This is a genomic window from Pseudoalteromonas sp. TB64 (assembly GCF_000498095.1).
GTDB lineage: Bacteria > Pseudomonadota > Gammaproteobacteria > Enterobacterales > Alteromonadaceae > Pseudoalteromonas.
Genome location: NZ_AUTQ01000111.1, coordinates 1 through 57,671, shown reverse-complemented (window position 1 = coordinate 57,671; position 57,671 = coordinate 1). Strand labels below are relative to the sequence as shown.

The following is a 57,671-nucleotide window of genomic DNA, read 5'->3' as shown; positions in this document are numbered from 1 at the left end:
TAGTTATATTGTTTTAATTTTCTCACACATTATTATTTATACAGAATAAAAAGTCATAATTTTACAATGAAGATATACAATTTTTTTTGTAAAGCGTTTAAGAAGTATTAATAGGAGGTAAAGCAAAATACTCTTTTAATCATATATTAGCGATTACTTTAATAAGAACAAATAAGGATAAGCCATGTTAGGTGAATATATACCAACAATCTCATTAGTTATTAGTATTTCTGTAGTTATGGTTGTTAGCCCAGGCCAAGACTTTGCTGTTATAACAAGAAATTCATTGTTGTATTCCAGAAAGTCGGGAGTAATTGGCGCATTTGGTATTTTTTGTGCTATTTGGCTACATGTCGCTTATTCGTTAGCTGGTATTGCAATTATAATATCTCAAACTGAGGTACTTTATAATTTAATTAAATACGGCGGTGCTTCATATTTAATTTTTTTGGGGATTAAATGCTTTTTTGCGAAAAGTGATAGAGCAATTCCTACGGGTAAATTTGATAAAGTATGTATATCAAACACAGCTGCATTTAGAGCAGGATTCATATCAAATGCTTTAAATCCCAAAACGACATTATTTTTCTTAAGTATATTTACTCAAGTTGTTACCCCAGAAACTCCTTATTTAATTCAATTATTATTTGGTTTTATTATTGCAACAGCACATTTTCTTTGGTTTTCTATTGTAGCTTTTTTATTTTCTTCGCAAAGATTAGCTAATAAAATATATGATAAAAAATTGTGGATTGAAAGAGTTATGGGAGGTTGTTTGTGTTTATTCGCAGGGAAGTTAATTTATTTTTAGTTATATAAACTGAATTTTTTGAAACAGTGTTCGGCGACGCTTTTCAATTATTAAAAAATTGTAGAAACAGTTTTTGATAAAAATATTTTAAAAAAATAACGGAACTTAGAACACTATGAATTATAAAAGTATAATTTTAGTTTTAACAGTTGTATTAATATGGGGAGTGAATTTCTCAATAATAAAAATCGGCCTTAAGGAACTGCCTCCTATATTGTTCTCTGCTCTGCGATTTACCGTGGTTGCTATACCAGCAGTATTTTTTATACCGTTTCCTAAAACATCAATTTTCAATGTAATAGGTGTTGGTTTGTTTCTTGGGATATTGCAATTCTCCTTTTTATTTGTCGCTATGAAAACAGATGCCTCAGCAGGAGTATCGTCTTTAATACTACAAACTCAGGTTCTATTTACAATTGTCCTAAGTGCTTTTATATACAAAGAGAAAGCAACCAAAAGTCAATCAATTGGTATTATTGTCGCGATATTAGGATTTAGTTTGTTTTTCTATAATACAGGAGGAAATATAACAACTAAGGGCTTAATTTTAATTGTATGTGCTGCATTTTTCTGGGCTATTTCTAATGTAATTATGAAAAGAATTGAAAGTATTAATCTTTTATATTTCATGGTTTGGGTTAGTATTATTCCTCCCGTGCCACTGATGATTCTTTCATACGTTTTAGAATCACAAGAGCCGATAACTCTCATATCAATAGCAACAGAAAATACCTGGTTATCAGTAATGTACGTCAGTTATATGTCCACTCTCATTGGATTTGCAATCTGGGGCTGGTTACTAAAAAATAATTCGGCAGCTGTAGTAACACCATTTGCATTATTAATTCCTGTAGTGGGTATGGTTACTTCAAGTCTTATTTTAAGTGAAAGTTTAAGCTTAATAGAAATATTCGGAACAGGTTTAATCATGCTTGGGTTATTACTTTGTGTGATTGGCAGTAAAATTTATGGATACTTATTTAATAGACTGTTAACGATATTGTCAAGCTAGTGATTTTCTCATTAATTTTTCCTAAGTTGATGATAAAAAATTCAAATACCTATACTAGATATTGTTATCTAGCCCTAAGTAATCGTTTGATTTCATGTTAATTTTTCGTGATGTTTTTTGAATCATTTGCTATTAAGAAGAGAGAGCGTTACTTATGAAGTGACCTACTCGTGGTGTAAAAAATACGATAATTACCAGCTAAGAAGCATGGGAAAACGTAAGCGATATTAATATCGAACTCAGATTTTCATATGTTCTTATATAAAAATGCTTAAATTTAATCTTAATAAGATTAAATTAGCGGAGTCTAGTTATCTGTTATATAACAAGGAGAATATCATATGAATGATGCTTATAAAGGTAGTTGTTTATGTGGCGCTGTTACTTTTACTGTTAATGGCTTTAATGAAAAAGCCGCGAATTGTCATTGCACAATGTGCCGTAAATTTCATGGTGCTGCATACGGAACATCGGTAGGAGTAGTCGGCTTGAATTGGATTTCAGGCATAGATTACTTAAAAGAATTCATCGCGCTAAATGGAACTATTCGTACATTTTGCTATGAGTGTGGCTCAAGTTTAGGTTTCCGCGTAAAAGGTACTTCTTTAAGTGAGATTGAGTTGGCAATTGCAACCTTTGATAGTGAGATCCCTGTCGTAATTGATGCTCATATTTATATTGATAACAAAGCAAGTTGGTGTGCATTACAAGATGAATTACCTAAATACAACAAAGGACGTTAGTACCTAAAATTACTATTTTTCTTTTTCTCTTACTCGCTTTTAGGGTGAAAGCATTATTCTTTTTGTTCATGTTGTAGTAGTACAGTGGCCTTATTCTGGTCTAATTGAACTGGACACTTTAATTTTGGATAATACTATCCACTAAAGAGGTGAACATGAATACGAGAAGACAATACAAAACTTATACCAGTGAATTTAAAACTGAAGCATTGGCATTAGTCAGTGAATAAGGTTATAGCGTTCAATAAGCTGCTTCTGCTTTAAACATCACGACTAGCTTGCTTTACAGTTGGAAACAAAAAGCAGAGCAACATGCTAACTCAACTGTAGATTCAGATGAACGCGCTGAATTACTTGCCTTACGCAAAGAAGTTAAACGACTGCGTATGGAGAAAGAAATATTAAAAAAGGCCAATGCCTTCTTCGCAAAAGAAATGAAGTAAAATATCGGTATATTCGAGCGAGTCGCTCTAAATGCCCCATAAAATTGCTTTGTAATGCATTACAAGTGAGCCGTAGTGCATTTTATGATTGGCTTGAACGGCCCGCTAAAGTCATCCGCGAAGAAGAGCTGAACATGTATCGTGCAGCACGACAGTTATTCAAGCGAAGTCCCGGTAGCCTGGGCTCTCGGCAGTTATGCAAGAAATTAAGAGAAGCGGGCTTTAAGGTGGGTCGTTATCGTACACGTAGTATTATGCGCAAGCTAAAGCTTGTTGTCGTACAGCGCTAAGCATATAAGGTAACAACAAAGCGTAAACATACAGATAGTGTTGCTGATAACCTATTGTGTCAGCTGTTTAACCCTAAACAAGAGAATCTAGTGTGGGCTGGCGACGTCACCTATTTGAGGACCAATCAAGGTTGGATGTATTTAGCCATTGTCATGGATTTATACTCTCGTCGGGTTATTGGCTGGCCTATATCTCGCCGGATTACGGTTGATTTAGTTGAACGCACATTGCAAATGTCGATTAATATCAGGCAACCTAAAGCGGGTTTGATGTTCACAGCGCTCGTGGCTCTCCATATACTAGTGGGCGATTTAATCGATTATTGAGTAAGCATAAAATAATAGCCTCAATGAGTAGCGTGGGAGCTTGTTTAGATAATGCAGTTGTTGAGCGGTTCTTCGGCAGTCTCAAGAATGAATGGTTATTAAATATTGTTCACTTAACGCGTGAAACGATGACATTAGATGTTGAAGAATATATCAGCTATTACAACCATGAACGGCTTCATACAACACTCGGAGATCTAACTCCGATTAACTATGAAAAATTACAAAGTCAGGTGTCCTGTTGTGCTTGACCAGAATACCACCACCAAATCTAATGAAACGTACAAATTGCATTTGTCCTTGTTGTCAGCACATCATGCAATTTATGGGTATGGGGCGACTGAGTCATTAATGTCTATTTACGCTTGAACTTCATAAGTTCATCGGCAGGCAGAAAAGTAAAGTGGTCTAAGTAATAAAAGGAGGTTGATTGGCATTCAACATAAAAACATAAGGCACTGATATAATTGAACTATCGATTGTATCTTAGCGAGACTCACCCTCAGAAAACTGACTCACCGATATTCCTTTCGTATAAAATCCGCTATTTATTATAATAAGTAAACCAACCTCAAACGGGCTTGTCCAACACCCGAATAAGGCGTCGGTTACGTGACACCTATTCTTGTTTGTTAGCCATTAATTTGTGCGAGTAGCAATGACTTTTATTCCCAGCACTATCATTGCCCCACCTAAAACACGATCGATCCAATGCCCATACTTTTTAAAGCGCTTATTAATCGAAGGTCTTGATAAAATTCCGACTAATAAGGAAAACCAAGCAAATTGAATCACCATAATCCATACCCCATAAATAGCTATTTGGTACAAGGGCATGTCTGGTGATAAAACAACTGTAAATAATGAAACAAAGTATATCGGTGCTTTAGGGTTCAAAGCATTACATAGAAAACCAACACCGATACTTTGCTTTGCAGAATATTTTGTAGGAGTAGTTAGATTCGATTCAGTTATATTCGCAGGCTTTGCTTTAAGCCCTTTAATACCAAGGTAAATAGATAACCACCTCCCAAAATCTTAATTGCCCAAAGTGCACTTGATGAATTAGCAATCACAGTTGCCAAGCCAAAAGCAGAATATGTGATATGAATAGATAGCCCTAATGCTATCCCAATACTACACATTAACCCTGCCTTTTTTCCATTCGATAACGTTTGCTGAGAAACTAGGACAAAATCGGGTCCTGGCGATGCAGCTGCTAGCAGATGAATTGATGAAATCAATATTAAGCCTTGTATAATATCCATTTAAATACCTCAATTAAAGTGACGATAATAGCTAATGCCCAATTAACAGCCAACTGTATTTTTTCCGTTTGAAATTCTTGTTATGTGTTGATTACACCGATATATTTAAGCGAGCTAAAATGAGTAAATCGGCAAATTTTCCAGCCTTAAAATTACAACATTTTTTTTCACCCTCAACTTTAAAACCAAACTTTTTATAGAGGGATAATGCAACTTCATTGTCAGGATAAACTTCTAACTCCAAGCGTAATATATTTAACCAATTGTCAGCTTGGTTAATCGCTTCTGCAAGTAATTTTCGTCCAACTCCTTTACCATGACTATCTGGATGTACAGCAATAGCTAACGATGCAGAATGCTTTTCTCTTGGCTTATTTGACAAAATAAGACTTACATGTCCAATCACTTTTTCATCTAATTTGGCGACCAATATGTAATCTGTAGGACTTTGAAAAAATTTATCTACATCACTAGAACTTAAAAATGGAACCTGAGACGTATTTTCTGTTACAGAAGCATAACTATAAATTTCTGCTAAGTCCTTAATATCTGATTGCTCAAAATGCCTAATATTTAATTTCAAGTTAACACCTTAATTTTCATTATAAATATTCTATAAAGCTATATTTTTTTATTGGGTTAAAGCCTATGTACTTACTATTTTTAAGATATTAGTTAAATAGCCGTTTTTTCTTATATAAATATCGATTTCATCATTAAGTCAACACAAAACACTTAAAATCAACAACCAATTAATCATTATCAGCCTTAAAACCACAATCTAAAAATAATCACAGAACCGTGAAGATTACATGATAAATATACTATTCTCATTTAGGCTCTTTTCCAAGACTAAATGGTTTAATGTTCCTATTTCCTTTCTGACGGGATTATTTTCGTGTATTTGAACAGGAACGGTTTGTAAGGCGCTTTGGGGCTTTAGCGACTTAGCTTTCTAAGGCAGAAAGGGGCACGAAGCGAGATAGAATTTATATGCTCTTTTGAATTATCTAACGTCAGCTACTCCGACATAGCAGACATTAGAATTAATCATTTGTTTGGTTTATTTACAGCACTCAGAAGATACAGACCGACTTTATTCTGATATACAACTAACCCAAAGCGGTCATTCGAATCATTCAAAATTCACTTATATTTATAGTATTAACGCTATCGCGTTTTCGACCCTCTTATTTAGATTGCTAAAATAATAAGCAGATGTTCTTAGCCACAACTGAGCACTCTTTTCTTAATTAGTTCATAACGAAATAATTATTAAGTGTACAGATACACATCAAACTAATGATTGAGTTATTCACCATAGAATCATCTAAGTAAGCTCTTTAATTATGTTACGTAACCATATGTGACTTGCTTTACTGCTATTTAGCCTATGCCAATATATATTCAGTTTGTAGTCGGGTACATCTATCGGGGCATCAAAAATAGAGATCGATTCCTGCTGTGCTAGTTTTATTGCTATTAGACGTGGCATGGTTAATAACAAATCAGTATTGACCAACGTATGCGGTGCGACTAAAACATTCGGTAGTTGTAGAGCTATGTGTCGATTTAACCCCATTGTAGATAGTACTTGGTCAACAACACCCTTTTTCTCTCCCCAAGGCGAAACTAATACATGCGACAACTCAGTGAACTTCTGTAATGTTAAACCTTGTTTTAAATGGCTATTCTCTTTCCAAGCAATAGTACAATAACTATCACTAAACCAAGTCTGATGTTCAATAAAATTATATTGCTCCAATTGATGGCTAAAACCTAGTGCAAAATCCACTTCACCACTTTCCAACTCCTGCAAAGGCAATTTTTTTTGAGCAGGATAAACAGTTATTTTTATCTTCGGTGCTAATGTTTGAATTTTATTAATCAACCGAGGCAACAAGCTAAATTCAGTATAATCAGTGGCAACAAATATAAACTCAAGTTCACTACTACTTGCTTCAAATTCCATAGCGTCGTTCAAAGCAGAACGCAGCAATGGTAAGGCTGCACTTAACTTTTTAGCAATAAGTTGTGCTTTACTCGTCGGTTGCATGACATTATTAATACGAATAAACAAAGGATCATCTAAACGATTTCTAAGGCGAGATAAACCATGGCTGAATGCTGATTGACTCAGGCACACTTCTTTGGCTGCAAGGCTAACTGAACGATGCCGATATAAAGCATCGAAAAGTACTAATAAATTTAAATCGATTTGATGTAGGTTCATTATGCACATTATACATAATGAAACTTATAATATGCATTATTATCACACGCCAAGTTCAGTTATTATCACAACCTACTTTCAAGGAGATAATAATGAGTAATATATCCATACGGCCAGCTGTGATTAATGATAGCAAAACAATTTTGCATTTCATTACTGAACTTGCCATCTATGAAAATGCTGAACATGAAGTATTAGCCACAGAACAAAGCATTCAAGGCAGCATTTTTTCTGAACAAAGCCATGTCCACGCTCTGATTTGTGAGCATGAAGGCGAAGCAATCGGCATAGCGATCTACTTTTATAACTACTCAACATGGCTTGCTCAGCCTGGGCTTTACTTGGAAGATTTATATATTTCAAAGAAATTTCGTGGTCAAGGTGCTGGTAAAAAACTATTAAAACATTTAGCCAATATAGCGCTTAATAACCATTGTGGTCGTTTTGAATGGAGTTGCTTAGATTGGAATAAGCCTTCTCGGGATTTTTATGAAGCAGTTGGCGCAATCGCTCAAACAGAATGGGTAGGCTATCGCTTAAACGGACAAGCTCTTTCTGATTTTGCGAAACCGTCATAAATAGTGTTGTGGCTAAGTAATTTTGGCCACTAATCTAGAGTAAAAAATCAATACTCCCTATCTCGAAATGTGCCCATACATCGTTTCAGGAAGCTATAAGTATGCTCTGGGGTCCACAAAGGTTCAATGGCAGCTTTAGGCTCTCAGCGGTCTTTAAGCTACCTATCGACTCATCTCATTTTGGGCGATTGCGAGTTAGCTCCATAACTCGGAAAGGGGCACAAAGCTCCCTAGAAAATTTACCGCTAGATACAAAATAGGCCACTATTTAAGGTAGCCTCGAAGTTGTTCGTAAAGTGACTGTTATGTTAAATGGTTATTTTTCCTTATACAAATAGCTTTTTCACCATAAAATTAATACGAACTACTTAAATTTGTTAGTTTATTGTTTGATATTAGTTATGAAACCACAGATCAAAAAACAATATTAGAGGGCTGTTTTTTAACCGTAAAGGTATGGTTAGTGTTTGGCTTCGTTTCTAAGCCTAAATCGTTATATTAACTAGTTTCATTTTTTATTTTAAGTTGAGCTCACACAATTAAACTTTCTACACATTTATAGATTTCTGAGGCGCTATGGGGGCTTTAGCGACTTAGCTTTCTAAGGTCGAAAGGCCACATTGCGAGATAGAAAAATTATCAGAATTTTTATAAGTTTGAGTGAATTTTAAAGTCCGTATTTTTGTTGTTAATATGGAAATTTTCCATCTATCCACATAACTATTATTTGATTACTTTTTTAAAGCATTGTTTTGTGTTCGAGTCGCGTATATTTTAATAAATTAAACTATTCCGTATTTCTGCTGTTAATACGGAATAATTCGGCTTAGTTACGCTGTTATGTTTAAGGTGATTGAATGAATGTTAGGAATGCCAACGATGAAGACCTGCTAAAGCTCTTGAGTTGGTTTTCTACTGAATCTGAAGTGAAGAGCTGGGAAGGCCTTTTAATTCATTTTCCACTAACTTTGAAGCAACTAAAAATTGATATTGAGTGGAGTGTCGCTAGTTCATAAGCTTTTGTAGGGCAAAATAGTGATTTGATAGGATTTGAGCAAGTATTTAATAAATATGGCTTTAGGCACCTTGGAAGAATAGTTATATCTCCTGAAATGCAAGGTAAAAAAATTAGGAGCGAAATTAATGGAGGCTCTTTTAGACAGTGTAAGTGAAACTGATTCTAGTTTTTTATTGTTCGTGTATGACAAAAACATCCCTGCTAAGCGTTTATATGAACGGCTCGGATTTGAAGTAAGAACTTATTCTGAAGGTCGCCATGAAATTAAAGGTTGTTCCTTCATGGTGAAAACATAACAATCGCATCAAATTTGCTCGCTCGCTCCCATTGAACCATCTATTAACTAGTACCAATTATAAGTTGTCTCAACCAATGTCATCATAATATGGTTTTAATGTGATATTAGCCGGGTTACTGATATTGAAGTAAAACTTTTAGCTAAAGCCCTTGAAACGGATATAGAAAAGTTATTTTTTAATAATTATTAAAATTTAACTAATTAGTTTCAAACTTTAATGTAACTTAATTTTGTTAGATATTAAAATAGCAAATAAAAGTTTCAATCTTTATTGTAACATTCAAAATTAAAGATCAATAAGTTACAAATGAAAAAGTTTCAAACTTTAATGTCTACCGACAAATACTCCCTCTGTGATTTCAAGTTCTAAACTTTCGGGATTTACGTTTGCTTCACTCAGTGAGTTTTGAATAAAGCTAAGTAATCTTACATCTCTAAATTGACGAGGAGATAAGTTAACAGCCATTGTATATTTTTGTTGGCGTTTACAGGTGCTTTGCCATGTGTTTAAAAAGTGTAAAGCTTTGCTAATTACAAATTTGCCAATGGGTACAATTAGTCCTGTATTTTCGGCAATAGGTATAAATTCATCGGGAGTTACATTACCTAACACGGGGTTATGCCAGCGTAATAACGCTTCTGCGCCAATCATGTGTTTATTTTTAACATCAATTTGAGGTTGGTAGTATAGCTCGAATTCATTACGTTCAAGGGCACCACGCATTTGCTCTTCTATTACTAGTTGGCGCTGAATAATTACATTCATTTTTTTAGTGAAAAATGAATAAGTATTACGACCATATGATTTAGCTTGATACATTGCGGTGTCAGCATTTCGTAATAAATCATCGACTGTAGTGCCATTTTCTGGGTATATGGCTACACCAATACTCGCTGTTAGAATGAGTTCCCGCCCCTCAATTTTAAAAGGGGTTCTAAAATTGTTGAGCAATTTTTCAGTAATTTTTAACGCAGCATGATCATCAGTTACACCTCGTAATAATATGATAAATTCATCTCCACCTAGGCGCCCTACCGTGTCATCTTTTCGCAGTGCCTCTTGCAGCCTTTGCGCTGATTCAATTAAAAGTTTGTCTCCAGTTTCATGACCTAAAGAATCATTTATTTTTTTAAAATCATCTAAATCCAAAAACAGTACTGCCGCTTTCTCATTATTTCTTTGTGCTTCAATAAGTAATTGCGACAAACGATCAAGTGCTAAAAAACGATTTGGGAGTAAAGTTAGACTATCGTAATACGCTTGATGTCTAATTAGTTCATCTGACTTATGCTGCTCTGTTATATCTCGAATAATAACCATTAACTGATTATGTTTTGTTATTTTATTTATTCTTGCTTCAAAAAAAACGAGTCTATGAGGCAAAGCTAGCTCGTATTTAAAGCTCATCATTTGCTCTTTTTCTAATACAAGACTGATATAGGTTTCAAATTTTTTGGCTACATCGTTAGGGAGTACATCACCCATTTTTTTTCCGATAAACTGCTTTGGCTTGGTGTAAAGATCGGTCTCGTTACTCGCATGATACTCAATAATAGTTCCATCATTTTCCATCAAGAAAAATAAGTCAGGAATTGCCTCAAAAATAGTTTTTAGCATATGCTCATTAAATGACGCATCTGCTTGTGCCTTTTTTACATCCGATAAATCAATATCAATACAGTACATTTGTTTTGTATTGTATTGATTTGTAAACATAACATGACTAGAAAAAACAGGTACATTGTTTCCACCTTTGTCTTGTAAGGTAATTTCAGATGCTGGAATTTCTATATCTTTTTTTACCCAATCACTGTGTGCGTCAATTACAAATTCACACATTGATTCTGGAATTATAAGATCTTCTATTTTTTGCCCTATGGCTTCTTCTTTGGTATATCCGTAAAGTCGCTCACTCCCTTCATTCCAATAAATAACACGACGTTCACTGTCATAACCTTGAACAGAAATAACATTTACCGCATCAAATAACTGATGCAAATAGTCGTTAATTACAAATTGATGGGTTAAGTTTGAAGTCTCGTTATCTAATTTCATTTTGAGGTTATATCCATAAATAACTTTATTTAATAATAGAAAAATACTAAATAATAATTAAATTAAATTTAATTTTAATATTAAATTTCCATGTACATTATATACGTCATTATGCAAAACAAAAAAAGAGCCGAAGCTCTTTTTTAATAATTGTTACTATATTTAAACTCTATAAAAACTGAATTTATTTTTTTGTCACATCATTTGGATGTTCCACACCAATCCACGCTTTAAACAGCGCTTTTTGCTCAGGCGTTGCGTCTTTATCAGCAGCAACTGCTTTAGGCTTATCAAAATCTTCTGATAATACTAATGTTAAGCTTTCAAGTGCATCACGACGAAGATAGTCAACGGTTACTTTATCGCCTGCTTTATATATTTCTAAGCTAGTTTTTAAATCTTTACCTACATGATGCTTGTTTATAGCAACAATTTTATCATCGGTAGTTAAACCAGCTTTCCATGCGCTTCCGCCTCGACGAACGTAACCTAGCGTAAGTAGCTCGCCTGTATTTTTAGCCGTAGCATCAATACTTGCAAGCGCTTTTGCTTTTTCTGGGCGCTCAAATTTCAAACCCACTTTAGCAAGCAATTCATCAAAGTTAATATTTGCAGGCGACTCTACATTTTCTTGCCACCAAATTGAGTAATCACGCCCTGTTAAATCTTTTAAAATGTTAAGCACATCTATGTCTGTAAAACCTGCTGGCATTTTATGATTGTTATAAAGTGCTTTATGCACGTCGCGGTAGCTTATTTTACCTTGGCTTTTTTCTAGCAAGTCGATATCTAAAGCAAGTGAAAGTAATGAACCTTCTGAATAAATATTTGTGCTGTAGTTGCGCGCGTGGTCGCCACCTTGATTAATCCATTTATCAAAGCTTGTCTCGCTTGCGCTTTGTACTTCACGACCTGGTGTTTGCAAATGACGATTAATAGTTTTACTCATCACTTTAAAAAACTCATCCGTTGTTTCAATGCCTGAACGCACTAATAAATGATCTTCAAAATAACTTGTTGAACCTTCCGCAATCCAAAGCAATTTTGAATAGTTCATATTAGTGTAGTCATACGGTACTAAACCTTGAGGGCGATACGCTTTTACGTTCCATGTATGAATAAATTCGTGTGCAGCGGTGCTTATAAAAGCGAGGTAATCTTCTCGGCTGCCAAATCGATCGCGTGGGCGCTGTATAATAGTTGAGTTTAAATGCTCAGTTGCACCACCAGCACCCGACGTTGCATGTACCATAAATACATAACGTTCATACGGATAGCCTTCCCAAATTACGTTACCGGTAGCAACTAATTTTTTAAGGTCTGTAAGCATTAAATCTACATCGTAATTACCATCACCCCATACTACTAAGTCGTATTCACGGTCATCTACTTCAAATGTGTGTAGTTGATTTATACCAGTTTCGATTGGCGAATCAACAAGCACGTCGTAGTCGGCGGCTTTAAATGAATTTTTACCTTTTAAATTGTCCATACCCGATACCGAACGCCACTTTTTAGGCACTTCTAAATTAACGGTTACAGGTTCTTGGCGAAATGATTCACTAAACATAAAAAAGCCTGACGCATCTATAAATGCATGGCTATCATCTATGTGGCGGGCACGCTTACCAAGCTCATTTGCATACACTTGATAGTCAACATTAACTTCTGTTGGCTCATTAAGATGTACACGCCACGTACTGTGATCTATTTTTTCCCACTTTAACTCTTTGCCATCTCCATCTTTAGCTTTGAAATAGCGAACGCCGTTAGCAAGGTTTAGCATTTCATAGCGACCTGTTCGCCATGCTGGAAGTTTTATATCAAGATGTGATTGCGCTGTTTTAGGAAACTCAACACTTACATCACCTAAATGGTGTTGTGGTTGCGATATTTCTAAAGAATAATTTACATCGGCAAAAACAGGTGCTGAACATGCAGCTAAAATAGAAAGGGCTAATAACTTTTTCATAGAGACTCTTAGTGGAAACTTAATTATTAGTAAGACTAACAAGCCCTTATTTAAAAGTGAATTAAATACGATAAATGGCTGTGTATATAAGTTTATACGCATTACATTATTAAAAATGCTAAGTTTTTAGCTAGATAGCTACACTTAATAAAAATTTGTTGTAAACTGAAGGTAATATAACTAACTTGATGGCGGTATGCTTAGGTGTCTGAAAAATCTAACGCTACAGATAAAAAACTCAAACAAGCAATCGACGCTCGAATGGCTGTTGAGGATGCACGTAAATATCAAGTAGACACCCTATCTAATTTTTCTGCTAAATTATCGCTAAGCTGTAAAGGGCTTGATACTGAGTTAGATAATAGACTCGCTAAATTTAGAAATGCTCTTACTAAGGGAGTTAGTTTTGAATATCTATCACCTTTAATAACCGAAATCATTACGTTATTAAAAAATCAAGAATCTGTACAATTAGCGCAACAACGTGACTTATATGCAAGTGTACTTAACGCGGGAAAACAATTACAAAAAATCATTGGATTACCAGATGATACTCGCAGATCACTAAGAAACTTATTAGATAACGAAATTAATAACATTCAATCTACGCACGACTTTCTTCCTTTATTAAACCAACTGATTACTTTTTATCATCATGCTTTAAATTCTAAACTAAATAGCGGTTCTAACGACCAATCAACAGCAACCCCAGCGTTAGCCCAAGAACTACTTGAACTAGCTAACGCATTAGTTCTTGAAGATGAAGCAGCTGAAGAAATTAAAATAATTAAAAACAAAATTACAAAAAGCGATACAATGAGTGCATTGCTTGACGCTGCAATAAATATAATTAGCGTTATTGTTAAAAATATTAATAAAGAGAGAGAGTCAGCGCAAAGCTTTTTAGCTTCTCTTAATCAAACACTTGAAGAACTTCACAATTCAATCGTTTCTACAAGCAAACACTCGCAGTCTATGGGACTGGAATTTGATACTTTAAATAAAAATATTAAAGATAAGATAAAAAATCTTAACGAAAAAACGCAAAATGCGACCTCAATTTCATCTTTAAAAGAGCTTGTAGACAACGAACTAAAATCACTCAGTAAAGACTTTATTGCAAAAGAGCAGCTAGAACGCGCTGATAGAGAAGTATTGGTATCGAGCTTTGATAAAATAAATAGCCGTATTGGTACCCTCGAAAACAAACTCACTAAGTATAAAAAGCGACTAAACGAACAACGCTTTAAAAGCTTGCTAGACAGCTTAACAAAACTACCTAACCGTGCTGCATTTGATGAACGATATAATCACGAAATGCACCTGTTTAATGTACAGACTTCAGATGTTACCCTTGTTGTTATTGATGTTGATCACTTTAAATCTATTAATGATAGATTTGGACATACAGCCGGCGACATCACATTGCAGGTTATTGCAAAAGCGTTACAAAAATCAGTTAGAAAATCAGATTTTATCGCCCGTTATGGCGGTGAAGAGTTTGTATTACTAATGACCGATATGACAATTGAAAATGCTGCCGTCCCATTAGACAAATTGAGAAAAGCGATTAAAAGCATTCCTTTTAAGTTCAGAGATAAACAAATTGAGATAACAATATCTTTGGGGGCGACTCAATTTAGAAAAGGAGATACACCGATTATTGCCTTTGATAGAGCTGATGATGCACTTTATGAAGCAAAAAATACAGGTAGAGATCGTCTTTGTATAAGTAAATAATGTCATTTTTCTTATTTATTTAAGAAGTATTATGGCTAAGTAGTTAATTTACGTAAAAATAGCAAGGAGAATACCGATGCTAATACAATTAAACCCAACTGGTGTTTTAGATTTACTCTCGCAATTAGAAGTTGATTTATTAGAGCAATCTTCAGCCAGTGAGCGCTACAAACTATTTAGAAATTGCGCGCTTGCTGTTCTTAATGTGGGTAGTCATACAGACGAAAGTAACGACATTTACGATAAATACAAAGACTTTGATATACGATTAGTAAGTCGCGAACGCGGCATTAAAATCGAGCTTAAAAACCCACCATCTACTGCTTTTGTTGACGGCGAAATAATTACAGGTATTCACGAACATATATTTTCAGTCATCCGTGATATTTTATTTATTTGTCAAAAATACGAAAAAAACCTTAAAGAACAAAAAGCCATTACTCATATGGTCTTTGATATGCTCAGAAATGCTGATGCATTACGCGTTAACATAGAACCAAATATGGTTGTTTGTTGGGGTGGACACTCAATCAACGAAGTTGAATATAAATACACTAAACAAGTAGGTTACGAATTAGGCTTACGCGGTTTAAATATTTGTACCGGGTGTGGACCAGGTGCAATGAAAGGTCCAATGAAAGGCGCTACTATTGGTCATGCCAAACAACGAATTACAGATAATCGTTACTTAGGTTTAACAGAGCCAAGCATTATAGCAGCCGAACCACCAAACCCTATTGTTAACGAATTAGTTATTTTACCTGATATAGAAAAACGCCTTGAAGCATTTATTAGAACCGCCCACGCAATTATAATTTTCCCTGGCGGTGCAGGTACTGCCGAAGAACTTTTGTATTTATTAGGTATATTACTTCATCCCGATAATACTAAGCAGTGTTTACCCGTTATTTTGACCGGACCTAAAGAAAGTGAAGCCTATTTTAAAGAGCTCTGTAAATTTGTTGAAATGACACTGGGTAAAGAAGCTCTCGATAAGTTTGAAGTTATTATTGATAACCCTGAACTTGTTGGTCAAAAGCTAAAGTCAGCAATGTCTAATGTACGTAATTATCGTAAAAGTGAAGGTGATGCATATTACTTTAACTGGACGCTAAAAATTGATAACGATTTTCAGCAACCTTTCGTACCTACACATGAAAATATGGCAGGNCCTTAATCAGCCAAAGCAGCTATTAGCCGCTAATTTACGACGAGCGTTTTCAGGCATTGTTGCCGGCAATGTAAAAGACGAAGGTGTTAAAGCCATTAAACATAATGGTCCATACATTTTAAGCGGCGAGCCTGCCCTGATGAAAAGTATGGATAAGCTATTACAAGCATTTGTTGTCCAAGGTCGTATGAAACTCCCTGGTAGTAAATACATTCCGTGTTACAAAATAAAAGCATGAGTTATATAGTTTGAAGCCCCACTTACTCCTTATTGATGCGCTTAACTTAATTAGGCGCATTTACGCAGTTGACGTAAATCAAAAACATCACAGTGATGAGCAAATGATACAAACATGCAGTGCTCGTGTTGCTCATGCTTGCAAAAAACTTTTAAATACAACCAATGCAACACACGCCATTGCGGTATTTGATGGTGATAGAAGCTGGCGTTATCATTTTTATAAAGACTATAAACACTCGCGCGCACCTATGCCACAAACCTTAAAAGACGCTTTATTGCATTTTAAAAATGCGATTGAAGAAACAGGTATTGTAGTATTCGAGCCAATAAACGACGAAGCAGATGATATTATTGCCACCCTTGCATCTAAGGCAGCAAGCAATAATATAAGTAATACCGTTGTATCTACCGATAAAGGTTTTTTACCTCATTTGGGTGATTACATCACTGTTTACGACTATTTTAAAAAACAATATCTTGATAAAAATAGTATAAAAGAGCGTTTTGGGGTTGAGCAAACCAAGCTTATTGATTTTTGGGCTTTAGCCGGTGACAAAACAAATGATATCCCTGGTATAAAAGGTATTGGTACAAAATCAGCTCAGCAGCTTATTAATAATTATGAATCAATTGAGCACGCCTTAGAGGATGAATCACTTAGCCCAAGTATTCATAAAAAGCTCGACGCTGGTATGGATATGTATGTTATTTCGAAGCAGCTGGTCAGTTTGCGAACAGATATAAATTTAGGCTTTAGTTTAAAGCAGTTAAGACTTAATTAGTCGCAAGTTAATAGCACGTAGTATACGCAATACGTATACTACTATTAGTCACGGCAGTTAGAGTAATCTATGTTGAAAAAGTTTTTTAGGTATTTAATTTTAGGTTTAGGTCTTTATGCGCTTATAGCAACGTTGGTAATTACCTTTTATAAAGACGATCCTCAGGCAATGATATGGCAAGATCGTGAAGCCTTTAATAAACGCTTTATTGAAAAGTTAACACTTGAAAAACAAACTACTCTTAATAATGTACTTGATTACTTAGGTAGCCCAGATCTTACTTACGCAAAACGTGATGGAGAACAAGTACTGCAAATTGTTTTCTATCGCACGCAGCATATTACGTCTGATGGTATAACGACTATGGATGAATGTACTGGGCTTTTATTTAAAAATGGTCAACTTATGCTATGGGGACCAAGTGCCTACAATAAATATCAAGAAATCATTAAGTGATGCCATAATGGATGAGCCTGTTTCGGTAAAGCTAAATAAGTTATTTGAAAATACTCATCTATTTTTAGCATCCTATAATAATAAAAAACAATGGCAAACACTCTACCCCGTAATATGTAAACTCGCTGAGCAATACAGGCTTTTATATAATGAGCATCCATTTGCACTTCAAGCTCAATTAACTCTTTTTAATACTAAAAATGACTTCGCTACTAACTTAATAATTAGCCAATGCGTATTAACGGCTGCGCTTTGTAAGAGCCAAAAATATAATGAAGAATTATCTGAGCTCTATATTAGCACCGCACTGGTTGAGCATTTATGTGTTTGCCAAGAGTTAAACAAACTTTCAGAACAAGTCAGCTTTAACGAAAATGAAAAAAGAACGTGGAAATTACGTCATCAATTAGCGGGGAAAATAATATTAACCGGTGGTGAGCCTGTAAAACCAATTACACAAATTTTAGCAAAATTAAATAAATATAAACAAGCGCTGGTCAGTACACCTAAAATTATGCTTTACGATGGCGGCATAACGCTTGTAGCACTTGCTAATATCATTGCGATGAATATTACCTACAATACTCCTAAAAAACATATCGACCTTTACAAAGCATTAGCCGATTTATATATACGTACCCCAAACTTATTTGCTCAAAAACTAATAAAGTCACTTATTGCTCATATCGGTCCATTATTACCAGGTAGCCGAGTAATCTATTTTGAACGCGCAATGGTCTACTTAGCAACTGATTCAGAACAACGTCACGTATTAGTTAATACAGAAAATAAAGATAAAATGACATGGCATCGAGTCAAAGCATCACTTAATGATAATGCTAAACAATGGCTCTGCACTGACTCAAAGCTGCATCTTAGTGTTTGGAATAGCGAGCATATAACTAGAAGAACAAATAAGCTAACTACTGAGTCATTAACGCTGCTCGATTTAATCAGCCGTATAAAATTACAGCACGAATACAGCTATAAAGGGTTAAGCCAAATTATATTGCCTCATCCTCAAATAGTTAACAGTCTTTGTGAAGCTGTAAAACCGTATAATAAAGAACATCAGCCTGCTAAAGATTTAAAGCACAGTTTATCTATGGTGGGATACTTCAATGCGCCAGCTATTATTCAACGCGTAGTGTTTGAGCAGCTAGTTTATGTGACCCCCCACCCTTTACAAGCGTTTATATTAAACCGTTTAGATTGCTTAGTAAAAATAATGTCTTTATTAGTGAGTCACAATAAGCAATTTCAATTTGAACACATTACATTACCTTTATATGCCTATACTCATTTTTTATTAACTCAATGTAGCACTCGTTTATCAAGGAAAATTTTAATAGACGAAACCCCAAATAAAACATTAAGTATTCCTTTTTATGCTTTTTTTGGCGTTAACTTACTTAATAACGAGCAGTTAAACGTACAACTTAAACAACTTTTAAGTGATAACCCATGGACTGCAGCCCTTTTAGAAGCAGAACAAACACCTAAAAAACAACTTAACTCACACCATAAATTGTGGGTTGCATTAAAAACATTAGCGCAATATGTCTTTAAGCCTGAGTTAGCATTGAGCCCTTGGCAGCAACAAACGCTTAGTGATCAATTAACAGCTCAGGGCTGGAAAGATAAGCATTCTTTTTATCAGCAATTACAAGAGCTAAACCTCTCGAATACTATTTAGTAAGTTTATTACCATTATAAATACAAATTATACCCGTTATTTATAGTATAAACTGGCAAAATGGGCGATAAGTTGGTATAAATGCGCCCTTAAATTTCTACCTCATTCACATAAATGACCTAACAAGCAGTTACTCTCTCAGAGTAATAAATTATGTGCAAATCAAACTATTTAAAGGAAAAGTTAATGGCCAAACGTACCATAACAGTGATCAAAGGCGACGGCATCGGTCCTAGCATTATAGACTCAGCACTTGAAATTCTAAAAGCAGCAGGATGTGATTTTGATTATGAATTTGTTGATGCTGGCCTAGCAGCGCTTGAAAAAACTGGCGAGCTACTTCCACAAGAAACTGTTGATACAATTGCTAAAAACAAAATCACTCTTAAAGGTCCTCTAACTACTCCTGTAGGTGAAGGCTTTACTTCTATTAACGTAACTTTACGTAAACAGTTTGGTTTATACGCAAATGTTCGTCCAGTTAAATCGTTTGTAGGTACTAAAGCACGTTACGATGATATCGATATCATTACTATTCGTGAAAACACGCAAGGTATGTACTCAGGTGCAGGCCAAATTGTGAGTGAAGATGGTAACGAAGCAGAAGCAAAATCAGTAATTACTCGCGAAGGTGCTGAAAAAATTGTAACTTTTGCATACGAACTAGCTGTACGTGAAGGTCGTAAGAAAGTAACTGCAGTTCATAAAGCGAACATTTTAAAATCAACTTCTGGTTTGTTTTTAAAGGTTGCTCGTGAAGTAGCTGAGCGTTACCCACAAATTGAATCAACTGAAATGATTGTTGATGCTACGTGTATGAAACTAGTAATGACACCTGAAGAGTTTGATGTAATTGTAACTACAAACTTATTTGGTGATATTCTATCTGATCTTTGTGCTGGCTTAGTGGGCGGCTTAGGCATGGCTCCAGGTGCTAACATTGGCGAAGATGCAGCAATATTTGAAGCTGTACACGGCAGTGCACCAGATATAGCAGGTAAAAACCTAGCTAATCCTACTTCTGTAATTTTAGCGTCTATCCAAATGCTTGAACATTTAGATATGGGCGATACTGCAGAACGCATTAGAAGTGCTGTTGCTGATGTAATTAAATCAGGCGATCGTACAACTCGCGATTTAGGTGGTAATCACGGAACAACTGATTTCACTCAAGCAGTTATTGACCGTCTATAATTTAAAGTACTAATAAGCTCTATATAAAGCCTGTTTATGCTTAATGCCAGTCAGTTAACAGCTGACTGGCATTTTTTATTGGGCTATTTACTGGATTTTAATTTCGCACACGTCGTGAAACTTAGATGTTTTGCATATATCCCAAGCTTTTTCTTCGCCATTTTCATCATCTGGTATCTCAGCAAGTTATAACAGAAAATCACACCCCATAACTCTTACACAATTATTTCAGGGTTTTTACTACGTAGCGTGAAATGGCTATTGAGTAAGGTCTGCTTCATTACTCTATACCCAAGTTCTAATCTCTATCGCTCATTATACAAACCAACAATATCATATTTAGGGAAACGCAATAAATCGGTCAGTGGTGTGATGATATTCACCTCTTTACCTTTTCACCCTTGAGCGTTTTTGTTATCAGTCGCCCCCTAATTTACTGACAATGCGCCCTATAAGATCATCACGATAAAACGACATACACATAACTGTCCAAACAGCCCTTTCGACAGGAGTTCGTCTTATCTTTGCAAATTCGATAGTTTCAGCGCATTCTTTGATGAAATGTGTGCCTAAAAATCACTCAGCTAACCTAAATCGACTGAGTTTGGGGCATAACCATTCGCAAAAGAAAATGCTGGAGTAAGTTTCATAAAAAAGACTCCTGAAGACATTCGATGCCTTAATAAACAAACCAGATGTTTGGTCCATGGATCGTTAAATACTTCTTAACTGATCAGTATTAAAATTATGTTGGCTTTTTAGTGCCGAAAATAAATATAGGCAAAAATATTAAACGCATAATTTCTTCTCACTTAATGACATAAAAACGACAAAACTGTGATTTTAAATTAAAAAACAACTAAATTTAGAATTTTAATCCAAAAAAACCAATTCACGGTTGACATGCACACTCAAAACCCTTAAAAATAACCTCATAGAGAAATTTTAATTTAAAGTAAACATTTTACTTTTTTAAAAGAGTGAACAAGTTATGAAATTGCAGATTCGTCTTTTAGTCGTACTCGTACTGGTCTTAGTTATAAGCCCAGCGGGGATGTATTAAAAAGTGATACTGCTTTTTAAAAACCCTCGCACTACGCGGGGGTTTTTTTATGCATAAAATAGCGCACAGAGGAATGAGGATGAGCAAACAAGAATATAATGGTTCTGAATTAGTAGTTCAGGCATTAAAAGAGCTGAAGGTTAAATACATATTTGGCTATCCCGGTGGTTCGGTATTAGATTTGTACGATGCACTTTTTCAACAAGACGACATTGAGCATATATTAGTACGCCACGAGCAAGCAGCTACTCATATGGCTGATGGTTACGCTCGTGCAACAGGCGATGTTGGTGTAGTACTTGCCACCTCAGGTCCTGGCGCTACAAACTGTATTACAGGTATTGCAACAGCCTATATGGATTCAATTCCTATGGTTGTGTTGTCAGGTCAAGTGCCTACAAATCTTATTGGCGACGATGCATTCCAAGAAACCGATATTGTCGGGTGCTCTCGCCCTGTAGTTAAGCATAGCTTTAACTGTAGAAGTGCTAAAGAAATTCCAACTATATTGGCTAAAGCTTTTTATATTGCCAGCACTGGTCGCCCTGGGCCTGTTGTAGTTGAATTACCAAAAGACATGCTTAACCCTGCAATCAAATTTGAATACGAATTTCCTAAAACAACTGAACTTAGAACATACAGTCCTAATACTAAGGGTCACTCTAAACAAATACGTAAAGCCGTTACAGCTATTTTAGAAGCTAAAAAGCTCGTTATTTATTCTGGTGGCGGTATTGTTATATCAAATACATCAGAGCAATTAACTCACTTGGTTGAATCGCTAAATGCGCCAATAACAAACACGTTAATGGGGCTTGGTGGTATATCAGGTGTTCACCCTAACTTTGTTGGTATGCTAGGCATGCACGGTACGCTTGAAGCAAACAAAGCAATGGCGAATGCAGATGTAATCTTGGCACTTGGTGCTCGCTTTGATGATCGCGTCACTAATAATGTTGAAAAGTTTTGCCCTAATGCCACTATTGTACATGTAGATGTAGATCCAACGTCTATCTCTAAAACAATCAAAGCGCATATTCCCGTTGTAGGCTGCTTAGCGACTGTACTTGAACAGCTTCAAGCTGGTATAGATAAAAGCCCTATTCAAATTGATCGCAGCGCTCAAGAGGATTGGTGGCGTCAAATTATTAGTTGGCGTGAACAAAAGTGTCTAAATTACAATACTGATGGCGACAAAATTAAACCTCAAGCTGTAATAGAGGCGGTATACAAAGCAACAAATGGCGATGCTTATGTAAGCTCTGACGTTGGTCAACATCAAATGTTTGCAGCGCAGTACTATCCGTTTAAACATCCTCGTCAATGGATAAATTCAGGTGGTTTAGGAACAATGGGGTTTGGTTTACCTGCCGCTATGGGTGTAAAGCTCGCGTTTCCTGATAAAGAATCGGTGTGTATTACGGGCGACGGTTCTATTCAAATGAATATCCAAGAACTTTCTACCTGTTTGCAATATAACTTAGCTGTAAAAGTGGTTTCTCTTAATAATCGCTCTTTAGGCATGGTACGCCAATGGCAAGATATGGTTTATGGAGGTCGTCATTCTTCATCATATATGGATTCACTGCCTGACTTTGTTAAATTGGTTGAGAGCTATGGTCACGTAGGTATCCAAGTAAATACGCTTGCTGAACTACAACCCGCTATTGATAAAGCGATGTCAATTACCGACCGTTTAGTATTTTTAGATATTCTTGTCGATGAAAAAGAACATGTATACCCAATGCAAATTAAGTTAGGTAGCATTGATGAGATGTGGCTACGTAAAGGAGTAAAAGCATAATGCGTCGTATTTTATCTATATTATTAGAAAACGAACCGGGTTCATTGTCGCGTATTGTCGGACTTTTTTCACAACGCGCTTATAACATCGACAGCTTGACTGTAGGTACAACGGACGATCAGTCTTTATCACGTATTACTATTACAACTATGGGCGATGACCGCGTAGTAGAACAAATAACTAAGCAAGTTAATAAACTTGTCGATGTATTAAAAATCATAGATTTGACTGAAATGAGTCATATAGAACGAGAACTATTACTTGTTAAGGTATTTGCTCAAGATGAGTCAACTCGCGCTGCGGTTACTCGTGTTGTAGATGTATTTCAAGGTGCTATTTTAGATATGGGCAGGCAAACCTACAGCCTACAATTAGTAAGTAGCACTGACAAAATTGAATCATTTTTAGACACGCTTCGCCATGAAACTGACATTGTTGAAGTTGTACGTTCTGGTGCTGTTGGCATTGGTCGAGGGGATAAAGCCTTAAAAGCATAACTTTATTGTATATAAGCCATATTTTATGGCTTTTTACAGATATAAAAAAAAGGGCTAATTAGCCCTTTTTTTATTTAATTTGTTAAACCTATTAAAGGTTTACTTGGTCTTTAAGACCTTTACCTGCTTTAAAGCTTGGGATAGTTGCCGCTGCGATTTGGATCTCAGCACCCGTTTGTGGGTTACGGCCAGTACGTGCTGCACGTTCTTTTACTGTAAAAGTACCAAAACCAACTAATGCTACTGAATCACCTTCTTTTAAAGAAGAAGTTACAGCGCCTGTAAACGCGTCAAGTGCACGAGTAGCAGCAGCTTTAGAAATTTCTGCATCAGTAGCAATTTTTTCAACTAATTGAGCTTTATTCATTTTTAGATTCCTATTCGTTATTATTTTGCCTTCGCAAAACCTATCTTTATGTATTTTTGAAGAGTTAGCAACAGCAAATTGCATTTTTTGCTTAAAATCTTAAAAAACACGTAAAATTAAAATAATTCTCGGTAAAATACAGCACGTTGGGTTAACAAAGACTTAATTTGAGTACAATTTTGGCGCACGTTACGCAACTTAAGATAAACTATATTTTTTCGATTACTAAGGTCACTTCCCCAACCTCAACACCGAACTTAACAATAGATGTTCGGTTTATCAAGCGTGTTTGTGTAACCAAGTACATCCAATCGTCAAAGTTAACCTCTAAAGTACTGCCATCGTATGGCAGTTCAACATTATAATTCCAATGAAATACACTGCCATCACTTTTACCTTTAGCTGTACCTAAAACATCATCTGCGGTGCCGGTTAATGAATTGTCGTTGTTTAAAGTTACTTTCCAAATGCGTTTTTGTGTTTCACCATCATCATAAACAAAATCTTCTTCGATAATGCCCTGGTTACCTTCCCAGCTCGCATGCATATCTACCACTAGCTTGCGGGTTAGCTCGCCTTTAAAATCCTGTACAACGCCATAGGCTTTCAAATTTCCTGTAAAGAATGTTTTAAAGTCAAACTCAGGTGATGTATTTTTATAATGATCTACGCTAGGTGCAGAACAGCTTATTAGAAACAAAGCACATGTACCGACTAAAATACTTTTAACTAGATTCGCGATTTTCATATTAATTTCCTAGTAATTGCTTTCTGAGTTCAGGCTCAGAGGTGTTTTTATCTAACCAAATAGCCAAAAAATCAGTAGCAAATTCAGGCTCATTTATTTCACCAATTTTTTTATCATTATGATAAAAAATACTTCCACCTTGCTCATTTGTTATTAAAGTAAGCGATTCACCTTTTTTTATATCAGGCCAAATTTGTAATAGTTTGTCGCTATAAGTTTTTGACGACTGCTCTTTGCCCAAACGTTGCCATTGCTCTTGCGTTGCTTTAACAATATCTTTTGCCTCAAAATCACGTAAATAGGTAAGTTTGAATTTAACCGGATTATCACCCAATACGTAATTACCCGAATACGTAGATAACGTTGCATCGTAAACATCCCAAAGCAAATATTCCATTTTACCTTCACCAACCTTATTAAAGTCGCTATTGGCAAGCACTGCTGTACTACTAAACACGCATAAAATAGCGCCACATAAAATATATTTCAAAGTAAAACCTTATTAATAAATGTTAGATATTATGAATAGCCAAGATGCAAATTAGCGAGAGATCATTAGCTTTATTTTACTGTTTATAAATAAAATCAACGTGAATGTTGCAGCCCAAAGTGCGCCATAAAAAAACCAAAACTGATAAAGTGGTAATCCTAAGCTTAATACTTCAAAGCGTGCACCACCCCAATAACTTAAAGGTGCAAAAACCAAACACACACAAAATGCTTGCCATAGTTTAAGCCCAGTTAAAAACGACATTGAAGTATTGATACATAGAAGTAGAGCTACCCACAAAAGAGCAAGCCACGGTGGAAAAGGAAAAACCTTAAATTCAAATAAACCAAGCTTTACTGCAATAAACTCACAAAGCAGAGCGATTGGAAGTGTTTTTAAAACAAGCAAAACATCCTGTTTTTTTTGCTTTGACAAATAAAACATCAAAGCAATTATAGCGCTTGAAAAAACGATTGAGTTTGCTTCAAGCAGTAATGATAAAAACCATACTGCTTGAAACAATATAAAATTAATAAGCGAGTGCAATCTCGTCATTATCACTAACAAATCTTGGTTTACGTGCCATTAAATGCACTGTACTCGTTGCGCGTGTTCTAAATGCACCTTCACAGTAAGCAAAGTAGAACAACCATAAACGATAAAAACGCTCGTCAAACTTAGAACGGTCTAAATCAGGCCAGCTTTCTATAAAGCGAGAGCGCCAATCAGCCAGCGTACGCGCATAGTGAGCACCAATATCATTTATAGTGTGTATAACCATATCAGTGTTGTTTTTGATCTGTTCGCTCATTTCATTAAGTGATGGTAGGCAACCACCTGGGAAAATGTATTGCTGTATAAAATCAGAATTTTTTAAATAATGCTGATAACGTTGGTCGCCAATAGTAATAGCTTGAATAAGCATTGCACCATTGTCTTTTAAAAGTTCTCCACATTGAGTAAAAAAGCTCGGCAAATAATCATGACCAACTGCTTCAATCATTTCGATGGAAACAAGTTTATCGTATTTACCTTTTAGCAATCTGTAATCAAGTTTAAGCAGTGTTATTTTATTATCAAGTCCAAGCTCTTTAACTTTTTCGGCTACGTAGTCGTGTTGCTCATCAGAAATGGTTGTCGTTGTTACGTGGCAGTCGTAATGAGTAGCAGCATAAATTGCAAAAGCCCCCCAACCAGTACCAATTTCAATAACTGAGTCGCCCTGTTGTAACTCGACCTGCTCACAAATACGTTTAAGCTTAAATTGCTGTGCTTCTTCAAGTGTAGAATCTTTTTTAGGATAAACAGCACTAGAATAAAGCATTTCTTTACTTAAAAATGACTCGTATAAATCGTTACCTAAATCGTAGTGGGCAACAATATTCTTTTTTGAACCTGACTCAGAATTTTTGTTTTTAACATGATTAAATCGGTGGGCTATGTTGCTAAAAAATGCAAATTTCTTTTCAAATTTATCTAATTGCTTTTCATTTACTGCGAATATTTCGATGAAGCGCGTTAAATTATCGCAAGACCATTGCCCTAAAATATAGGATTCACCAGCCCCAACACTGCCAGAGAGTGCAAAGGCCTTGTACATTGCCTTATCGTTTACTGTGATAGTAACTTTAAGTTCGGACAATGCGTCACCAAAAACAGTTCGTTCATTATTGTCATCTAAAACTATCTGACCTGTTTCAATCGAAGAAAACGCTTTCGTTACTAACTTTTTATATACGTTAGCAAACCATCCAGTGCTTTGTGCACAATTTAAGCTCGACACTTTTTCCATTAAAATACCTATTTATTGTTCTAACTATCTGTATATGTTTTATGGCTTACCTGAATGACCTAAAAAAGGCACTCTCTTTATAAATAACTTTAACGCTTGGTGATAGATACCTTTAAAAATCGACCATGTCATAGCCGGAAAACGTTTTAGTAACTTACTAAGTTCTTCGTTACTAAGCTCTAAACGTTTCAAACGAAGTGTTGCATCAAATAATAATACCCCATCTCGTTTATTTTTAATGTGTATCAATGTTTTATCAAGCGACTGTTTGATATGCCAATGATAGTTCATATCTAAATTCATAAAAGGTGATACGGAAAAAACCTTCTTAAAGTTCACTTTTTTTTCTAGGGGGACTAAATAATAATGACGTTCGTTCCACGGTGTATTACTCACCTCAGCAATCATGTACTTAAAACGGATGTGATCGTGACCAAAAAAGTAAAAATTAACAGGGCTAAAGTACACACCGAGGCAACGAAGTTGCCCAAGCATATAAATATGGGAGAAGGTTTCACTAATACCTAACGTGACGAGTTGATCGTGAGCACGTTCAATAAGGGGTCGTTTAACATGTTCTGAGGTATCTTTAAGGTAATCAGCTTCATTAAACTTTAAGGCTTTTAAGCCCGATGTACCCAAGTGCTTGTGTACACCATTTAACTGCTGAGGGTTATTTAGATCTACCCACATCATATATAACGGGTAACTAAAACGGTGCTCTTTAACAGCAAAACGGCGATGTTTAACATCGCCTAAATAAACTGCACTAGTCAAATTCAACCCCAAGTTGTTTTGCAACATCTACACCGCTGTGTACACCGTCTTCGTGGAAGCCGTTATACCAATACGCTCCACAAAAATAACTATTATTTTGCCCATCAATACTATGTTTAAGTTTTTGAGCAGCAATGGACTCTTGATTAAATACAGGGTGATGGTAAGTAAATTCGCGCAATATTTTACTTTGGTTAATCCCTTCAGGGTGATTTAACGTTACACAAAATTGAGTATCTGACTGTATACCTTGAAGTATATTCATTTGGTATGTAACCACAGCAGCTTTGTTTGTATTGTTATTAAGCAAGTAGTTCCAACTTGCCCATGCCGCTTTTCTATCTGGTAAAAGGTTTATATCGGTGTGCAGCACCACTGAGTTTTCGGTATAAGCGATTGCACCTAACACTGACTTTTCTTGCTCTGTAGCATCGCCAAGCAGCGCAAGTGCTTGATCTGAATGACAAGCAAATATTACTTTATCAAACTTGCTTTGCTCACCATTTTCAAACTCTATTGTTACTTCATCATCTTGACGCGTAACAGATTTAATATTTGTATTGAGTTTAATTTTATCGGCAAAGCCTCTAATCAATGGCTTAATGTACTGGCGAGAACCACCTGGTATTACATACCACTGAGGTCTGTTTGTAACGTCTAAAAGTCCGTGGTTGAAAAAGAACTTAACAAAAAACTCTACGCCTACATTTTCCATTTCTTTTATGCTAGATGACCAAATAGCTGCGCCCATTGGTAAAATATAATGATACTTAAAAAAGTCATTAAAATGGTGTTCATCTAAAAGCTGTCCTAACGATTGATCCGTTTTATATTTTTCTTGTTCGTGTATTGCTTTACATAACTTGTTAAATCTAACAATGTCGTAAAGCAAACGCCAAAATTTAGGTCTAAAAATATTGCGACGCTGTGCGAATAGGCTTGTAAACGTATGCCCGTTATATTCAAAACCTGTTGCATCATTATGAACGCTAAAACTCATTTCTGTTTTTTGTTTATCAACACCAATATGCTTTAACAGCTTTTCAAAGTAAGGGTATGTTCTATCATTAAATACAATAAAACCGGTGTCTATTGCGTATTTAATACCACTTACATCAACATCAACCGTTGCAGTGTGTCCTCCAATATAATCATTTTTTTCAAATAGAGTTACATCGTAATGCTTGTGCAGCAAATGCCCGCATGTTAAACCAGAAACACCTGAGCCAATTATTGCTATTTTTTTCAACGGGTTAATCCTTTTGCAATTTTAAGCCAAAGCGGTAAAGGGAGTATTCGCAGTGCTTTTAAAATAAGGGTAAAACGATAAGGAAAATGCACTTCTTTACGGCGCTTATGTATTCCTTTAATCATATAATCTGCAGCCTCGCTTGCAGATACAGCCATAGGCATTGGAAAGTCATTTTTATTAGTTAGAGGCGTTTTAACAAAACCAGGATGAACGAGTGTTACATCAACGTCATTTAAATCTATGGCTAGACTTTTAGCTAAGTAACTTACACCGGCTTTTGATGCCCCGTAAGCTTCTGAGCGAGGAAGCGGTAAATAAGTAACACTAGAGCTTACTAAAACAAGTTGCCCACCCACGTTTATTTTAGGAAGTAAGGCTTCTAAGCAATATCCCATTGCAAGTAAATTAACCGATACAACTCTCTCAAACAGAGCACTATCAAAGTTACGTGCATCATCTACATACTCACAATTACCTGCATTTAGGATCACTCTGTCAAATTGAGCAAAACCTATTGTCGATTGCTTTATATCTTGTAAATCAGTTGCATCAAATTGGCATGTTTGAATATTGGTGTGCTTTGCAAGCTCAGCTAGCTTTTCGCTATTACGACCGCATGCTATAACAGTATCGCCTTGCTCAGCATATTTAATTGCTAACTGTTCACCAATTCCCGATGTAGCGCCTGTAATTAATGTGATCATAATTAACCTGCCCTTTTATCTATAAACTTAACAACACTACCCAATAAAGGAATGTGTTTATATAAAAGTTCACCAACATTGAAGTAGTCGCGATGCTTGGTTATTTTACCACTATCAAAAATAAGCTTGCTATGTCCCTTAACTGATATTGTTTTACCCGACGCTAACTTAGGGTGGGAGTAGTGCATGGTCCAGTAGATAAACGCATTGCTATCAACGTTAAAAGTGTCTGTTATGTCAAACTGACAATGTTTAACGTTACTGTATAAATTAGCAAAATACCGACGCAATTCATCAATGCCGTTAATTTCATGCATCGGATCTATAAACTGAATATTGTCGCTATAAATTTCACTCAACAAATCAAGATTACTACTATTGAGTTGCTGGTATATCTCTACAAATTTATCTACTGGTAACTGGTTATCCATATCATACCTTAAATGCAGCTAAAGCACGCTCTCGTGCAGCCTTATGATCAACTATAGCTGGCCAGTAACACTGCTTATCTTGCCCTGTTGCAGCTAAATAAGTATGTGGAAAATGAATCTGTTTATCTGGCACGTTTTCAAGCTCTGGTAAATACTTACGAATAAACTTGCCTGTTGGATCAAAACGTTCACTTTGCCTTATAGGATTAAAAACTCTAAAGTAAGGCTGAGCATCGCACCCAGTACTTGCAGCCCACTGCCAACCACCATTATTAGATGCCAAGTCGCCATCAATTAGGTGCTGCATAAAAAAGCGCTCACCTTCACGCCAGTCTATTAATAAATGCTTTGTTAAAAAGCTGGCAACAACCATACGCAATCTATTATGCATCCAACCTGTTTGCTTTAGTTGTAGCATTGCAGCATCAACTAGCGGATAACCAGTTCGACCTTCACACCAAGCATTAAAATCATCATCGTTTTTACGCCACACAACAGCGTTATATTTTTCGTTAAAGTTATCACCACGCGAAAGCTTGGGAAATTCAGCTATTAAGTGTCTGTAAAATTCGCGCCAAATGAGTTCATTAATCCACGTAAACGTTTTACTTTTTGATGTAGTTAAAATATCGGGATAACGCTGCTGAATATTAATAAGTAGCTGCTTAGTACCTACAATTCCAAGAGCTAAGTAAGGGCTTAAACCCGAAGTGCCTTTTATACTTGGAATATCACGTTGATCATCGTAACTTGTAAGCTTGTCGCATATAAAGTTATCAACCACGGTTGCTAAGGTTTCATCATCAACCGGCCACTTATCTGAGCAACCATCACTTTTAAGTAAATCACTTTCGTTACACTTTATCGGCTCAGAACCTAAAGGCCATTGTGGCAAACTAAAATGCGTATCTTGATGTTGCTTTAACCAAGCTCGCTTAAACGGAGTAAATACTTTATACATTTCATTACTTTGGTTTTTAACTGAGCCTGCCGGCGCAATTAAATCCCCTTCATATAATGTAAACGTAATAGAAAGCTCATCGCATTTATTTAAAATAGCTTTATCGCGATTAACTTCATTAAGCTCATACTCTGTATTAGCAATTACATGCTTTACATCATTTGATTTACAAAAATCAATAATTTTGTTTTCACAATCCACAAAGCTTGGCGCGTCAATTACATGTAAAGTAACACCATACTCACCAAGCTGTGATTGAAGATACGCTACTCGGCGCTTAAGCAAGTCAATCTGAATAGGCGCAACTTGGTGTTGTTGCCACTGTTTTTGAGACACAAAAAAAATGGCGTGTTTAGCGCCATTGTTTAGCGCTTGAATTAACGCTTCGTTAGAAAAAAGGCGCAAATCGCGCCTAAACCAAAATAATGTATCCATTAAATACCAAATCGTAGTTTTAAATCGTGAGGGTAAGGGTTAAAAAACACCTGTTTTTCAAGGTACTCATTTGGGTGAACCTTCAAATGATGTTTTAATAAAGTGAGTGGTACATACAATGGCACCAATCCTTCGCGATATTCATCTATTGCATCACGAAGTTCTTGTTTTTCAACTTTCGATAAATCTGTTTTAAAGTAACCTTGTAGATGCATTAACGTATTGCAATTATTTCTGCGAGAAGCCGGTTTTTTAAGACCTGTCATCAAGCCTAAAATATAATCATCAGCAACTGCATTTATATCGTCGCCTACATAAGTACCTAGTAGCTTACCCAAGTCACGATAGGCTTGATAATTATGAGCCATTAGCAAGTATTTATACTGAGAATGAAATTGCGTAAGTTTGTGAACAGTAAGCGGCTCTTGTACTAACTTTTGCCAATTTTTAAATACATAAATTCTCATTACAAAGTTTTCACGTAAATGCATGTCATTTAAACGTCCGTTTTCTTCACATGGCAATAATGGGTTGTGCTTCATTATTTGCTCAGCAAAAAAACCAACGCCTTCTGATGTATTACCGGTTCCAGCTTCGTTATATATTTTAATTCGTTCCATACCGCAACTCGGACTTTTTGCACAAAATACAAATCCACTTAATTCTTTAGCTTGCTCAGTTGCTACTTTTTTACCGTACTCGGTAAGCTGCTGTCCTACTTCACCGGTTCCATCTGGGCGACATACTTTAATGGTATCGCCCACTTTAACTTGGCGAATAGTTGGACGAGGTATAGGTAACCCTACTGCTACCTCCGGACAAAAACGTGTGTATTCAACGTGTTTACCTAACTCATCCATGCAAAAATTTGATTTTTTATGACCCGTATCAAATCTAACTTTTTCGCCTGCTAAGCAGGCGCTTATACCTATTTTTATTATATCAGTTTGCATATATTCTCTTAGTAGATCAAATTACCTATTGGATTTAGTAACTTGCTGAAGCCCTTATTAAAATGTAGCGCACTACTGACAACTGTAAAGCATAAACAACCATCTTTCGTAAGTGGAGTATGTAAATGGCTACCATCTTGCCAAATAAAGTCGCCTGGTACGTAATTACCTTCCTCGTCGCTAAATTCACCATCTAATAATAAAGTTACTTCAAAACCAGTGTGAGTATGCTCAGGAATTTCGCCGCCTGCGTCTATATGCAATAAGCTAGAGCGTAAAGCGCCGTCATCTAGTGCAACACGCGAGCGAGCAATTTTACCAACTTGGGTAAATTTACTATGCGATATACGAGTTAAGGCTCGCGGAAGTTGATAGTCATGTGCATTAACTTTAATAGATACTGGCTCAACTTCGTATACTTCATCAATGCCCGAATCTGAAGTAATTAAATCAAACACATTCGATTCAAACTCTTCAAGTAATTCAAGATTATCTTTATCTTCATTTGGCGATAAAACTTGTTTATCGTTAAACACTACATTTGCATTGGCCGCTTCAATCTTAGCAACTTTCTCTTGGCATATAGGACACATGTCAAGGTGTATAGACACAGCTAAACTTAAAGATGCATTTAGCGATGCAGAACAATGTTGTACTAGTAAATCTTCACTAGGGTGATGTTTAATCATGCTGATCTCCCATTTCATTACGTAATTTTTGCAAGGCTAAACGTAACCGAGATTTTACCGTGCCTACTGGAATATTAAGTTGCATAGCGAGTTGCTCTTGCGACATGTCTTGAAAATAAACACCGCGAACCACTTCTCTTTGCGCTATTGGCAACTTGTCGAGGTAACGCTTAATTTGTTTATCTTCTAAATGATCACTGTATTCGTGATTAGTATCTTGTGATTCGTTTAATAACGGCCAAATATCTTCGCTTATGTTTTCTTCTTTATTGCTTTTCATTTTACGAAGCATATCAAAAGAGGCATTACGCATTACCGTATAAACCCAAGTAGTTGCGGCACCTTTGCTGCTATTGTATAAATGCGCTTTACGCCACACCGAAGTTAATGTTTCTTGAACTAACTCCATTGCTTGCGCTTCAACGCCAAATTGTTTAATTCCAAAGCGTTTAATTTTCGGCGCAAAATATTCGAATAAAAAGGCGAACGCTTTTTTATCGCGACTTTCTGCGACCGCAATAAGCGATTGCATAAGTTCAGTACTTGGCGTGTCTGGCATGGCAGTATACTTACCTGTTTTAGGTTCACAACGTGGTGACTGTTGTTGACTTACCATTATAATTAATCCCGTTATTGCTTTTGTATTTATAAATACGAGCAATATTAAGAGTTGGATCAAATTAAATTAGGCAAATTCATTGTTAATCACAGTATGGAGGAAACTTAGCAAGTTATCAAAGTTAGTTTCAAACGCAAGTTGCTGTTTTTTCTCAATAGATATAGGTAGAAGTTCAAGCCAACGAGCAGCTATCCACGGTAGTCTATTAAAATGAGTCTGTTTGTATAAGACTCTGAGTTCTGGGTTTCCAGAAAAAACATCTTTGAGGGAATCATGTAAGCGTTGGTGCTTACCAATTTCGTTATTACTGTCTTTGTACCAATAAGGTGCATTACAATCTGACACTAATCCGTGACGCAATTCTTGTTCGTCTTGATAAACATCGTTTATTTGAACACTTTGCGATGCAAAAACATCAATTAGCAATGTACCATTGTCGTCTTGATCAAAGTCAATCACGTCCATTAAGCAGCCTTGAGCACTGATATTAAATGGTGTGTCATGCTCAAAAGTGCAAAGTACAAAGCCTGTATTGTCTTTTAATGCGCTTTTAACCATATGTAGGTAGCGAGGTTCAAATATGCGTAATCGCGTATAACCTTCAGGTAATATAAATAATGGTAATGGAAAAATCGCACGTTTCATAAAGTCTACTTCTTTAAACATTCTGCCTTTATTTACGTGCGCCTTTACAAAGTCGATCAGCTTTATATTAATCGAATTAACTGCCTATTATGCTGCAGGCTAAATATTAAACCAATTCCCCATGCACTTTAAAATCTGTAAGGAATAGTAAGCAGTAATCATACTTGCTACAGGAGCCAACATTAAGGCAAATAATCCAAAATCACTACTCATCGTCTTAATCCTTTTAAACAGTTTATAGGGCTTTATTATCAGTCTTTATGACATTTTTATTTTTGCTATCTTCAACAAGTTCAAACTCTTTTAATAAGCCATCTAATACTGTTTGAGAGTTAAACGAGAACGCTTCTTTTAATGATTTTTCAAGCTCTAAAGTACTTTGTTTAACATAGCTAGTTACACTTTGAGTAATTATATTAGTTACATCTAGGTCTACTTCTGCAGCTTGTACTTGCGTAGAACCTAATACTAATAAACTTGCCATAGCGATTTTAATTGAACGTTTCATAATGGTATTCCTTGTTTGTGTATTGTTTAGACGTAGTTATATACTCAAGGGTTGTGCCAACATAAAAACAAAAAATAACCAACTGTATTTAAAGTACTTTTATTACATTTACTTTATTTCAAAAATTCACCTCTCGTTAATTTAACCACTTAATTTTATTTTTTGACTACTTTTTAGTTAATAATTAACTTCATAGTAGATACATAAAGTGTTTATAAAAACGTCATATTTCCTGCGTACTGTAGTTCGTTATTATTAATAACTTAAACAAAGTGCAGTATGTCTAATTCATCCCGTCGTCAATTTTTAAAAACATCAATTGCAAGTGTATTTACAATTGCAGTTTCGACCTCTTTAACTGGTTGCATGCAAACTTTTCAAAAAAAATCATTAACACCTGTCGAATTTAAACATGGTATTGCCAGTGGCGATCCACTAGAAAATGCATTAATAATTTGGACACACGTTCAAACAGAACAAGAAAATGCTACTGTCGCATGGGAACTTGCCCGCGATGCAAAATTTACGAATATTGTTCGACGTGGATACGCAGAAACAAATAAAAGCCGTGATTTTACAATAAAAATTGATGTTCAAGAGCTCAAAGCTAATACGCAGTACTTTTACCGCTTTATTGGTTTAACAACAGTAAGCCCAGTTGGACGAGCTAAAACACTGCCAATCAATAACATAGAACAAGTTAAGATAGCGGTTGTCTCGTGTTCAAACTACCCTGCGGGCTACTTTAATGCGTATTCTGATGCTGCTAAACAAAAAAACTTAGACGTAGTATTACACTTAGGGGATTACATTTACGAATACCCAATGGGCGGTTATGCAACTAACAACGCCGATAAAATTGGTCGCTCACTAGCACCTGATAATAGTGGGGAAATAATTACATTAAGTGACTACCGCAAACGTTATGCAATTTACCGTACAGATAAAGGCTTACAAGCCCTCCATGCAGCTGCGCCTTTTATAGTTGTATGGGACGATCACGAAATTGCGAATGACACTTATAAAAGTGGCGCTGAAAACCACAGTAGCAATGAAGGTGACTTTTTAAAACGACGTGCTGCTGCCATTCAAGCTTATTACGAATGGCTTCCGATTAGACCGCCAATGGGTGAGCAAAATCCACAAATTTACCGCACCTTTAACTTTGCTAACTTATTAAGCCTCCACATGCTCGATACCCGTGTTATAGCGCGCGATAAACAATTGGCGTACAGCGATTATAAAGATGCCGATACAAAAAAAATGGATGTTGCTGGTTTTGTTAACGATTTAAATAATCCACAAAGGCAATTACTGGGCAACACACAACTGAATTGGCTCACCTGTGCAATGGCTAAATCAAATGCTAAATGGCAAGTATTGGGTCAACAAGTACTGATGACAAAAATGTGGCTACCAACTGAAATTTTCTCGCAATCAGACCGCACTAAAATTCCATCCGTAATTAAAGAACTCGTTGCTATTAAACAAGCCGTTTTAATAAATAAAACGGTTACGCCAGCACAACTGGCAAGAGTAAACACCTTAATGCCATACAATTTAGATGCATGGGATGGCTACCCCAGTGAACGCGAAGCATTATATAAAAGCGCTAATGAGTTAAATAAAAAATTGGTAGTCGTTGCTGGTGATACACATAATGCATGGCATGGAGATTTAATAGATATAAAGGGAAATAACGTTGGCGTTGAGTTTGCGACACCAGGTGTAACATCACCTGGAATGGAGCATTACTTATCGCTAAACACAAAACAAGCAAAGCAAATGGCAGATGCACTTTCATTACTTATAAATGATTTAAATTACTGTAATTTATCACAGCGAGGTTATATGTTACTTACATTAACTCATGATCAAATAGTAGCTGATTGGCGCTATGTCGATAACATCGACTCACCAAATTACAACATCGTTAATGAACATCAAAGTGTTTATAAAGGTTAAAAGATTAGCCATTTTAAATTAGCTGTATTTTATTAAATAGAGAAGATGAATATTTTATATAAGTAAAATATTCATCTTCTCACAGTCTGTATTACTTCTAATATTTAACTAAAGTTTACTTAGTTACAGCTATGGGCAAGTGTCCATGAACCATCGCTACCCGGAACACTGTTTGTGTACCAGTTAGCGCTATAAGCTTTGCCTTGATATTGTATTTTGTCATCTGTGTTGTTATGAGTATAAGGACCTGCTGAATAATCCTTTCTAACCCAGTTAGGATACGCGTTAATATCATTACAATCAGTAGAACTTACAACCGTACAACCATTAGCGTCAACAGTAGTACCGGTTGGCGTATTAGGGCACTGATCAATATTATCGTTAACGCCGTCATTGTCACTATCAGCAACAGGTACCTCAACAGCACAACCAACATTATTTACACTTGTACCTGCTGGTGTATTAGGACATTGATCAATATTATCATTAATGCCATCAGCGTCACTATCGGCAACTGTTATAGCACAACCAATGCTGTCAACAGTTGTACCTGATGGTGTGTTATCACATTGGTCAACGCTGTCTATTACGCCATCACCATCGCTATCTAGGTTTACGTTACCACTGCCTTGCCAACCTTTAATAATCTCTTTAACTTTTGTACCAGAAGCAGTTAATGAGTCCCAACCTCCACCTGGAGTAAAAGTAGAAGCGCCTTCATTTTTGTCATTAAGAGCCCAGTTAGCATGGCTAATATTATTTGTCTTAAAAAATGCCATCCATGCATCAGTTTCATTTACATTTACACTGCCATTACCATCGGCATTAACTGTACCCCATTCGGTAGCAAATAAAGCAATTCCATTATCTAAAGCTGTTTGTGCTTTATTTCTATAAGATTGACCATGTGTACCTGCATAAAAATGAAGAGTGTATGCAATATTAGCGCGATCAATTGGATCTAGCGACGCAACATCAACATCTTGTGACCACGTTGGCGTACCTACAACAATTAAGTTATCTGGGTCAATTGCTCTAATTTTATCAATAACGGTTTCTGCGTATGGTTTTATGGCATTAGCCCAAGATATTTGCAGTGGTTCATTATAAATTTCGTAAATAACGTTATCGTATTCACCGTATTTAGTTGCAACTTCTTCAAAAAAGCGAACGGCTGTTGCTTGATCTGTGTGGGCTTCATGGCTATGAAAATCAATAATAACGTACATGTCTTGTGCTATAGCAGCATTAACAACAGTATCAAGACGGTTCATATTCCCATCCCAATCATAATTTAAACTGCCACCAGCACTTGCTCCATGCCCAATTGCAGCACGAATTATTGTTGCACCAAATTCTGACTTAGCCTTGGCAACGGTGTCTGCTGTGTAAAAATTTTCGCCACCCCAACCGGTATTACTCCAAAATAAACTAGTACCAGCAAAGCTAACACTTTCTCCATCAGCTAATATTTGATTTCCGCTCACGTTTAATGGCTCAACGGCTGCATTCGCAAGGCTTGAAAAACCTAATAATAAAGCTAAAGATAAACTCGTAACCTTAAAGGTCCCTTTCTTGTGGTTACTTAAACTATTATTCATAATATTTTCCTTAAATAAAATAATCAGGCATTTTGCCTAATGTATTAGAGCATTCATAAAAAATAAGCACTAAAGGAGTGTAGTCTCAATTTTTTACCGGTGTAAAGTATCAGAACACTATTAACATCAAATGAATAAATAGGTACAAATGAAAACATGATGTTTTAAAAAGTAAATTAAAAAACAACTTTTCAGAGGAGATTAAAGATTTTAAGTAGGTTTCATGCTTTTTATACACATTTTAGAAACAAAAACATGTTAAAAAAAAGTAATAATTAAATGTATAAATGGTAATTAATGGTTATCTAATAAAAATAACCACTAATATTTAGAAGGAATATGATTAGTGCTAACTTAACTTTGAGTGAATTTTAGTCTTTATTACTGAATAGATTTGAAACTTAGCTTTCAAATTATTTATGATTTAACTTCGGCTTTAATCGCAGGTAACTTTCTACCTAAGCGATACGCATCAACAATACTTAACACCCACACAACAACCATAGTAGGTACATACTTATATTCTGCTAATTTAGCACAAGCGGCAGAGGGTTCATGCGCCGCGTTTAAAATAGCCGTTACCGACATCTGTATTTTCCCCGAGACAATCTCATTGGCTGTGCATTGTGCAATAGCAAATATATCTTTAAGCGTTAAAATTAAAAGAAGCGAAAATACACCCGAAAAAATAGCACCTATAAGACGCTTTTTTAGAAAAAAATGCCCTGCTCCCGGATAAACAACAGCGGTTAATAGCGCAGCTTTAATATCTTGTTTCATTTTTACCTAATATAAATTTCACTTTAAAGTGATCACATAAAAAAGCCACTTTGCAGTGGCTCAATTAAAATATCAAGTAGTTAAATGTATTATTGTTCATCAAACCCAAGTGTTAACGCTATACCAACAAAACAACTTGCTCTGTAACAAATATAAAACTACTACCCTATATAACACGATATGTTTTACTGACTTTTATTTTAGTTAGCTCTGAGTAATTGCTTTTTGATTTAGCCCTAGGGCGTGTTGTTCTTTGGTGGTTGAGTTTACAGCAGTATGTTTGGTTTTTAGGCAAGGCAGAACCTATGTAGTGTGGTTATTCCCCATAAATAGGCGATAATGCAGCATAAATACCAAACATGCACTGCTCGAAGGGTTCTTTCTAGAGACGATTAACACGCCCTAAGAACAAATAAAAATAATTTAATAAATTAAAGTAAACATCAACCACACCAAGTTAAGTTATCGGCTTCGCTATAACTACTTTGAGCTAGAGTACTATGAGCTAGAGTACTATGAGTTAGAGTACTATGAGTTAGAGTGCTTTGAGTTAGAGTACAATGACCATTTTCCCTCATTACTCACGAGGTCCTTTTACAAGTATTTTAACTTTATGAAAAACAATAAAAATATGTATAAAGGCTCTAAATCGAGCATTGAAACTTTCAGCGCACACTTGTACACTTAAATTCATTCAAACAGTGGTGGTACCCTTTATGTCGCTTCAAGCGCCCTATTCTCAAAAAGAAGAACAACTAAACGTAATTAGCCACGCGCTAGGTATTATTTTTGCTGTGTTTGTTATGTGGGATTTATTTAATCAAGCCACCAGCACTAAAGCTTATATAAGTACTGCTATTTATGGCAGTAGCTTATTCATACTTTTTTTATCATCAACCCTATACCATGCCAGTATTCAACCTCGCTTAAGAGCCTTTTATAAAAAGTGCGACCATAGCGCTATTTATCTATTAATAGCAGGCACCTACACCCCCTTTTTATTAATTTCGTTAAGCGGTACTTGGTCATGGGCAACGCTTACCTTTATTTGGACTGTGGCACTGGCAGGCGTTGCCTATAAAGTACTTGTAAAAAATGGTAATAAAAAAATATCACTCGCAACTTACTTACTAATGGGTTGGTTTGCACTTGCCATTGTATATCCGCTTTATTCAATAGTTGATGTAAAAGCACTTTATTGGTTACTTGCCGGTGGTGTGTTTTACAGCTTAGGCACCTTTTTTTACAGTGCTAAAAATACGCAATTTAGCCACGCAATTTGGCATTTATTTGTTATAGCGGGGTGTGTTTGCCATTATATTTCAATTAGTAATTACGTTTATTAAACTGATTTAGCTATTAAAATGGTCTGGTTTGAGCAACAAGCAAACATTGAGTTAATCGATTTTAATATTTAGCTTTTAGCTAAATTTAAATAAACCTTAAAGCTGGTAGTTTGATTGTTTGAACTGACCTCTATACCGCCACCGTTTGCTTGCGCTAGAGCTTTCACTATTGCAAGCCCTAAACCGGCTCCATCGCTGTGTCGTTGGCGCGACTTATCGGGTCGATAAAAGCGGTCAAATAAATAAGGTAAATGCTCAGAAGGTATTCTCTCCCCTGTATTAATCACTGAAATGCATATTTTTTCAGCAGTGATCATCTCACTGTTTACTGTGATTGATGAGCCTTTTGGGGCGTACCTAATTGCATTGGATAGTAAGTTTGATAATAATTGGCGAAAGTGTAATTTGTCACAATAAAAACAAAGGTTTTCACCTTTTTTATCAAATGCAATCAATGAGTCTTCAGCCAAAGCGTCAAAATACTCAAATAACGCTTCAATTTCATCATGGCTTTTTAGAGTGTTTTGAACGGGTTTAATTAGCCCATTTTGAGTTTTTGCGAGCCAAAGCATATCACTAACCATTTTAGTTAATCGCTCAAGTTCTTCTAAGTTAGAAAACAATAATTCTTGATACTCTTCCAACTGCCTTTTTTTAGATAATCCAACCTGTGTTTGAGTAATTATATTTGTGAGTGGAGTTCGTAGTTCATGAGCAATATCACTAGAAAAATTTGATAAGCGAATAAATTCACCTTGGAGCCTGTCGAGCATTGAGTTAAACGACTGCACCATATTAACAAGCTCAATAGGCACTTTATTTTCATCAAGCCTTACATCCATTTTATTAGTTTGGATATCATGCATTTTCTGACTTAAACCTCGTAAAGGGTTTAATCCTTGATGTATAGCAAACCAAGCCACCAATAAAATGAGTACCGCTGAACCAAACATAATAGCCCAAAGGCTTTGCTGAAATTGATTGAGAAAGTGTAAATGAAAGCTCATATCTATCGCTGTAGTAATCTTGTATTGCTGTTGCCCAGTACTTAAATTACTCACCAGAGCTCGGTAGGTGTGAGTATCATTTTGCCATGAGATAATGTTGTTACGGTTAAAGCCAGTTGAAGCCTTTGCACTCATTGCAAAATCACTAAAATCTCGTTCAGAGCTTTGAAAAATCAGCTCTCCTTTTGCGGTATTTACCTGATAGTAAACACCGTGATGACCCGCTACAGCGTTAGATAATTCATTTTTAAGTTTCAGGTTTGATTTATACTGTTGTGTTAAAACAAATTCAATAGATTGATTAATAACATGTAGTTCACTGCTATCTTGCTGAAAAAAATGATGTTTTATCGAACTATTTATTAAAGAGGCAACTAAAGTTAAGCACGCAATAACGGTTACAGCCACAAACAACACAACACGCATCGTAAGTGATAAAGGTCGTGACTTAATAGTCATCAGTTTCAACTTCTAATTTATAGCCCATACCACGAACTGTATGAATTAATTTAACAGTAAAGTCATCATCAACTTTTGCTCTTAGCCTACGAATGGCAACATCAATCACATTGGTGTCACTATCAAAATTCATATCCCATACTTGAGAAGCAATTAACGAACGTGGCAGTACTTCACCTTCGCGCCGTAACAATAGTTCAAGTAAGCTAAACTCTTTATTACTCAATAAAATACGCTTGCCTGCACGTTGTATTTTTCGCTTTGGAATATCCATTTCTAAATCAGCAACGATCAGTATATCGTCAACTGTTTGCACTGCACCACGGCGAATAAGAGTGCGTACTCTTGCTAAAACTTCAGCAAAAGCAAAAGGCTTTATTAAATAGTCATCAGCACCAAGTTCGAGCCCCTTTACTCTATCATCTATGCTATCGCGAGCAGATAAAAATAGTACTGGGGTTTTGTTATCTGCTTCACGTAGCGACTGTAAAATTTTCCAACCGGATACGTCAGGTAACATGACATCAAGTATTATTACATCAAATAATTCGGTCATTGCTAGGTGATGACCGTCAAGACCATTGCGTGCCAAAGAAACCTGAAAACCAGCTTCACTTAGTCCCTGTTTTAAATAATCTCCCGTTTTTGCTTCATCTTCAACAACTAATAAGCGCATACAATTCCTTCATTAAAGTCCTAACAACTACCTCTGCAAATATTATGCAGTATCTGTCACTACAGCAACATGACACCAAGATTACAACTTTGTAATGTTCGCGTCATGTTAAAGACAGGTCTATTTTCTATACTCAATACATATTCTGCTATGAAGGAGTAAGGAAATGGGGTTTAAAAAGTCATCACAACAGGTTAGCACACCACGAAGACGATTTGTTCAAGGCTTAATTGCAGGAGGTGTACTTGCTGCTTTTCCGAGCGTATTACATGCTGCATCATCTTTAGTAGCAGGAACAATAACAGGCACTGTGCCCGAACTTAGCGGCAAAGTAATTGATCTGGTTATAGATGAATCGCCGGTTAACTTTACTGGCGTAGTACGTATGGCGACAACTATCAATGGATCTATACCCGCCCCGACCTTGCGCCTAAAAGAAGGCGATGACGTTACTATTAGAGTAACAAATAAATTATCAGTACCGAGTTCAATTCATTGGCATGGCATTATTTTACCGTATCAAATGGATGGCGTACCAGGTATCAGCTTTAAAGGCATTATGCCGGGCGAAACCTTTGTTTATAAATTTAAACTGCAACAAAGCGGTACATATTGGTATCACTCACATAGTGGCTTTCAAGAAATGACAGGTATGTACGGTGCCTTAATTATTGAGCCGCGAGAAAACGATATTATTAGTGCAGATAACGAGCATGTTATTCAATTATCTGATTGGACTGATGATGACCCAATGGCGCTGTTCCGTAAATTAAAAGTACAGAGTGATGTATTTAACTTCAATCAACCCACTGTTCCAGAGTTTTTCGATGACGTTTCAAGCAGCAGTATTTCAAATGCTCTACAGCGCCGAAAAATGTGGAATCAGATGCGAATGAATCCTACAGACTTAGCTGATTTATCTGCATCAGCAATGACTTTTTTAATGAACGGCAGTACTCCAATGGCAAACTGGCGTGGATTATTTAAAGTCGGTGAAAAGCTTAGATTAAGGTTTATTAATGGCTCTAGTAATAGCTTTTTTGACGTGCGTATCCCCGAGCTAAAACTAACGGTTGTACAAGCAGATGGGCAAAACGTTGAACCAGTGACAGTTGATGAATTTAGATTCGGCCCTGGTGAAACCTACGACGTAATTGTTGAGCCTAAAAATGATGCCTATACTATTTTTGCTCAAAGTATGGATCGCTCTGGTTACGCAAAAGGAACTTTATCAAGCTCGCCTAATATTGATGCGCCAGTACCTGCACTTGACCCTGTTGAATGGTTAACGATGACCGATATGATGGGCAATATGACCCACGGCGGTGAGCATTCTGCAATGGCTGGTATGGCTGGCATGTCAGGTATGAACTCTAAAGAAATGGATCATAGCGCTATGGGGCACGGTGCAATGGCGATGGATCATAGCAAACATGGTATGTCTGAAAACCCATTGGCGGTTGCCAGCTCTAAAGTGCGTCATGCAAAAACGGAGTATGGAGCTTCAGTTGATATGCGCGTTGATATGCCTAGAACAAATCTTGATGATCCTGGTATTGGTTTACGTAAAAATGGTCGCCGTGTTTTAACACTTGCAGATTTACACTCACTTGAAGGGATCACTAACCAGCAAGAGCCAGAAGCTGAAATTGAGCTGCATTTAACCGGCAACATGGAGCGTTATAGCTGGTCATTTGATGGCTTAGAATTTGGTAAAAGCACGCCAGTGCATATGAAGCATAACCAACGTTTAAGAGTTATTTTACAAAACGATACCATGATGACACACCCTATGCATTTGCATGGTATGTGGAGTGATTTAGAAAACGAGCAAGGTGATGTGCAAGTGCGACGTCATACGATTCCTGTTCAACCAGCACAAAGAATCAGCTTTTTAACCACCCCTCACGATGTAGGTCGCTGGGCTTGGCATTGCCATTTATTATTCCATATGGATGCCGGTATGTTTAGAGAGGTAGTCGTATCATGAAACAATTAAAACTATCTAAATCATTAGGTTTATTAATGTTAACTGGGGCTTCATTAATTAGTTTCCCTTTATTAGCGCAAAGTGAAATGGCACAAATGAATAGCGCTAAGATGCAACCACAAGGAGGAAGTGCACCTAAAGATGCAAGAGACCCTCATGCTTACTCTGCGGGAACAACTTTAACAGAAGGCCCATATGCGCTTGAGGGCAATGAGCGATTAACACTCGCTGATGAGCATCCATTTTACGCATTACTAGGCGATCGTCTTGAATATAACGAGCAAGCAAACGCAGGTGTGTTTGACTTACAAGCATGGTACGGCACTACCTTTGATCGATTGGTAATTAAAACCGAGGGTGATTTCAGCGAAGGAAGTATTGAAGAAAACCAAACCGATATTTTATGGGGGCACGCCGTATCAGCATATTGGGATACTCAAGCAGGTGTTCGTCTTGATTACAATAAAGAAGGTGAAAATCGGCAATGGTTGGCTTTTGGCTTGCAAGGTTTAGCCCCTTATTGGTTTGAACTTGATATGACAGCGTACGTAGGTGAGCGAGGCAATACCGCATTTACGTTAGAGGCAGAGTACGAACTACTACTCACGCAAAAGCTAATTATACAACCGCGAGCCGAAATTACACTTTATGGCAAAAACGATAAACAAAACGAACTTGGAAGTGGCCTATCAAGCAGCGCGATTGGCGTTAGGGTTCGTTATGAATTTACACGCCAGTTTGCGCCCTATATTGGCGTTGAATGGAGCAATAAATTTGGCAATACCGCCGACTATGCCACATCAAGTGGACAAAGTAGCAACAACACCGCATTTGTTGCGGGTATTAAATTTTGGTTTTAATCATTTTAAATAAGAGGTAATTATGAAGTTTTTTAATTCTGCAGTAGCCATTTTAGGTTTAGTGCTTACATTTTCCGCATCAGCGCATATATCACTCAAGCAATCAACACCTGCGCAAGAAGCCATGTTAATGAAAAGCCCAGAGCAACTTTCGTTAACTTTTGGTGGTGAAGTAAGGCTAGCAAAAGTCATCATCAAAGATGAAAAAAATAAATCAATAAACTTTGATTTCAAACCCAGCTCCACCCCAAGCACAGACTTTAGTTGGTCATTACCGAGCCTAGCCCAAGGCACTTACACGGTTAAATGGACAGCACTCGGTGGTGATGGACATAAAATGACCGACACGTTTAGATTTATGGTACACAAAAGTGAATCGCATAAGATGATGCAAGAACAATCTAATACCCACAGCAAACATAATCATTAAGTAGCAACATAATGCAATTAAGTGAATGGTCAGTACTCTTACTATTATTAAAACTAGCAAGCTATATCGCAATTGCAGGGCTTGCGGGCACTTTATTAATGCGCTTTATGTGTGGCAACAGCAATGTTGCAGGGCATCACTTAATTAGCTTTTATCAGTTATTAAAACGTTGGCAAATTACGTGTGTAGTTACAGGTAGTATTGCTGCACTTTTACAAGTACCAATAGAAGCTGGAGCAATGGCTGAATCAGGCTTTATGGGAATGTTTGACCCCTTTATGCTTGAAATTGTTTGGCAATCAGTCATAGGTGACCAAGCAACGTTTAGAATACCAGCGCTTATTATTGCTCTAATTAGCGCATGTATGTGGAATGTGAAATCAGATGATAACGTAGCAGGTTATAAAAACGGTGCCGTTATACTAATCATGCTTGGGTTTATCGCTTATAGCTTCACTTTTACTGGGCACAGTGCAAATGAAAATGGGTTAGTGAAAAGTATTTTAACCTTTCATCTTATTGCCATTGCGAGTTGGTTAGGGTCATTGTGGCCGCTTTACAAAAGCTGCACTTTACTACCTACCAGTGAAGTAAAGCGGTTAATGCATTACTTTGGTCAACTCGCTATTGTTATTGTATTTGTACTGCTTATTTCGGGCTTAACTCTGCTCCTGCAGTACTTAGAGTCATTTTCTGCATTGTTTACATCAAATTATGGGCAACTAATTTTATTAAAGCTGTTACTCGTCAGCGCGATGCTGTTACTAGGTGCATGGCATAAGCTTTTTTTAGTCCCGCAAATCACTCAACAACACCATATAAGTATATTAAAACGTTCGATTACTGTTGAAATAGTAATTGCCCTGTTTGTGCTTATTACAACAAGTGTATTTACCACACTTGTTGGTCCGCCTGTTTAACGATTAATAAAAAAGGAAAACGTATGTTAATTAAATTCTCTGACTTAAAAATTTTATTGCTACTAATTTTTAGCGCTGTTAGTTCTTTTGCTGTTAGTGCACATAGCGATGAAGAACATTCAAAAAAAGGCTGGGCTTTTGTCAATGTTGATAGCGAAGCTGCAAAGACAGTCAGCCTATTTCATGCATCTCTAAAACAAGGCAATGGCGAAGCTGCACGTAAATTACTAGCCGACGATGTCATCATTTTTGAAGGCGGAAGTGTTGAGCGTTCTGCAGATGAATACGCGAACCATCATATGATAGCGGATATGAAATTCTTAAGTGCAGTTAATAGTGAACTACTAGAGCATCAAGTTTACACAAATGGAGACATAGCTTACTCAGTTTCAAGAAGTGAAACTCAAGGAAAGTACAAAGGAAAAGATATTAAGTCTATGGGAATGGAATCAATCACATTAAAAAACACCGATACAGGTTGGAAAATCACTCATATTCATTGGTCAAATTAAGGAGTTAACAATGCGAGTAATCTACATTACCTCAGCGTTATTTTTATCATTAACTATGTCATTTTCTACAATAAGTATCGAAAAACAACATAAAGCATTAATAACTTATGATAATTCAGAAAAACCTAAAATTGAGCTTACCGTTTATAAAAGTAAAAATTGTGGATGTTGTAATAAGTGGATTGCTCACTTGAGCGAAAACAATATTCAAACAAAAGCAATTAACGTTAATGATATGGGGTCGATTAAATCTCAGTATCAAATAAAACCTAATATGCGTTCATGCCATACAGCCGTTTCAGCCGATGGATTTGTATTTGAAGGTCATGTTCCCGCTAAATATATAAAACAATTTTTATCTGGGCAACACGCACCGCACATTACAGGCTTAAGTGTACCAGCAATGCCTATTGGCACTCCAGGAATGGAAATGAACGGTATATTTCACAAATATAATATTGAACTACTCACTAACAACTCAAATGAAGAAACCTACAAATACATAAGTAAATCTAACGAGCAATTTTAGCTTAACGGCATAATTTTTTGAGTTAATTATTAAATACTCATTTTGCATACTAGAAAACACTAATTTGTGAGTTTAATAGTGTAAAAATCACTCACATGTAAAAACAAAATAGGTAACTTACAAGGAGCAATACAATGTCACACTATTCAAAATTTTGTTTAATGATAGCAACATCCACAATAACCATGTTTGTATTGATGTATTTGAACACCTACCAACTTAGTCATGTTTATTTTAGTGAAACTCGTACTTATATGGCGCTTTATATGGGAGCCGCGATGGCAGTGATAATGCTGCTTTTCATGCTCAATATGTATAAAGATAAAAAGAAAAATATAGCAGTACTCATTGCTAGTGTTGCCGTATTTGCGGGAAGTTTATTTTTAGTTCGCTCACAAGCGACTGTTGCTGATAGCTCATGGATGTCGGCGATGATCCCACATCACTCAATTGCCATACTCACCAGTGACAGATCAAAAATTAAAGATAAACGCGTTAAAAAGCTAGCTAAAAACATAATTGAAGCCCAAGAGCGAGAAATAAAAGAAATGCAATGGCTCCTAAAAGATATAGAGCAAAACGGCATTACACAAACCAATGCTCAAGCACAATTAAGAGCTGTTCCAAATTTCAATTCAAATAAATAAACCACATAACATAAGGAGTAAAGCATGAGCAAATCAGCCCAACTTTTTAGAATGGTAACAGATGAGCATATTTGTCCGTTTGGTTTAAAATCAAAAGACCTACTAGAGCGAGAGGGATATACAGTTGATGATCAGCTTTTAACTTCTCGAGAGCAAACAGATGAATTTAAAAAACAACACAATGTAGAAACTACACCTCAAACATTTATAGATAATAAACGTATTGGTGGCTACGACGATTTACGCGATTACTTTAATAAGCCAAAAGCTGCCCAACAAGGCACAACTTACACCCCCGTAATTGCGATTTTTTCAGTTAGTTTTTTGCTTAGTGTGGCATTTAGTTTTGCATCGGATAATAGCTTATTATCAATGCAAACCGCTGAACTGTTTGTAGCCCTAACAATGGCAGTGTTAGCAATACAAAAGCTTCAAGACTTATTTAGCTTTACTAATTCATTTATAACCTATGATTTAGTCGCTATGAAAGTAGTTAGGTACGCTTATGTTTACCCATTTTTAGAAGCATTTGTTGGCATTGGAATGATAGCCGGATTACCAGCCTATGTTATTGCCCCTATTTCATTATTTATAGGTGGGGTTGGGGCTGTTTCAGTGATAAAAGCAGTCTATATAGATAAACGAGAGCTAAAATGTGCGTGTGTAGGCGGTGACAGTAACGTACCACTAGGGTTTATCTCCCTAACAGAAAACTTATTTATGATAGCTGCCGGTATTTGGATGTTTGTTAGGTAAACAACAGCTTTAATTTAAAAATATGATGACGAGCTTATTTATAGCACGAACCAGACTCAGTAGTTGAGTCTGGTTCTGCCTGAACTTAAAACCCCATCAATTTGCTCTGACACCTTTAAGGCATCATCTAGTTTCAACCAGAGTGTGTCACAATTTCTAATCTTATTTATATTCCAAGATTATTTTGGGCTGTAAATCATTAATTATTTTATTGACCACTACATAGTTTGTGCGCGCCTATTACAAATACCTTCAGCTCTGAGAGCAAAGTTTATGGGCGTGGCATTAAAAAACAATATTAAAGCAAATACGAATAAGCTATTGGTTAAATAAATCAACGAAGTATCGAAGAGCTTTACTCTACGCATAAATGGTATATTAAACCTATTTCGTTATTTGACTTTGAAAGTTATATTTCAGGTTCTTCAAAATTTCTCTTATTAATTGATGATGAAAAAACAAGCTTAAATCGTCTGTTCAATCACTAAAAGTAATGAGCAATATACATGTCAATATTTTTGAGGAAACATCAAAAATATTGACTCACAATAGAGTCATCCCGCTTAACGTTGGTAAAATCCAACATATAGCCAATCATTACTTACCTTATTATCTAAGTGCTATATGTTCTTAAAATAGAGATTTAAATGTTAGAATTAAGACCTAACTGTGAATGTTGCAATAAGGATTTACCCCCAAACTCAATAGAAGCGGGTATCTGTTCTTTTGAATGCACTTTTTGTACAAATTGTGTGGAACAATTTTAAATAATCAATGTCCTAATTGTGTTGGGAATTTTGTTACCCGACCAATAAGACCAATTTCAGCATTAAAAGACCACCCTGCATCAACTAAACGTATTTTAAAAGACCGTAGCTGTACGCCACATACATAATAAACACATAATATAGACACCAAAGAAGTGAGCTATGTTTATGCTTCTCAATCAGTTATATAGTCCGTTAAAGCCCCTTGTGAGGCTACACGTTTTACTTAAAAGCTATATTACTGAGCTCAAAATTTTACTTAAGGAATTTTTATGAATGAACTAATTGCATCTTTACATTTGGCAGTTAATAAGCTGATAAAATCAGTGCCTCAAATAAGAACAAATGGCGATAATTATAAAGCGGATAAAAATAAAAAAGACAACTTAGGGCGAACCCATTATTCGGTTTATCTTAACTATACAAATAACACAGATGATAAAAACTTCAACAAGTACATGAACTACGATGACTACATGCAAAAGGCAGAGTGGAGAGTGATTGCAGTCACTTTTTTTAATTTACGAAATATTAAAAGCTCGAAAAAAGACTTTTTAGAACTTAATGATGATGAAAGAAAAATAAATGATGAAGAGTTACGTGATGGTCTGTCTCTCATTATATCTAAGGCAGTTCCGTTAATAAGGGATTTATATCCACTGTATATCGACGATATAGATTTAGAAGTTGAACATCTAAACAATTTACAAATGAGAATGGAAAATCAAAAAGATTTTCTTACTCCTAGTTTCTTGAACAGATATTATGGTCATTACGGTAGCCCGACAACGTTGCAACAACATTTCATAAACTACTTAGAAAGAAATGACGATGAATATATAAAAAACAACTTTGATTTTATAGAAAATAATATTGAAAACCTGAAGGTAAATATAGCAATAGTACAAGAGATCGTGGATATTTTTCACTACATGGAAAGCGTAAAAGAATAATATACTTTTACCTGTACTTTACCGTTTATAACTAAGCTATGTGTGCAAAGCATTTTAAAATAATATGACTCCCCATTGATATAGCCCTTCCCTTGGCGTTAATGAGTCATCACGCTATTAAAATACTAATATATAAAACAATGTAGTAATTAGGATCGCATTCACCCTAATTACTACAAAGAAACCAAATCAAACAAAAAACGACGTCACTTAATCCACTTTTATAACCAAAGCAAATCGACCATCTTTATGTGTAAAACCCCAAACAGAGTTGTTGTTATGATTATAACCCCACAAATAAGTCCCACAACTGCTGCTTACATCACTTGGCGCACTACCAAAACCCGATTGGAACATAACACTAAAGTCATCCGAGTAAGATGTGGCAGTAAAGCAGTTTTCATCTAAAAACGTATCCCAAACACCCGTTTCTTCGTTGTATCGACCAATGGTTAAAGTAGATAAATCAACTCCTTCTGGAGCAGTCATAGCAATCGCCATTGCGTCAGCGTCATCTTCAGCTGTGACCACGCCATCTCGAATAACATTTGTTGGATTATCAGTTTCCACTGCATCTTTATCGAAAAACAACTCTGAAGGAGAACGTGTTTGCACAAATCCATTCGTATTTTTATACGAGCCATCTTGGTTTAAGTTACCATTAATGTACAAAATATCAGATACAGTCGTCGCATCATCGTCGGTAAACCAGCTTAATGACAACAATTCGTTCATAGCTTGTTCTTTACGAGGAATACTATAAGCGTCTGCAAACGTTGTATATTCACCTTTGCCTGTTCCTAAATCATCTTGATAGTTTGCATCAACGCCCACCTGCTTTTTATCTTGGGTATCTGTTGTTAACACTTCTACACTGTTATAGGTTAAATTAAAACCATCTAAAATAGCCGCTTCAGTACCAATATAACCGGCTTCGTCAGGTGTTTTTGTTGTTGCCCAATAAGATTCGTAAGGAGAAACAACACGCTGTAGCGCATCACTCGTATAGCTTGCGCTATCCCCGACATTCCATTCAATAGGGATAATTTCTTCAATGGTTTTACCCGTTGAATCAACATCATATTGCACCCATGCATTTTGAGATTCGTCCCAATATGTTCCCATGTTCATATCAGCTTCTGAGAAATTTACAGGTGCATAATAGTTTTTAAACGTAATTTGACGACCATTAACTTCAACAATCACAAATGAAATTTTGTTTGATTTTTCATACTTAGTTAAATCTTTAGTGTATTGACTATTTGTTCCTTCGTAGTCACCTACTTGAGCAAAATTATCCTGTGCTAAACCCGTTTCATATTTATCATGAATACCATAACGGTTGTTATACGCTTTCCAAGATGCATTACCGGCAACAATTTGTGTAAAGCCAACCGATGGATTCGAATTATCTGGATGAATTAAACTACGTGAATATTGATGATCGTGCCCAGCAATATAGTTAACTTTATATTCACTCAATAAATTAAGCACATTATCCATTAAACCAGGTGAAGACTCATCTTGCAGTTGTAAATAACCTAATTGCCCAGTATCAAGTCCTAATATGCCTGGCTCAGTTTCATCCTCATCTCCACTTGTACCATCACTTTTTAATGAACTAATATAGTCAAAATATTCATCATAATTATAAACAGACGGACGCTTTTTAGTTGACAAAGCTTCGTGACCAAACATAACAATATGATCAACCGTAGTCCCTTTTGTTTCTAAAACATTTTTTAACCAATCGTAAATAAGAAGCCAAGTACCTTCATAGTTAACAGACACTAAATCACTGGCATAAAAGTCTATAGCAATAAATAGGGTATTGTTTTGAACGGTATAGTACATAAGATCTTCAATACCTTCGTAACCGACTATTTCGCCACTTTCTAACCCTTTGCTTAACAGTTTTCCTGGGTATTGTTGGTATAAATTGTACCCTTGATCGTATTGCTGTGAATCGGCATCGGTATAAGCATCAATACCATTATCCATGTTATTAACAGAGCGATTATCTGTCGTATCCACTGAAGTAGTAAACCAACTTAGCCAATCATAACCGTCTACAATTTCGTGATTACCACGCACAGGTAAAACAGTCATTCCGGCTTCGCTTAACGGTGTGCCTACTTTATCCATCCATTCAACATATTCGTTTTCTGTACGTACATCAGTCATATCGCCAACTGCGAGTACAACTGAAACCCCCTCTTCTTTTATTTTAGAAACAATAGGGTCAACTAATAAAGCAGGAAGATGTTTAAAATCATAAGGCGTATCAGCGCGTTCGCTACTTGCGACTTCAACAGGCACGTCGCCGGTAGCAAGAGGCTCTCCATTTTCATCAACAAAAATAGCGTTATACGGGTCAGACACGTCAATCTTCCAACCTTCACCATCAAAAATGTCATCATTATTAACGTCATATCCAATATCGACAGATAACGTTATACCACTGTCTCTTATACACAAGTCTTTTAATATCGATAAGTCTGTGATCTAATCGGTCATCATCACTCATAGATTTATCGTATGCACACAAACACTTCTGAAGAATGGGCTCAATTAATTTTTGGTAACGCTAATTTAGGAGATCCGAGACGCACCCGACGATTAGCTCTGCTAGCAAGCGATATGGCTGAGAATGCAGACAGCTCAATTGTTAAGGCTTCTGATACACCCGCAAAAATTGAAGCCGCTTACCGTTTCATTAGAAATGAGAAAATATCCCCTCAAGCGATTGCCAATTCAGGGTTCTCACAAACGAGTGAAGCGGTAAAGCAGCTGCCTTTGGTTCTTGCTATCCAAGATACGACAGGATTGACATTTAAACACAGTGTTTGCAAAGAATTAGGCGATGTGAACTGTTCAAATACATTAGGAAAACCATCAAAAACAAGAACGCTATATGCGCATTCAACTTTAGCAATTGATGCAGAGACGGAGCACGTTATTGGTTTACTCGACCAGTACTATTGGTTTAGGAAATCAAAGGTTAAAGGGACTAAAGATCAACAACAGCAACGCCCTTACGAAGAGAAAGAAAGCTATCGCTGGCAACAAACATTAATGGATATAAAAAACGTACAGGTGAATTATCAAATATACTTAACGTCTGCGACAGAGAAGCTGACATTTATGAATACATGACTTACCAAAAAGATGAAGGGCATCGATTTTTAGTCCGAGCAAAAGAAAATAGAAAATTAATAGAGCCTCAATGCAATCTTAATCAGTTAATAGAAACAGCGCAGGGTCAGTGTTGTTACACTATTAATATAGCGCAACGTGCGGGCAGAAAAGCGCGTCAGGCTCGAATTACATTGAGTTATCAACCTATAATTCTCGCCAAGCCTAAGCGAGTTCAAGGGAAAGAATCAGCGACATTGAGTGTCAATGTCATTGTCTGTCAGGAAAAAGAAAGTACGCAAAAAAATCCATTATGTTGGATTTTATATACGACAGAGCCCGTAAACACAGCAGAAGATGCCCAGAAATTAGTAAGATATTATGAACTGCGCTGGCGTGTAGAGGAGTTTCATAAAACATGGAAAACAGATGGAACCGAAGTAGAAAATTTACGTTTGCAGCACAGTGATAATATTTTACGAATTGCGATCATTAAAGCGTTTATTGCTGTCAGGTTATTACAGCTGCAAAATATGGCGCAAAGGAGTGAATTAGACAAAGAAGTGAGATGTACAACTTGTGTTAAAGAGATGACGTGGAAGTTACTATGGGCAAAGGTTGAAAAGGATGTGTTGCCGGATAAAGTACCGTCTCTTCATTGGCTATACTATAGTTTAGCGAAATTGGGAGGGTGGTATGACAGTAAAAGAAATGGTCGAGTTGGCGTAAAAGCACTCTGGAAGGGGTGGCTGAAATTAGCCGCAATGGTCGAATCTGCCGAATTGTTAATATCAATTCAGCAGGCAGAAAAGTTGTGATCAAGAGACAGCGTTATACCATCGTAGGTATGCGTAATTGTTTGTTTATAATCATCATCATCTCGGCCTTGCGTATCGGGTATAACAGCAAAACGCCAAACATTATCACTATTATTTTCTGCAAGTTTATTAGCCCCTTGCGTCAGAGTTGTACTTACCGTAGTTTCATTTTCAACTTGATCGGAATTTTCTGCTGAATCTAAATTATCAGAACCACACGCAAAAAGAGCATTTGAAATAACAACTATTAGAGCGGTTTTGGTTAAAGCCTTCATTAGGGTATTTACCTATTATTTAATTATAATTTTATGGCAACTTAGCTTCACAGCTGCCAAATAGAAATAATGTAAATAAGGTACAGAGGAAATATTACAATTTTATGGAAATATAAATTAACAACAAAATAAACCAAACTGCCACTCTAATTATTAATGATATAAAAAGTGAAAACCAATCAGTAAATAATTAAGATATAGATAATAAATCAATAGGTTGCACTATCTTCAATGGTAGAGAGAATATTTAAACTTTAGAAAAGGGTAAAAAAAGGTCTTAGGGTCGTCTCTTACATTTAGCCACTTTTTTTAACGCTTGCGGTATTCAGTCAAACTTCGGAAAAGGCGAAAACCAGACACTGAAAAAAAGTTAAATTTATTCCTACTTCTTTGAGTAGTAGCCTAATTTTGTCCGATAACATTATTAAATGCCGTTTTGGGGCAAAATAACATGCTTAATTCCTAGCTGTTTTAATTACTTGTTTACAAAGGTAATTATTGGTGAAATTATCAGGGTATGTAATATATGCCGTTTTGGTCTGTTATAAACCACCATAATGGTGTTCAATAAGCTGTTAGTGAGCAAAGGAAATATGCGCGTAATCTTCATGATTTGTATTCTCTCATTTATAACTTCATGCAGTAGAGAAGTTCATTACGCAGTAGATGGTTTTTTCTTTTCCGTTAAAGGTTTAACAAAGACCGAATTAATAGTCGTACTGGATAGTTTCTCTGAATCTGAAAATTTTGATAAATTGTCTGAAGGTGGGGACAAAATGCTGCCTGAAGTTAAAATTAACTTTATGATGGCAGCGTACAAAAACGAACATGGATATGGGTTCTTAGTTAACAACGTTTTAAATAAAAGCTGTTTTTCAGTGGCAACTTATGACAAAAAGCACAATGGAGAGTTTTTTGCCAAAGAGTTGTCGGCAAAATTAACGGAATTATTAAAGCAAAAATACAAAGGTTCACTTATCTTGTATGCTGATAAGTATTGTGAAATAGCTCACTAACAAGTGACTATGGTGTCAATTCCTAATTTCAAACCATTTTAGGATCCCACATGACACCATCTCTCACCATAGAATTTATGATTACTATAAGCTTTCTTATACAGGCAATAATAGCCACTTTTTTAGGTTTCCCTGCCGCGACTAGCCGATGATAAATAGCTTTAAATTTAAGGTTGCATTGGATAGCTGACATCATTGCTATATACATTGCGGTTCTAATTTTTGGTCGTCCACCTCGTATCATCCGTTTACCCTGATAAGCACCACTTTCTCGATTAAATGGTGCAACACCAACTAGTGATGCAGCCTCTTTATTGTTTACACACCCAAGCTCAGGCATGTCACTAAGTAAGTTAAACGCGACAACATTACCAACGCCAGGCACACTTTGAATAATGTCATTCTTGACACTATATTCGTCACATTCTTTGATGAGTTTTTGTAGTTTCAAATCTACTTTTTCAATCTGATTTTTTAATGCCGTTAGGATAGGTTTTATTAGTGATGATATTGTTTTTGGCATTATCTGTGAGCGATTTTTCTCCATCGTTTGCATATCCATTAACTGCCTTCTTCTAGAAAGTAAATCACTCATCAAGCGCATCTGCTCTGGCTTTAAAGAAGAGAGTGGTGGCTTTATTGCTTCACCAAAATGAGCGATGAGTTGCGCATCAAGTTTATCTGTTTTTGCTTTTTGGCCAATAGCGCCTGCGAAACGTTTAATATTAACGGGATTAGCAACAACGAAAGGGATATTTGCTTCAGCACACGCCATAATAAAGGGGTGTTCAAGGCGCCCAGTTGCTTCAATAGTAACACGCGTTATTGGGTGCTTTTTTAGTGTTTTTATAGCGTGTTTAATGCCGCCGTCATTGTTTTCTACGGTGAAATATATATCTAACGGTCGGATGTAAATATCGAGTTGAGTTTTACCTGTATCGACACCGACGTTAATTTCATTTTGATTATTGAGTGTATTCATAATAAGCTGACTCTGCCTTGCGATTCGGGCTCGAGGCCCCGTTGACTATCCGAGTTTAATGCTTGGAGTTTATACAGCGTTCTTTCTTGTTACCGGTCTCTCAATAGAGGAGCCTTCAATCAATCGAACTACTGTATAAAAGGCTTTGGTTGCAGCCAAAGCTTGGGCCTCACATTACCCGAAC

At 36.2% G+C, this 57,671-nt stretch carries 53 protein-coding genes and 5 pseudogenes; 30 read left to right on the top strand and 28 right to left on the bottom strand.

Going from position 1 to position 57,671, the window contains the following annotated elements; translation table 11 throughout:
* Positions 1-184: 184 nt before the first annotated feature.
* The 5 genes and pseudogenes from L647_RS0108425 (at position 185) to L647_RS1000000126370 (ending at position 3,877) form a co-directional block, all read left to right on the top strand.
* On the top strand, positions 185-811 hold the full coding sequence (locus tag L647_RS0108425) for a LysE family transporter (protein ID WP_024610761.1): 627 nt from the start codon (positions 185-187) through the stop codon (positions 809-811).
* A 115-nt stretch (positions 812-926) separates the two neighbouring features.
* Positions 927-1,823, top strand: a complete 897-nt coding sequence (locus L647_RS0108420; protein WP_024610760.1) for an EamA family transporter — start codon at positions 927-929, stop codon at positions 1,821-1,823.
* Positions 1,824-2,164: 341 nt separating this feature from the next.
* Positions 2,165-2,566 (top strand): GFA family protein, encoded by a 402-nt coding sequence (locus tag L647_RS0108415; protein ID WP_024610759.1) that lies wholly within the window; start codon positions 2,165-2,167, stop codon positions 2,564-2,566.
* A gap of 155 nt (positions 2,567-2,721) precedes the next feature.
* Positions 2,722-3,622: pseudogene (locus L647_RS01000000123885) on the top strand (IS3 family transposase); the annotation flags it as partial.
* A 27-nt stretch (positions 3,623-3,649) separates the two neighbouring features.
* Positions 3,650-3,877, top strand: coding sequence for an IS3 family transposase (locus tag L647_RS1000000126370; protein ID WP_253948845.1), 228 nt, complete (start codon positions 3,650-3,652; stop codon positions 3,875-3,877).
* Between the two features lie 388 nt (positions 3,878-4,265).
* Here the strand turns inward: L647_RS1000000126370 and L647_RS1000000126365 are convergent.
* The 3 genes and pseudogenes from L647_RS1000000126365 to L647_RS0108390 form a co-directional block, all read right to left on the bottom strand.
* Positions 4,266-4,894: pseudogene (locus L647_RS1000000126365) on the bottom strand (LysE family transporter).
* 91 nt (positions 4,895-4,985) lie between these two features.
* Complete coding sequence (locus L647_RS0108395; RefSeq protein WP_024610757.1) at positions 4,986-5,477, bottom strand: GNAT family N-acetyltransferase; 492 nt, start codon at positions 5,475-5,477, stop codon at positions 4,986-4,988.
* Between the two features lie 747 nt (positions 5,478-6,224).
* On the bottom strand, positions 6,225-7,127 hold the full coding sequence (locus L647_RS0108390; protein ID WP_024610756.1) for a LysR family transcriptional regulator: 903 nt from the start codon (positions 7,125-7,127) through the stop codon (positions 6,225-6,227).
* 92 nt (positions 7,128-7,219) lie between these two features.
* On the opposite strand from L647_RS0108390, the gene L647_RS0108385 reads away from it, so the two are divergent.
* Complete coding sequence (locus L647_RS0108385; protein WP_024610755.1) at positions 7,220-7,705, top strand: GNAT family N-acetyltransferase; 486 nt, start codon at positions 7,220-7,222, stop codon at positions 7,703-7,705.
* Positions 7,706-8,562: 857 nt separating this feature from the next.
* Positions 8,563-8,721 (top strand): hypothetical protein, encoded by a 159-nt coding sequence (locus tag L647_RS1000000125995; protein WP_158001061.1) that lies wholly within the window; start codon positions 8,563-8,565, stop codon positions 8,719-8,721.
* A 637-nt stretch (positions 8,722-9,358) separates the two neighbouring features.
* Here L647_RS1000000125995 and L647_RS0108370 read toward each other — a convergent pair.
* Positions 9,359-11,077: pseudogene (locus tag L647_RS0108370) on the bottom strand (diguanylate cyclase); the annotation flags it as partial.
* Positions 11,078-11,261: 184 nt separating this feature from the next.
* Positions 11,262-13,049, bottom strand: a complete 1,788-nt coding sequence (locus L647_RS0108365; protein WP_024610754.1) for a PDZ domain-containing protein — start codon at positions 13,047-13,049, stop codon at positions 11,262-11,264.
* Between the two features lie 204 nt (positions 13,050-13,253).
* On the opposite strand from L647_RS0108365, the gene L647_RS0108360 reads away from it, so the two are divergent.
* The 6 genes and pseudogenes from L647_RS0108360 to L647_RS0108335 all read left to right on the top strand — a co-directional run bounded on the left by L647_RS0108360 (position 13,254) and on the right by L647_RS0108335 (position 20,328).
* Positions 13,254-14,789, top strand: a complete 1,536-nt coding sequence (locus L647_RS0108360; RefSeq protein WP_024610753.1) for a GGDEF domain-containing protein — start codon at positions 13,254-13,256, stop codon at positions 14,787-14,789.
* 76 nt (positions 14,790-14,865) lie between these two features.
* Positions 14,866-16,198, top strand: a pseudogene (gene ppnN, locus L647_RS01000000123875) (nucleotide 5'-monophosphate nucleosidase PpnN).
* 10 nt (positions 16,199-16,208) lie between these two features.
* Positions 16,209-16,982 (top strand): flap endonuclease Xni, encoded by a 774-nt coding sequence (xni, locus tag L647_RS0108350; RefSeq protein ID WP_024610752.1) that lies wholly within the window; start codon positions 16,209-16,211, stop codon positions 16,980-16,982.
* A 69-nt stretch (positions 16,983-17,051) separates the two neighbouring features.
* Positions 17,052-17,438, top strand: a complete 387-nt coding sequence (locus tag L647_RS0108345) for a DUF3192 domain-containing protein (protein ID WP_024610751.1) — start codon at positions 17,052-17,054, stop codon at positions 17,436-17,438.
* A 7-nt stretch (positions 17,439-17,445) separates the two neighbouring features.
* Complete coding sequence (locus L647_RS0108340; protein WP_024610750.1) at positions 17,446-19,134, top strand: hypothetical protein; 1,689 nt, start codon at positions 17,446-17,448, stop codon at positions 19,132-19,134.
* Positions 19,135-19,320: 186 nt separating this feature from the next.
* Positions 19,321-20,328 carry an isocitrate dehydrogenase gene (locus L647_RS0108335; protein ID WP_024610749.1) on the top strand — a complete coding sequence of 336 codons (1,008 nt, stop codon included), beginning with the start codon at positions 19,321-19,323 and terminating at the stop codon, positions 20,326-20,328.
* 152 nt (positions 20,329-20,480) lie between these two features.
* Here L647_RS0108335 and L647_RS1000000126360 read toward each other — a convergent pair.
* Positions 20,481-20,752, bottom strand: a pseudogene (locus L647_RS1000000126360) (IS4 family transposase); the annotation flags it as partial.
* Between the two features lie 718 nt (positions 20,753-21,470).
* Here L647_RS1000000126360 and L647_RS0108330 point away from each other — a divergent pair.
* Together L647_RS0108330 and ilvN are read left to right on the top strand one after the other, a co-directional pair.
* Positions 21,471-23,195 carry an acetolactate synthase 3 large subunit gene (locus L647_RS0108330; RefSeq protein WP_024610748.1) on the top strand — a complete coding sequence of 575 codons (1,725 nt, stop codon included), beginning with the start codon at positions 21,471-21,473 and terminating at the stop codon, positions 23,193-23,195.
* Positions 23,195-23,692, top strand: a complete 498-nt coding sequence (gene ilvN / locus L647_RS0108325) for an acetolactate synthase small subunit (RefSeq protein WP_024610747.1) — start codon at positions 23,195-23,197, stop codon at positions 23,690-23,692. Before L647_RS0108330 ends, ilvN begins: the two co-directional genes overlap by 1 nt.
* 91 nt (positions 23,693-23,783) lie before the next feature.
* Here ilvN and L647_RS0108320 read toward each other — a convergent pair whose 3' ends face one another.
* The 15 genes from L647_RS0108320 to L647_RS0108245 form a co-directional block, all read right to left on the bottom strand.
* A complete protein-coding gene (locus L647_RS0108320) occupies positions 23,784-24,059 on the bottom strand; it encodes an HU family DNA-binding protein (protein WP_024610746.1) in 276 nt (91 codons plus the stop codon).
* A gap of 208 nt (positions 24,060-24,267) precedes the next feature.
* The gene (locus tag L647_RS0108315) at positions 24,268-24,807 is read right to left on the bottom strand and encodes a DUF3833 domain-containing protein (protein WP_024610745.1); all 540 of its coding nucleotides are present in this window, start codon (positions 24,805-24,807) and stop codon (positions 24,268-24,270) included.
* Between the two features lies 1 nt (position 24,808).
* Entirely contained in the window at positions 24,809-25,204 is a 396-nt protein-coding gene (locus L647_RS0108310; protein ID WP_139015432.1) for a chalcone isomerase family protein, read from the bottom strand.
* Between the two features lie 144 nt (positions 25,205-25,348).
* Positions 25,349-25,852: a DUF2878 domain-containing protein gene (locus L647_RS0108305; RefSeq protein ID WP_029880411.1), complete on the bottom strand. Its 504-nt coding sequence runs from the start codon at positions 25,850-25,852 to the stop codon at positions 25,349-25,351.
* A complete protein-coding gene (locus tag L647_RS0108300) occupies positions 25,827-27,089 on the bottom strand; it encodes a cyclopropane-fatty-acyl-phospholipid synthase family protein (protein WP_024610742.1) in 1,263 nt (420 codons plus the stop codon). Before L647_RS0108300 ends, L647_RS0108305 begins: the two co-directional genes overlap by 26 nt.
* Before the next feature lie 39 nt (positions 27,090-27,128).
* A complete protein-coding gene (locus tag L647_RS0108295; protein ID WP_024610741.1) occupies positions 27,129-27,866 on the bottom strand; it encodes a DUF1365 domain-containing protein in 738 nt (245 codons plus the stop codon).
* On the bottom strand, positions 27,859-29,115 hold the full coding sequence (locus L647_RS0108290; RefSeq protein ID WP_024610740.1) for an FAD-dependent oxidoreductase: 1,257 nt from the start codon (positions 29,113-29,115) through the stop codon (positions 27,859-27,861). The genes L647_RS0108295 and L647_RS0108290 overlap by 8 nt, the downstream gene beginning before the upstream one ends.
* On the bottom strand, positions 29,112-29,822 hold the full coding sequence (locus L647_RS0108285; protein ID WP_024610739.1) for an SDR family NAD(P)-dependent oxidoreductase: 711 nt from the start codon (positions 29,820-29,822) through the stop codon (positions 29,112-29,114). Before L647_RS0108285 ends, L647_RS0108290 begins: the two co-directional genes overlap by 4 nt.
* 2 nt (positions 29,823-29,824) lie before the next feature.
* On the bottom strand, positions 29,825-30,253 hold the full coding sequence (locus L647_RS0108280) for a nuclear transport factor 2 family protein (protein ID WP_024610738.1): 429 nt from the start codon (positions 30,251-30,253) through the stop codon (positions 29,825-29,827).
* Position 30,254: 1 nt separating this feature from the next.
* Positions 30,255-31,649, bottom strand: coding sequence for a deoxyribodipyrimidine photo-lyase (phrB, locus tag L647_RS0108275; RefSeq protein WP_024610737.1), 1,395 nt, complete (start codon positions 31,647-31,649; stop codon positions 30,255-30,257).
* The gene (locus tag L647_RS0108270; protein ID WP_024610736.1) at positions 31,649-32,602 is read right to left on the bottom strand and encodes a DUF523 and DUF1722 domain-containing protein; all 954 of its coding nucleotides are present in this window, start codon (positions 32,600-32,602) and stop codon (positions 31,649-31,651) included. Before L647_RS0108270 ends, phrB begins: the two co-directional genes overlap by 1 nt.
* 8 nt (positions 32,603-32,610) lie before the next feature.
* On the bottom strand, positions 32,611-33,291 hold the full coding sequence (locus L647_RS0108265; protein ID WP_024610735.1) for a ChrR family anti-sigma-E factor: 681 nt from the start codon (positions 33,289-33,291) through the stop codon (positions 32,611-32,613).
* Entirely contained in the window at positions 33,284-33,907 is a 624-nt protein-coding gene (locus L647_RS0108260) for a sigma-70 family RNA polymerase sigma factor (RefSeq protein ID WP_024610734.1), read from the bottom strand. The genes L647_RS0108265 and L647_RS0108260 overlap by 8 nt, the downstream gene beginning before the upstream one ends.
* 69 nt (positions 33,908-33,976) lie before the next feature.
* Positions 33,977-34,555 carry an LON peptidase substrate-binding domain-containing protein gene (locus L647_RS0108255; protein WP_024610733.1) on the bottom strand — a complete coding sequence of 193 codons (579 nt, stop codon included), beginning with the start codon at positions 34,553-34,555 and terminating at the stop codon, positions 33,977-33,979.
* 235 nt (positions 34,556-34,790) lie between these two features.
* Complete coding sequence (locus L647_RS0108245; RefSeq protein WP_024610732.1) at positions 34,791-35,063, bottom strand: hypothetical protein; 273 nt, start codon at positions 35,061-35,063, stop codon at positions 34,791-34,793.
* A gap of 279 nt (positions 35,064-35,342) precedes the next feature.
* Here L647_RS0108245 and L647_RS0108240 point away from each other — a divergent pair, with 279 nt between their 5' ends.
* Entirely contained in the window at positions 35,343-37,028 is a 1,686-nt protein-coding gene (locus tag L647_RS0108240; protein WP_024610731.1) for an alkaline phosphatase D family protein, read from the top strand.
* Between the two features lie 119 nt (positions 37,029-37,147).
* On the opposite strand, the gene L647_RS0108235 is transcribed toward L647_RS0108240, so the two are convergent.
* Positions 37,148-38,629 (bottom strand): cellulase family glycosylhydrolase, encoded by a 1,482-nt coding sequence (locus L647_RS0108235; RefSeq protein ID WP_024610730.1) that lies wholly within the window; start codon positions 38,627-38,629, stop codon positions 37,148-37,150.
* A gap of 417 nt (positions 38,630-39,046) precedes the next feature.
* Positions 39,047-39,409: a hypothetical protein gene (locus L647_RS0108230; RefSeq protein WP_024610729.1), complete on the bottom strand. Its 363-nt coding sequence runs from the start codon at positions 39,407-39,409 to the stop codon at positions 39,047-39,049.
* A 716-nt stretch (positions 39,410-40,125) separates the two neighbouring features.
* On the opposite strand from L647_RS0108230, the gene L647_RS0108225 reads away from it, so the two are divergent.
* Positions 40,126-40,755 carry a hemolysin III family protein gene (locus L647_RS0108225; protein ID WP_024610728.1) on the top strand — a complete coding sequence of 210 codons (630 nt, stop codon included), beginning with the start codon at positions 40,126-40,128 and terminating at the stop codon, positions 40,753-40,755.
* A gap of 68 nt (positions 40,756-40,823) precedes the next feature.
* Here L647_RS0108225 and L647_RS0108220 read toward each other — a convergent pair whose 3' ends face one another.
* Together L647_RS0108220 and L647_RS0108215 are read right to left on the bottom strand one after the other, a co-directional pair.
* Positions 40,824-42,221, bottom strand: a complete 1,398-nt coding sequence (locus L647_RS0108220) for a heavy metal sensor histidine kinase (protein WP_024610727.1) — start codon at positions 42,219-42,221, stop codon at positions 40,824-40,826.
* Positions 42,211-42,897: a heavy metal response regulator transcription factor gene (locus L647_RS0108215; RefSeq protein ID WP_024610726.1), complete on the bottom strand. Its 687-nt coding sequence runs from the start codon at positions 42,895-42,897 to the stop codon at positions 42,211-42,213. The genes L647_RS0108220 and L647_RS0108215 overlap by 11 nt, the downstream gene beginning before the upstream one ends.
* Before the next feature lie 166 nt (positions 42,898-43,063).
* On the opposite strand from L647_RS0108215, the gene L647_RS0108210 reads away from it, so the two are divergent.
* The 10 genes from L647_RS0108210 to L647_RS0108170 all read left to right on the top strand — a co-directional run bounded on the left by L647_RS0108210 (position 43,064) and on the right by L647_RS0108170 (position 51,261).
* Positions 43,064-44,887 (top strand): copper resistance system multicopper oxidase, encoded by a 1,824-nt coding sequence (locus tag L647_RS0108210; RefSeq protein ID WP_024610725.1) that lies wholly within the window; start codon positions 43,064-43,066, stop codon positions 44,885-44,887.
* Positions 44,884-45,747: a copper resistance protein B gene (locus L647_RS0108205; protein ID WP_024610724.1), complete on the top strand. Its 864-nt coding sequence runs from the start codon at positions 44,884-44,886 to the stop codon at positions 45,745-45,747. The genes L647_RS0108210 and L647_RS0108205 overlap by 4 nt, the downstream gene beginning before the upstream one ends.
* Positions 45,748-45,769: 22 nt before the next feature.
* On the top strand, positions 45,770-46,177 hold the full coding sequence (locus tag L647_RS0108200; protein ID WP_010554094.1) for a copper resistance CopC family protein: 408 nt from the start codon (positions 45,770-45,772) through the stop codon (positions 46,175-46,177).
* An 11-nt stretch (positions 46,178-46,188) separates the two neighbouring features.
* Positions 46,189-47,097, top strand: a complete 909-nt coding sequence (locus L647_RS0108195; protein ID WP_024610723.1) for a CopD family protein — start codon at positions 46,189-46,191, stop codon at positions 47,095-47,097.
* 23 nt (positions 47,098-47,120) lie between these two features.
* Complete coding sequence (locus tag L647_RS0108190) at positions 47,121-47,609, top strand: nuclear transport factor 2 family protein (RefSeq protein WP_024610722.1); 489 nt, start codon at positions 47,121-47,123, stop codon at positions 47,607-47,609.
* Positions 47,610-47,619: 10 nt separating this feature from the next.
* A complete protein-coding gene (locus tag L647_RS0108185; protein WP_024610721.1) occupies positions 47,620-48,138 on the top strand; it encodes a DUF411 domain-containing protein in 519 nt (172 codons plus the stop codon).
* A 134-nt stretch (positions 48,139-48,272) separates the two neighbouring features.
* Complete coding sequence (locus L647_RS0108180) at positions 48,273-48,785, top strand: DUF305 domain-containing protein (protein ID WP_024610720.1); 513 nt, start codon at positions 48,273-48,275, stop codon at positions 48,783-48,785.
* Positions 48,786-48,809: 24 nt separating this feature from the next.
* A complete protein-coding gene (locus L647_RS0108175) occupies positions 48,810-49,541 on the top strand; it encodes a glutaredoxin (RefSeq protein ID WP_024610719.1) in 732 nt (243 codons plus the stop codon).
* Positions 49,542-50,188: 647 nt separating this feature from the next.
* Positions 50,189-50,308 carry a DUF1272 domain-containing protein gene (locus L647_RS1000000126355; RefSeq protein ID WP_253948843.1) on the top strand — a complete coding sequence of 40 codons (120 nt, stop codon included), beginning with the start codon at positions 50,189-50,191 and terminating at the stop codon, positions 50,306-50,308.
* A gap of 272 nt (positions 50,309-50,580) precedes the next feature.
* Positions 50,581-51,261 (top strand): hypothetical protein, encoded by a 681-nt coding sequence (locus L647_RS0108170; RefSeq protein WP_024610718.1) that lies wholly within the window; start codon positions 50,581-50,583, stop codon positions 51,259-51,261.
* A 210-nt stretch (positions 51,262-51,471) separates the two neighbouring features.
* Here L647_RS0108170 and L647_RS0108165 read toward each other — a convergent pair whose 3' ends face one another.
* Entirely contained in the window at positions 51,472-53,739 is a 2,268-nt protein-coding gene (locus L647_RS0108165) for a metallophosphoesterase family protein (RefSeq protein WP_024610717.1), read from the bottom strand.
* 60 nt (positions 53,740-53,799) lie between these two features.
* Between L647_RS0108165 and L647_RS1000000126230 the strand changes: the two genes are divergently transcribed.
* Complete coding sequence (locus L647_RS1000000126230; protein WP_050581973.1) at positions 53,800-54,417, top strand: transposase DNA-binding-containing protein; 618 nt, start codon at positions 53,800-53,802, stop codon at positions 54,415-54,417.
* Complete coding sequence (locus tag L647_RS1000000126225) at positions 54,321-55,214, top strand: IS4 family transposase (RefSeq protein ID WP_216712731.1); 894 nt, start codon at positions 54,321-54,323, stop codon at positions 55,212-55,214. Before L647_RS1000000126230 ends, L647_RS1000000126225 begins: the two co-directional genes overlap by 97 nt.
* On the opposite strand, the gene L647_RS0108155 is transcribed toward L647_RS1000000126225, so the two are convergent.
* Positions 55,193-55,489, bottom strand: a complete 297-nt coding sequence (locus L647_RS0108155; RefSeq protein WP_024610716.1) for a hypothetical protein — start codon at positions 55,487-55,489, stop codon at positions 55,193-55,195. The two genes, L647_RS1000000126225 and L647_RS0108155, sit on opposite strands and share 22 nt — an antisense overlap.
* Positions 55,490-56,067: 578 nt before the next feature.
* On the opposite strand from L647_RS0108155, the gene L647_RS0108150 reads away from it, so the two are divergent.
* Complete coding sequence (locus L647_RS0108150; RefSeq protein WP_139015430.1) at positions 56,068-56,505, top strand: hypothetical protein; 438 nt, start codon at positions 56,068-56,070, stop codon at positions 56,503-56,505.
* A gap of 28 nt (positions 56,506-56,533) precedes the next feature.
* On the opposite strand, the gene L647_RS0108145 is transcribed toward L647_RS0108150, so the two are convergent.
* A complete protein-coding gene (locus tag L647_RS0108145) occupies positions 56,534-57,487 on the bottom strand; it encodes an IS110 family transposase (RefSeq protein WP_024610714.1) in 954 nt (317 codons plus the stop codon).
* Between the last annotated feature and the right edge of the window lie 184 nt (positions 57,488-57,671).

What these genes read in the sequence shown, in the direction of transcription:
- L647_RS0108310 (WP_139015432.1), bottom strand. Translation starts at nt 25,204, where the DNA reads ATGGAATATTTGCTTTGGGATGTTTACGATGCAACGTTATCTACGTAT.
- L647_RS0108230 (WP_024610729.1), bottom strand. Translation starts at nt 39,409, where the DNA reads ATGAAACAAGATATTAAAGCTGCGCTATTAACCGCTGTTGTTTATCCG.
- L647_RS0108345 (WP_024610751.1), top strand. Translation starts at nt 17,052, where the DNA reads ATGTTGAAAAAGTTTTTTAGGTATTTAATTTTAGGTTTAGGTCTTTAT.
- L647_RS0108245 (WP_024610732.1), bottom strand. Translation starts at nt 35,063, where the DNA reads ATGAAACGTTCAATTAAAATCGCTATGGCAAGTTTATTAGTATTAGGT.
- L647_RS0108145 (WP_024610714.1), bottom strand. Translation starts at nt 57,487, where the DNA reads ATGAATACACTCAATAATCAAAATGAAATTAACGTCGGTGTCGATACA.
- L647_RS0108285 (WP_024610739.1), bottom strand. Translation starts at nt 29,822, where the DNA reads ATGATCACATTAATTACAGGCGCTACATCGGGAATTGGTGAACAGTTA.
- L647_RS0108330 (WP_024610748.1), top strand. Translation starts at nt 21,471, where the DNA reads ATGAGCAAACAAGAATATAATGGTTCTGAATTAGTAGTTCAGGCATTA.
- L647_RS0108175 (WP_024610719.1), top strand. Translation starts at nt 48,810, where the DNA reads ATGAGCAAATCAGCCCAACTTTTTAGAATGGTAACAGATGAGCATATT.
- L647_RS0108210 (WP_024610725.1), top strand. Translation starts at nt 43,064, where the DNA reads ATGGGGTTTAAAAAGTCATCACAACAGGTTAGCACACCACGAAGACGA.
- L647_RS0108420 (WP_024610760.1), top strand. Translation starts at nt 927, where the DNA reads ATGAATTATAAAAGTATAATTTTAGTTTTAACAGTTGTATTAATATGG.
- ilvN (WP_024610747.1), top strand. Translation starts at nt 23,195, where the DNA reads ATGCGTCGTATTTTATCTATATTATTAGAAAACGAACCGGGTTCATTG.
- L647_RS0108425 (WP_024610761.1), top strand. Translation starts at nt 185, where the DNA reads ATGTTAGGTGAATATATACCAACAATCTCATTAGTTATTAGTATTTCT.
- L647_RS0108315 (WP_024610745.1), bottom strand. Translation starts at nt 24,807, where the DNA reads ATGAAAATCGCGAATCTAGTTAAAAGTATTTTAGTCGGTACATGTGCT.
- L647_RS0108390 (WP_024610756.1), bottom strand. Translation starts at nt 7,127, where the DNA reads ATGAACCTACATCAAATCGATTTAAATTTATTAGTACTTTTCGATGCT.
- L647_RS1000000126370 (WP_253948845.1), top strand. Translation starts at nt 3,650, where the DNA reads ATGAGTAGCGTGGGAGCTTGTTTAGATAATGCAGTTGTTGAGCGGTTC.
- L647_RS0108280 (WP_024610738.1), bottom strand. Translation starts at nt 30,253, where the DNA reads ATGGATAACCAGTTACCAGTAGATAAATTTGTAGAGATATACCAGCAA.
- L647_RS0108265 (WP_024610735.1), bottom strand. Translation starts at nt 33,291, where the DNA reads ATGATTAAACATCACCCTAGTGAAGATTTACTAGTACAACATTGTTCT.
- L647_RS0108170 (WP_024610718.1), top strand. Translation starts at nt 50,581, where the DNA reads ATGAATGAACTAATTGCATCTTTACATTTGGCAGTTAATAAGCTGATA.
- L647_RS0108180 (WP_024610720.1), top strand. Translation starts at nt 48,273, where the DNA reads ATGTCACACTATTCAAAATTTTGTTTAATGATAGCAACATCCACAATA.
- L647_RS0108320 (WP_024610746.1), bottom strand. Translation starts at nt 24,059, where the DNA reads ATGAATAAAGCTCAATTAGTTGAAAAAATTGCTACTGATGCAGAAATT.
- L647_RS0108205 (WP_024610724.1), top strand. Translation starts at nt 44,884, where the DNA reads ATGAAACAATTAAAACTATCTAAATCATTAGGTTTATTAATGTTAACT.
- L647_RS0108215 (WP_024610726.1), bottom strand. Translation starts at nt 42,897, where the DNA reads ATGCGCTTATTAGTTGTTGAAGATGAAGCAAAAACGGGAGATTATTTA.
- phrB (WP_024610737.1), bottom strand. Translation starts at nt 31,649, where the DNA reads ATGGATACATTATTTTGGTTTAGGCGCGATTTGCGCCTTTTTTCTAAC.
- L647_RS0108415 (WP_024610759.1), top strand. Translation starts at nt 2,165, where the DNA reads ATGAATGATGCTTATAAAGGTAGTTGTTTATGTGGCGCTGTTACTTTT.
- L647_RS0108365 (WP_024610754.1), bottom strand. Translation starts at nt 13,049, where the DNA reads ATGAAAAAGTTATTAGCCCTTTCTATTTTAGCTGCATGTTCAGCACCT.
- L647_RS0108270 (WP_024610736.1), bottom strand. Translation starts at nt 32,602, where the DNA reads ATGCAAACTGATATAATAAAAATAGGTATAAGCGCCTGCTTAGCAGGC.
- L647_RS0108195 (WP_024610723.1), top strand. Translation starts at nt 46,189, where the DNA reads ATGCAATTAAGTGAATGGTCAGTACTCTTACTATTATTAAAACTAGCA.
- L647_RS0108335 (WP_024610749.1), top strand. Translation starts at nt 19,321, where the DNA reads ATGGCCAAACGTACCATAACAGTGATCAAAGGCGACGGCATCGGTCCT.
- L647_RS0108155 (WP_024610716.1), bottom strand. Translation starts at nt 55,489, where the DNA reads ATGAAGGCTTTAACCAAAACCGCTCTAATAGTTGTTATTTCAAATGCT.
- L647_RS0108240 (WP_024610731.1), top strand. Translation starts at nt 35,343, where the DNA reads ATGTCTAATTCATCCCGTCGTCAATTTTTAAAAACATCAATTGCAAGT.
- L647_RS0108235 (WP_024610730.1), bottom strand. Translation starts at nt 38,629, where the DNA reads ATGAATAATAGTTTAAGTAACCACAAGAAAGGGACCTTTAAGGTTACG.
- L647_RS0108260 (WP_024610734.1), bottom strand. Translation starts at nt 33,907, where the DNA reads ATGGTAAGTCAACAACAGTCACCACGTTGTGAACCTAAAACAGGTAAG.
- L647_RS0108255 (WP_024610733.1), bottom strand. Translation starts at nt 34,555, where the DNA reads ATGAAACGTGCGATTTTTCCATTACCATTATTTATATTACCTGAAGGT.
- L647_RS0108225 (WP_024610728.1), top strand. Translation starts at nt 40,126, where the DNA reads ATGTCGCTTCAAGCGCCCTATTCTCAAAAAGAAGAACAACTAAACGTA.
- L647_RS0108185 (WP_024610721.1), top strand. Translation starts at nt 47,620, where the DNA reads ATGCGAGTAATCTACATTACCTCAGCGTTATTTTTATCATTAACTATG.
- L647_RS1000000125995 (WP_158001061.1), top strand. Translation starts at nt 8,563, where the DNA reads ATGAATGTTAGGAATGCCAACGATGAAGACCTGCTAAAGCTCTTGAGT.
- L647_RS0108340 (WP_024610750.1), top strand. Translation starts at nt 17,446, where the DNA reads ATGGATGAGCCTGTTTCGGTAAAGCTAAATAAGTTATTTGAAAATACT.
- L647_RS1000000126230 (WP_050581973.1), top strand. Translation starts at nt 53,800, where the DNA reads ATGCACACAAACACTTCTGAAGAATGGGCTCAATTAATTTTTGGTAAC.
- L647_RS0108300 (WP_024610742.1), bottom strand. Translation starts at nt 27,089, where the DNA reads ATGGAAAAAGTGTCGAGCTTAAATTGTGCACAAAGCACTGGATGGTTT.
- L647_RS1000000126355 (WP_253948843.1), top strand. Translation starts at nt 50,189, where the DNA reads ATGTTAGAATTAAGACCTAACTGTGAATGTTGCAATAAGGATTTACCC.
- L647_RS0108220 (WP_024610727.1), bottom strand. Translation starts at nt 42,221, where the DNA reads ATGACTATTAAGTCACGACCTTTATCACTTACGATGCGTGTTGTGTTG.
- L647_RS0108190 (WP_024610722.1), top strand. Translation starts at nt 47,121, where the DNA reads ATGTTAATTAAATTCTCTGACTTAAAAATTTTATTGCTACTAATTTTT.
- L647_RS0108305 (WP_029880411.1), bottom strand. Translation starts at nt 25,852, where the DNA reads ATGACGAGATTGCACTCGCTTATTAATTTTATATTGTTTCAAGCAGTA.
- L647_RS0108385 (WP_024610755.1), top strand. Translation starts at nt 7,220, where the DNA reads ATGAGTAATATATCCATACGGCCAGCTGTGATTAATGATAGCAAAACA.
- L647_RS0108200 (WP_010554094.1), top strand. Translation starts at nt 45,770, where the DNA reads ATGAAGTTTTTTAATTCTGCAGTAGCCATTTTAGGTTTAGTGCTTACA.